The following is a 56842-nucleotide window of genomic DNA, read 5'->3' as shown; positions in this document are numbered from 1 at the left end:
TCGGCGCCGCACTCGTTCTCCTTCGGCGCCCAGGGCTTGCGCGTGGTCTTTCGGTGACGGCATTCGCCGGGCTGGCCGCGATCGTCGCGGTGGGTCAGGTCAATGCTCAGACCGGTACCTATCCCACACTCGGCTCACTGGTCGGGCACTGGCCGGTCGGCTCGGTCGAGAATGTTGCCTTCGATTCACTCCCCGGGGCCGAACCTCGAGTGCAGCGGGGACTGCCCACCGAAACTCATTGGCAGGTTCCGGTGCGGATGCCGAGCAACGGTGTCGTGACGGAGGCGGCGATTCCGGGAAACATCTCGGGATTCGACGCGAGGCCTGCGACGCTGTATCTCCCGCCGGCCTACCTTGCCGATCCGCGTGCCGAGTTGCCCGTCCTGGTGTTGGTGGCAGGTGAGCCCGGCAGCCCCAGCGACTGGCTCGACAGTGGCCGGCTCGCGACCACCGTCGACGCCTATTCGTCGAGGCATTCCGGGCTAGCTCCCGTGGTGGTGGTCCCTGACGCGTTGGGGGACTACGACGCCAACCCCGGCTGCATGGATTCTGCGCTCGGAAACGTCGCGACGTATCTGGACCAGGACGTCCCGAACTGGATCGAATCGAACCTTCAAGTGAATCCGGACGCAGCTCAATGGGCAATCGGCGGGTTTTCCTACGGTGGAACCTGCGCGATCGAGATGGCCGTGAACTTCCCGGACCGATACCCGTCGTTCCTGGACTTCTCCGGCCAAGACGAACCGTCGACCGGTGATCACGAGGACACCGTGGCGGCCATGTTCGACGGTGACGAAAGCGCGTTCGACGCGGTCAACGCCCGAGACCTGATGGCGCAGAATCGGTATCCGCAGTTGTCGGGTGTATTTGTCGCGGGTGAAGACGACGACATCTACCGTCCCCAGCAGGAGATCATGTACGAGGCTGCGCGGGGCGCCGACATGAACGTGGAGTACTACACCCTCCCCGGTGGACACTCGGGTGATGTGTGGGGCACTGCTCTGGAACTCGAAATGGACTGGTTGGGCCGGACACTCGTACTGACTCCGTGAGAGTGTCCGGCCCACTACACAGCACCGGCGGAAATCCGGTCAAGCGTCGAGATCAGCGGCTACCAGTTCGGCGACCTTGGCGAGCGCGTCGGCGTCGTCGGATTCGATCGTGACTTCGGTGTCCTTGGCGGCTCCGAGCGTCATGATCATCAGTGCCGAACCTGCATCCACGGGTTCGCCGTCGGCGACAGCGAGGGTGACCGTGGCGCCGGAGGCTCCGACTGCTTCGGCGATGAGGGCGGCGGGACGGGCGTGCAGGCCGACTGCGGAACCGACGGCAACTGTCTTGCTGGGCATGGGATCTCCTCGTTGTAGAGCTGTCGTTGCGGGCGTTTTGGGGTGTTCGGGCGGATCTGGTGACTACGGTGGTGACTGCAGTGTTGCCTGCTGTCGATCATGCCGCAGCGGGCACGATTTCGGGGTCGAGTTCGGCATCGGAGGGTCCCTTGCGGAAGAACTCCTTGGCTCCGACGACAGCGAGCGCAGCTACCACGGTTCCCGCGGCGAGCGAGACGAGGAACCAGCCGATGCCGCCGACTGCGAAGAAGACGAAGATCCCGCCGTGCGGAGCGCTGAGAGTGACGTCGAAAGCCATGATCAGTGCGCCGGTGACGGCGCCGCCCGCCATCATCGAGGGGATCACGCGAAGCGGGTCGGCAGCGGCGAACGGAATCGCGCCCTCGGAGATGAATGCTGAACCGAGCAACCAGGCAGCCTTACCGTTCTCACGTTCGGCTTCGCTGAAGAGCTTGGGACGCAACACTGTCGAGGCAAGTGCCATGGCGAGCGGCGGAACCATACCGGCGGCCATGACTGCCGCCATGATGCGCAAGGTGGCGGGGTCGTTGACGTTGAGTCCGGCGACGGCGAACGCGTAAGCCGCCTTGTTGACCGGTCCGCCGAGGTCGAAGCACATCATCAGGCCGAGAATGATGCCGAGGAAGATGGCCGAGCTGCCGGACAATCCGTTGAGCCAGTCGGTGAGACCGGAGGTGATCGCAGCGAGCGGACGACCGAGGACGATGAACATCAGCGCTCCGACGACCAGCGTCGCGAACAGCGGGATGATCACCACTGGCATCAGGCCTCGCAGCCACTGCGGGACGGCGATCCGGCCGATGTAGAGCGCGACGACACCGGCGATGAGACCACCGACCAGGCCGCCGATGAAGCCGGCACCGACGAACACGGCGACCGCGCCGGCGGTGAAGCCGGGAGCGATGCCCGGTCGGTCGGCGATGGCAAAGGCGATGTAGCCGGCCAACGCGGGTACCAGGAAGCTGAATGCCAACGAACCGATCTGGAACAGAACTGCGCCGAGATAGGTGGCCAGGCCACCGTCGGGAAGGTTGGTGATCGAGTTGTTGAGAACGATGTCCTTGGCAGGGCCGGAGATCTCGTATCCACCGAGCAGGAAGCCGAGTGCGATCAGCAGACCGCCGGCCGCGACGAACGGGATCATGTAGCTGACACCCGTCAGGAGGACCTGACGGAGGTGGGTGCCGAAGCCTACGGAACCGGCATCGGAATCCGCAGCCGCGGCGGCAGTGCCGTCCACGGTGGCGGCGGCGGGATTCTCGGAGGCGCGCAATGCTTCTGCAAGCATCTTGTCCGGCTCGTTGATCGCCCGTTTCACACCGGAAGCGACGACGGGTTTGCCGGCGAATCGTTCGCGGCCCTTCACCCCGACGTCGGTGGCGAAGATGACAGCGGCGGCTCCGGCGATGACCGACGGGTCCAGCGGGGTGCTTCCGCTCGAGCCCTGCGTTTCGACGTGAACCTTGACGCCGGCGCGTTCACCCGCGGCGACGAGTGAGTCCGCCGCCATGTACGTGTGAGCGATTCCGGTCGGGCAGGCGGTGACCGCGACGATGTGACGCTCCGCGGGTGCTGGTGCCGGGGTCTCGTCGGTGGCGTGTTTCCCGGTGGAAACAGGTGCCGGGGGCGTCACTGCTGCGGTCTTCGGGGCGGAATCCTTCTGTGCGGGATCCTTCGGTGCGGGATTGAGGACCTCGTCGACCAAGCGCACGATCTCGTCCGGCGTCGATGCTTCACGAAGTGACGTGACGAACGCGGGCCGAACGAGTGCTCGGGCCAAGGAGGAGAGCAGCTTCATGTGCTCGGCTCCGGCGCCTTCAGGTGCCGCGATCAGGAAGACCAGATCGGCGGGGCCGTCGGGTGCACCGAAATCGACCTTCGGATCGAGTCGAGCAAACCCCAGGGACGCGGACGAGACGGCCTCGGCGCGGCAGTGAGGAATTGCGATTCCGCCGGGCAGTCCGGTCGCGGACTGCGCTTCGCGAGCGAGTGCTGCATCGACCAGTCCCGCGGCGTCGCTCGCCCGACCCGCAGCAGTCAATCGCGCTGCGAGAGAACGAATGACATCTTCCTTGGTCGAGCCCAGGTCGGTGTCGAGTGAGATCAGTTCGGGACTGATGATCTCCGGGCCGGAACTGCCGGCTGCGGTGGTATCGGACATGTCAGGTTCCTTAGGGCGTCAGGCGAGTTCGGTGGGGACGGGGAGGGGAGAGGCGGCATCTGCTGCAGATACCGAAACCGCTGCCAGATCGATCTGTTCGGGCGTGGGAAGGGTTGTGCCGGGAAGGGAGGCAGCGGCGCTTCCGTAGGCGACCGCGTGACGTAGCCGCTCGGATTCCGAGCCGCCTCCCGCTTCGGCGAGGATGTAGCCGGCCAGCGACGAATCGCCTGCACCGACGGTACTGACTGCGACAATCGGGGGAGCAGTGGCGATCCACGCGCCGTCGGCCGTGACGAGGACCGCACCGGCTGCGCCGAGCGTGGCGAGCACACTGCCGACGCCGCGATCGACCAATCGCTGTGCTGCCGTGATTGCAGGCCCGGGATCACCGTTCTCTGCAGCACGTTCGAGGACGTGGCCGTCGACGCCGGTCAGTTGAGCGAGTTCCTCGCCGTTGGGTTTGAGCAGGTCAGGTGCCGAGCCGGGGAAGCCTTCGGCGAGCGCCGTCAGTGGGGCGTCCGAGGTGTCGACCGCTACCTTGCACGGGTGATCGCGCAGCGCCGCGACAAGTTCGCCGTACCAACCGAGAGGAACGCCGGGGGGCAGCGATCCGGACAGCGCGAACCACAGCGCGGTATCGGCGCGGGCGATCAACTCCTGCGCCAGGGCGTCGAGCGTCGAACCGGACAGTGTTGCGCCGGGCTCGTTGATCTTCGTCGTGGTTCCGTCTGGTTCCGCGATGGTGATGTTGGTGCGAGCCAGACCCGTTGTGGCGACGCCGATGTGGGGAATCCCACCGACGGCGAGCGCCGAGAGTAATGGGTCGCCGCCGTTCCCCGGCAGGACCGCGAGGACGTCGAGGTCGGCTGCGGCGAGAACACGCGCGACGTTGACGCCCTTCCCGCCTGGGTCGCTGCGAGTGGAGTGGGCGCGTAGGACGGAGCCTCGTTCGAGCCGTTGCTCGAGTTGCACGGTCCGATCGATACTCGGGTTGGCTGTCAGTGTGACGATCATGCGATCACCACCTCGATTCCGTGGTCGTGGAACTCGGATGTGTCTGTGGGACTGATGTCTTCGTCGGTGATGAGGACGTCGATGCTGTCGAGTGGGGCGAAGCTGATCAAGTGTTCGCGGCCTACTTTGGTGGAGTCGGCCACGACTACAACATGATTGGCGGCTTTGACCATCGCTCGTTTGACCGCAGCCTCCTCGCTGTCCGGGGTGGAGAGTCCGTGACCGACGCTGATCGCGTTGGTTCCGATGAAGGCGACGTCGACTCGCAACGTGCTCAGCAGGCGTAGGGCGTCCTCGCCGACCGCGGCTTGCGTCACCCCGCGTACTCGTCCGCCGAGCAGGATCAGGGAAATCGAGTTCATCGACGCCAGGCGTGCGCCGATCGGGACGGAATTGGTGACGGCTGTGAAGTCGTTCTCGGTCGGCAGTTCGGGGATCATGCGGCCAGTGGTCGTGCCCGCGTCGAAGATCACGCTGCCGCCGGTAGGGGGAAGGTAGGTGACCGCGCAGCGGGCGATCCGGTCTTTCTGTTGCGCGCGGGTCTGATCGCGTTCCGCCATGCCCGGTTCGGTGACGTGGAGGGATCCGGTCGGAACGGCGCCGCCGTGTACACGCCTGATCTGCCCGATCCGTTCGAGGAAGGCGAGATCGCGACGCACGGTCTCGGTGGTCACACCGAAGGTCTCCGACAGAGCCGCCACGGACATGCGTCCGCGCTGCGACACCATGGTGCCGATCGCTTGTTGGCGTTCTTCCGCGTACACGTTCACTCCGATTCCGAAATGTGATCCGACGGTGCGGTGTGGATCACAACGAATGTTGCTTTATGTTGTTTTACGCCCGAGTGTGTTGACATGTCAAGAGTTGGGAGTAATCTTCGTCACAACGAAGGTGTGGGCTTTACGCGCTCGAGGTGCTCCGGTGTGACACCGGGCCCATCGCTCAAGGAGGACAGATGACCGAACAGCTCAATCGCATCACCGTGCACGGCACTCCCGTCGTGCCCGGAATTGCCTACGGCCCGGCTATCTGGCCGTCCAGCCGACCAGAACTCGTCACCGATGCGCCGGCCCTCGACGAGGCTGATCGCGAGACCGCCGCAGACGCCTTCGTCGCAGCGGCGAAGACTGTCGAGAACCGCCTTCTCGGACGGGCAGCCGAAGCCACGGGCGCAGCCGCAGAGGTCTTGCAGGCCAACGCGGCCATGGCAGCCGATCGAGGCTGGATCGGAGCGGCCAAGAAGTCGATCGCGGGCGGAGTTCCTCCGGTCCAGGCGGCGATCGCGGCGACGGAGCAATTCGTGGTGTTGTTCACCAAGGTCGGCGGTTTGATGGCGGAGCGCGTCACCGACCTCGAGGACATCCGCGACCGCGTGATCGCAGAACTCTCCGGATTGCCCGAACCCGGAGTTCCGATGCCCGAGATGCCGTCGGTGCTGTGCGCGGACGATCTTGCTCCCGCCGATACCGCCGGCCTCGATGCAACCAAGATCATCGGACTCGTGACCATCTACGGCGGCCCGACCAGCCACACGGCAATCATCGCGCGGCAGTTGGGCATCCCGTGCATCGTGGCCGCGAAGGAATTGGAATCCGTACCGGCAGGAACACCGATTCTGATCGACGGAACCACCGGCGACGTGATCGCGGAGCCGGATCCCGAGCAGGCGCGCGAACTGGTCGAGCAATCCCGAATCGATCGCGAACGCGTCAGCACGTGGACCGGACCCGGCCGGACGTCGGACGGCCGGCCGGTAGACGTCCTCGCCAATGTCCAAGACGGCGCCGGCGCTCGGGCCGCGGCGTTGACCGCAGCGGGAGGCATCGGGCTCTTCCGGACCGAACTCTGTTTCCTCGGCCGTGAGACCGAACCGACCGTTGACGAGCAAGCGGCAATCTACGCCGAGGTTCTCGAGGCCTTCGCGGGCAAGAAGGTCATTATTCGCACGTTGGACGCGGGTTCGGACAAGCCACTCAAATTCGCCAACCACCAAGAGGAAGCGAATCCGGCACTCGGCGTTCGTGGGGTCCGAATCGCCTGGCAGGACATCGGGATTCTCGACCGCCAGCTCGACGCGATCGCCGCAGCCGCGGCGTCGACGAACTCTTCGCCGTGGGTCATGGCGCCGATGATCGCCACCCCGGCTGAAGCACAACGCTTTGCCGACGCGGTGCGGGCGCGCGATCTTGTTCCCGGAGTGATGGTGGAGATCCCGGCGGCGGCGCTGCTGGCCGACCAGATCCTCGAACACGTCGAGTTCCTCTCGATCGGTACCAACGACCTCGCTCAGTACACGATGGCCGCTGATCGAATGTCCTCCGAACTCGCCGACCTGACCGACCCGTGGCAGCCCGCCGTGCTCGCCCTGGTGGCACGTACGGCCCAGGCTGGTCAGGCGGCAGGCAAGCGCGTCGGGGTCTGCGGTGAGGCGGCTGCCGATCCGCTGTTGGCATGCGTACTTGCCGGTCTCGGTGTTTCGTCACTGTCGTGTGCTGCGGCGTCGGTTGCCGGGGTGGGAGCGAAGGTCGGGTCCGTCACCATGGCGCAATGTGAGGCGGCTGCGGCGGCGGTGCTGGCGACCGGTGATCCGGTGGCGGCACGCAAAGCGGCGGCTGACGCAATCAGCTGAAGCGGTTTCGTCGGTCTCGGTCGGCGAGCGAGTGCCTGACCTCTAGTATTTCGACCTGTGATCGAACGAGAAACAATGACCGGGGCCGGCGGAATCGGCTGGACTGTCCATGGAGACGGCAAGCGGATCGCCGACGGCGCCGTCGTCGCGCCGGATGAACGACTGAGTTGGCCGCGCACCATCGGGATCGGGATGCAGCACGTCATCGCGATGTTCGGAGCGACACTGCTCGTTCCGACCATCACGGGCTTCCCCGTCACCACGACGCTGTTGTTCTCGGGTATCGGCACCGCGCTGTTCCTACTCATCACCCGGGGCCGGATCCCCAGCTACCTCGGTTCGTCGTTCGCGTTCATCGCCCCACTGACAGCGTCGGCAGGATCGGGGCCGGCGGCACAGCTCGGCGCCGTCATGGCTGTCGGCATCGTGTTGATGTTGATCGGCGTCGCCGTACGTCTGATCGGCGGTCGGGTCATCGACGCGGTCATGCCGCCGGTGGTGACGGGTGCCGTCGTCGCGCTGATCGGTCTCAACCTCGCTCCGACCGCGGCCGGTTCCTTCGAGTCGCAGCCGTTGATCGCCACGGTGACGCTCTTTGCGATCCTGCTCGTCACGGTCGTGGGGCCCGGTCTGCTCGGCCGGTTGGGCATTTTGGTCGGCGTAGTGATCGGCTGGGTCTTCGCCGCGGTCGTCGGCGGACTCGACAGTGAACGAGTGTCGGCTCTGCGTGATGCGGACTGGTTCGGGCTGCCGAGTCTGCACGGTCCGTCGTTCGACTGGTCGGTGATCGTGCTCGCGCTGCCCGTGGTGATCGTTTTGGTCGCCGAAAACGTCGGACACGTCAAGGCGGTGTCCGCCATGACAGGTAAGTCGCTCGACGACCTGGCCGGCAACGCACTCTTCGCAGACGGCCTCGCCACTACCTTGGCAGGTGCCGGTGGTGGCTCCGGAACCACCACGTATGCCGAGAACATCGGCGTGATGGCAGCGACGCGGGTGTACTCGACCGCTGCGTACTGGGTAGCCGCCGCCACCGCTGTGATCCTGGCATTCTCGCCCAAGTTCGGTGCGCTGGTCTTCACGGTTCCGAACGGGGTCATCGGCGGCGCGACGATGGTTCTCTACGGCCTCATCGGCATTCTCGGTGTGCGTATCTGGATGGACGCGAAGGTCGACTTCACCGATCCGGTCAACCTGACGGTCGCCGCGGCTGCGCTGGTCGCCGGCATCGGGAACTTGACGTTGACCATTGGTTCGGTCGAGCTGGGCGGCATCGCCTGGGGGTCGATCGGCATCCTTGTCGCGTACCCGATCATGCGGTATCTCGCCAAATTCCGTACTTCGAGTAACAGATAACCGCTACAGTCACGAATCGTGATCGTTCGGGTCATCGACGGGTATCGCAACAGGTTCTACCGTCGGAAGCAGTGACGTGGGCCCGCGAACTTCGGCGTGCCCGGTCTCAGCGAAAACATCCCGAGCGGGTACATCCCCAGCGGGTACAACACTGAAGTGCCGTTTATCGAATTGCAAGGAGTCGGCGTGGAGCGCACCCTGTTCGAACCGGAACATGATCTCTTCCGGGAGTCGTATCAGAAGTTCTTGGCACAGCACGTTGCGCCGAACCACGAGAAGTGGGAAGAACAGAACATCGTCGATCGTGACGTCTGGGTAGAGGCCGGAAAGCAGGGCTTCCTGGGAACCGCGGTACCCGAGGAATTCGGCGGCGGCGGCGTCAAGGACTTCCGCTACAACGCGATCATCACCGAGGAAACCACCAAGGGTGGCTTCAGTGGTATCGGCTTCACACTGCACAACGACGTGGTGGCGCCCTACCTCCTCGAACTGACCAATGACGAGCAGAAGCAGCGTTGGCTGCCCGGATTTGCATCGGGCGAGCTGATTTCCGCGATCGCGATGACCGAACCGGGTACCGGTAGCGACCTGCAGGGCATCAAGACCAAAGCGGTTCGCGACGGGGACCACTGGGTTCTCAACGGCTCGAAGACCTTCATCACCAACGGCATCAACGCCGACATCATCATCGTCGTCGCCTGTACCGACCCGGACAAGGGAGCGCAGGGCTTCAGCCTGCTCGTCGTCGAGCGGGACATGCCGGGCTTCGAGCGTGGACGCAACCTCGACAAGATCGGCATGAAGGCTCAGGACACTGCCGAACTCAGCTTCACCGACGTCCGCGTTCCTGCCGCCAACTTGCTGGGCGAAGAGGGAATGGGCTTCTTCTACTTGATGAAGAACCTTCCCCAGGAACGACTCTCGATCGCAGTTGTTGCCGCTGCCGCAATGGAATCGGTTCTCGAGAGCACGATCCAGTACTGCCGGGACCGCAAGGCATTCGGCAAGTCGATCGGCAGCTTCCAGAACACCCGATTCGTACTGGCCGAACTGGCAACGGAGACCACCGCGGTACGCATCCTGGTGGACAAGTTCATCGAGCAGCTCAACGCCGAGAAGCTGACCGTGCAGGAAGCTGCGATGGCGAAGTGGTGGACCACCGAAGCTCAGGTCAAGCTGATCGACCGCTGCCTCCAGCTGCACGGAGGCTACGGCTACATGAAGGAATACCCGGTTGCCAAGGCGTACATGGACTCTCGTGTGCAGACCATCTACGGTGGCACGACCGAGATCATGAAGGAGATCATCGGGCGTTCGCTGAATCTCTGATTCGGGTGAAGCACCGCTGATCTCTGTGAAGCGCTGATCGACGAAAAGACTGTGGGCCCCGGCATCAGCCGGGGCCCACAGTCTTGTGCTCGTGTGGTGCTTGTGTTCGTGTGGTGCGAGCGAACTCAGATCTTCCGCATGACGGTGACAACCTTGCCCAGGATGACGGCGTTGTTGCCGGGAATCGGTTCGAAGAGTTCGTTGTGCGGCATCAGCCACACCTCCTTCTTCGTGCGCTTGAACGTCTTGACGGTGGCTTCACCGTCGATCATGGCGGCCACGATGTCACCGTTCTCTGCGACGTTCTGCTGGCGGACGACAACCCAGTCGCCATCGCAGATCGCTGCATCGATCATCGACTCGCCGACGACCTTGAGCATGAAAAGCGAACCCTGGCCGACGAGCTCGCGGGGGAGTGGGAACACGTCCTCCACCGCTTCCTCGGCGAGGATCGGTCCGCCGGCGGCGATGCGGCCCAGGATGGGGACGAACGCCGGCTCGGGTAGCGGGTCGGCGCTGTTGTACTCGCCGGAATGCTTCGACACCGACGCAATGGCGGTATCGGCGGCAACCTCGTCGAGACCCCGAACATCGACAGCGCGAGGCCGATTGGGATCGCGCCGAAGGAAGCCCTTGCGTTCCAACGTCCGCAGCTGATGTGCGACCGACGAGGTGGAGGTGAGCCCCACTGCATCACCGATCTCGCGAATGCTGGGCGGGTAACCGCGCTCGGTCACGGAATCGCGGATCACTTCGAGAACGCGCCGCTGGCGCTCGGTGAGGGTCTCGCTCGACGGAGACGGAACTGCAGAAGCTCCTGCCTCCGCGGCACTGCTGGAGCGATCGTCCTTCATGGCCTGTTGCCTCCGTGTCTAGAGAAAGTGCGTGTCTGAAGAAGTGTGTGTCTGAAGAAATGGCATGTCTGAAAAAGCGTCTGGCGTAAATCGTGTGGTGCATATCGCGCGGAAACTTGTCGGTGCCCCCTGCCAACATTCGAGCTGTCGACAAACACGGAGGCTTTCGCAATTCCCGCTGTGTGGTCTGACACGAATCTAGCCGGATTTGCTCGCGTTTTCAAACATCTGTTCGATTCGTGTCGTTCGAAGTAGAGACATTGTCGGCCAAGCGTGGTAGAAATTCGAACATGCGTTCCATCGAACGCATGATCGAACACATCGATCGGTGTCGACCAGCGGAGGTCACGATGGGTAACGCAGCAGTTAAAGGCAACAGGGTTTTCGACGATGGGATCGGGTTCGACGGCACGTCGGCGTTGAAGTATCACCCGTCGTTCTACGGACCCGATGCTGATGACGTGGCTTTCGAAAGGCGCGGCACCGCCGAAATGCGGGGTGTGCCCAGGCATGTCGAAGACGAACCGCAGGTGGCTGTTGTTCGTCGTTTCCCCGTCACAGGCGGAACGTCAGGTTCGCGTTCGCTGCGTGAATCTCCTCGCCGATGGGACAGCGAGCATGATTCGTCACGCCCGTACGGAGGCAGTTTTGCGCACCGAAACAGGGTCGGTGTCTCGCGGGTCGAACACGAAGTGCAGACCGAGGACGTCAGTTGGAAGACGATGTTCCTGGGCGCGGTGTTCACTGCGATGGCCGTTTTGGCGCTGGTCGGGATCGGCGCTTTGTCCAGTGGTGATGTTGCGGCGACAAACGGAGCGACCGATGTGGTTCGCGTCGCTGCGGGTGAATCCCTCAGTGATATCGCTGCCAAGGTTGCGCCTGGCCAGGCTGTCGGCTCCGTGATCGAGCAGATCATGGATCTCAACGCGATGTCGAGTTCCGGACTGGCCGTGGGGCAGACGCTGATCGTGCCGGCCTCGGGTCGCTGACAGTACCCGTAAGCAGGCGGGGGTGTACCGAGCGTGAGAGCAGTCCGTTCACAGCGAGTAAGCTGTCCAGTTGACAGTCCCACCACCTCGGGTGGTCGCGTTGAGTACGTGGATCTGCTCTGTAAATCGTCGGAGGATTTGCAGTCGGTAGCGAATCTGAGTTGCGGCCATTTCGGCGACAACGAAGGAACCCCGATGCATTGCCCGTTCTGCCGGCACCCTGATTCCCGAGTGGTCGATTCGCGCGAGGCTGACGAGGGCCAGGCGATCAGGCGGCGCCGTTCGTGCCCCGAGTGTGGACGTCGATTCACCACGGTCGAGACGGCAGTGCTTTCGGTCGTGAAGCGTAGTGGCGTGACGGAGCCGTTCAGTCGGGAAAAGGTTGTCAAAGGTGTGCGGCGCGCATGCCAGGGTCGCCAAGTGGACAACGATTCGCTGAATTTGCTGGCGCAGCAGGTGGAAGACGCCGTGCGTGCTTCTGGTTCTGCCGAAATTCCCAGTAACGAGGTAGGCCTCGCGATTCTCGATCCGCTTCGAAATCTCGACGAGGTTGCGTACCTACGGTTTGCATCGGTGTACAAATCCTTCAGCTCTGCCGCGGATTTCGAACGTGAGATCACGGACATGCGCGAGCATGCCGAGACCCGTGCCGCCGACAAGGCTCCCGGTGCCGAGACCGTTTCCGTCGATTGAGGTCTTCGCCTCAGGTAACGCTGAGAGCACAAAGCGGCATTAGGTAACGCTGAGAACACAAAGCGAACAAACGAACAAATCGGGCATGTTATTCGCTTAGTGTCTACCGGGTACGTTCGTCCGCATTTCGGATCTTCACGGAGGCGTTATGAACTTAGTTGCAGTCCTCGGAGTCGTGAACAGCCTGGTAACCCTCGGGTTCGCCAATACTGTTGCCACTTTTGGTGGTTTCCTCACCAACGTCAACATTCAGACAATCTACTGATCGCGCAATCTCACCGATCGCGCTGAGCATCATCGCTTGATCGCTTCGATAGCTTTCAGGACTCGCTTTTCGGAAATCGGTGTGGGTGTACCGAGGGACTGCGCAAACAGGCTCACGCGCAGTTCCTCGATCATCCAGCTGATCGCGTCGACATCTCGAGCAGTGCGACGCTCTTCGGGCAACGAACCCAACAACCGGTCGTACGCTGCGTACACCCGGTCGAGGACATCCATCGCCTGCTGATCTCGTTGTGCGCTTGCAGGCAGAGCTTCGAGTCGGAATTTTGCTGCGGCAAGATATCGCGGCAAATCGCGTAGGCGTGCTGAGCCCAATTCCGCGACGAATCCCGGAAACAGCAGTGAGGTCAACTGTTCTCGGACGTCGTCGGCTGCCTCGCCGCGGGAGCGGTCGAGGACGACGCTCAGTTGGTGTGCTTGTTCGAGGATCGGGACAATCATGCGCAGGATCGCGGAGACGCGTCCGGCCAGTTCGGAGCGTGCGATCTTCACCAGGGCTTCGAACGCCTCAGGTGTGCGTACCGGTCCACCGTGGGCCGCAATCACTTCGTTGGCAGCTGCCACTCGGCAATCGTCGACGAGGGCCTCCAAGCCGCCGTCTGGATTCTGGCCGAGCGCCAGACGCTGAGTGTTCGACAAGCCGGCGGTCACTGCCTTGAGTTGGGTGGGAACGGCCGCCAGAAGGAGCGCTCGCGTTCCCTCCCTCATCGCCTGCGCCTGCGCAGCCGGCGTACTCAGGACACGGACGGCTACTCCGCCGTTTTCCGGCACCAGCGCTGGGTAGCCCGTCACCTGCTGTCCACCGATGGAACGAGTGATGGTCGGCTCCAATGCGCCGAGTGTCTCGGACGTCCAGACGGCAGCGGCTGCTCGTTCGGTTCCGGTGGCCGCCTTGGCTACTTCCTTCTGTACGCGCGGTGCGAGCGTGCGTCGTAGCTGCGCCAGATCCTTGCCCTTCGCGAGGACCTTGCCTGATTCGTCCTCGACGACAAACGTCATCTTGAGGTGATCGGGCAGCGCGGCCGGATCGAAGTCCTTGGCGTCGATCTGAATTCCGCCCAAATGCGAGAGTTCGCGGGCCATTGCGGTCATCAACGGCTCGGATCGAGGTTTGACTGCTGCCAACGCTGCGGCGGCGTAGTCGGGTGCCGGCACGACGGCGCGTCGAATGTTCTTGGGCAGCGTCTTGATCAGAGCAGTAACCAGATCGACGCGCATACCGGGGACCAACCAGTCGAAGCCGACCGGCTGAAGCTGCGCAAGTAGGCCGACCGGGATGTGTGCGCTGACGCCGTCGTCGTCCTTGCCCGGCTCGAATTGGTAAGTCAGCGGGAACTGCATGTCGCCCTGGCGCCAAGCGTCCGGGTACTCCCCACCCAGTACGGCAGCCGCGTCGGAGTTGACCACGGTTTCCGGGGTGAAGGTCAGCAGACTCGGATTCTTGCGCCGCTCGGACTTCCACCACTGGTCGAAATGCTTGGCGGATACGGCTTCCTGGCCGATGCGTTCGTCGTAGAACTCGTAGAGAGTTTCGTCGTCGACGAGGATGTCGCGGCGGCGCGCACGGTTCTCGAGCTCCTCGACGTTGTCGAGGAGTGCCCGGTTCTCGTGGAAGAACTTGTGGTTCGTCTGCCATTCGCCCTGCACGAGCGCATGGCGGATGAAGAGATCGCGTGAGGCCTCGGGATCGATTCGCGAGTACGTGACTGCGCGGCCGGTCACCAGCGGAACGCCGTAGAGAGTGACCCGCTCGTATGCCATCGCGGAGCCGCGTTTGGAGGACCAGTGCGGTTCGGAATAGGTGCGTTTCACCAGGTGCGGGGCGAGCTTTTCGGCCCATTCCGGTTCGATACGCGCGGACATGCGCGCCCACAGCCTCGACGTTTCCACGAGTTCGGCGGCCATGACCCAGCGTGGTGGCTTCTTGAACAATCCGGATCCGGGGAAGATCGCGAAGTGGCTGCCCCTGGCGCCGAGATAATCCCGCTTCTCACCTTCGCGCAACCCGATGTGCGAGAGCAATCCGGCGAGCAGTGACTGATGGATTGCGTTCTCGCTTGCGGGTGTGTCGCCCACGGTCCAGCCGAGACCGCGGGTGATCTGCCGGAGCTGCCCGTGCAGATCCTGCCATTCGCGGATGCGGAGCCAGTGTAGGAACTCGTTCCGGCACATCTTGCGAAACTGGTTGGAGGACAAATCATTACGCTGTTCGCGCAAATAGTCCCACAGTTTCAGGTAGGCCAGGAAGTCGGAGTTCTCGACGTTGAAGCGGGCGTGCTTTTCGTCGGCAGCCTGCTGGAACTCGGCGGGCCGCTCGCGAACGTCCTGGATGGACAACGCCGCGACGATGACAAGGGTTTCGTGAAGGCACCCGTTGTTCTTGGCTTCCACCAGCATCCGTGCCATTCGCGGATCTACCGGAATCTGGGCCAATTCGCGGCCGACCGGCGTCAGTTCGGGGTAGCTGGCCTCGGAGCCTCGCGCAATGGCGCCGAGTTCTTCGAGGAGTCCGATTCCGTCCTTGACGGCGCGCTGGTCCGGCGGTTCGACGAAGGGGAAGGCAGCGATGTCGCCCAGACCGAGGGCCGTCATCTGCAAGATGACGGATGCGAGATTGGTTCGCAGGATCTCCGGCTCGGTGAACGCCGGCCGTGACTCGAAGTCCTCCTCGGAGTAGAGGCGGATGCAGATTCCTTCGGCGACGCGGCCGCAACGTCCGGAACGCTGACGAGCTGACGCCTGCGAAATGGGCTCGATCGGCAATCGTTGAACCTTGGTGCGCACCGAATATCGCGAAATGCGCGCGGTTCCCGGATCGACGACGTAGCGAATGCCGGGCACGGTCAACGAGGTCTCTGCCACGTTGGTGGCCAGGACGACGCGTCGGCCGGTGTGCGGCGAGAACACCTTGTGTTGCTCGGCGGCTGACAGCCGCGCGTACAGCGGGACGATTTCGGTGTTGCGAAGACGCCGGTCACGCAAAGCGTCTGCGGTGTCACGAATTTCGCGTTCGCCGGAGAGGAAGACCAAGATGTCGCCTTCGCCCTCCGAGCTCAGTTCGTCGACAGCCTCACAGACCGCGTCGACGGGATCGCGGTCGAAGGTGACGTCGCCGGATTCGACGGTCAGTGGCCGGTAACGCATCTCGACGGGGAAGGTTCGCCCGGAGACCTCGACGATCGGCGCAGGCTTACCGTCGACGGCGAAGTGCTTGGCGAAGCGTTCGGGATCGATGGTCGCCGACGTGATGATGACTTTGAGATCGGGTCGGCGGGGGAGCAGCTGCGCCAGGTAACCGAGGATGAAGTCGATGTTGAGGCTGCGTTCGTGCGCTTCGTCGATGATCAGCGTGTCGTAGCGTCGGAGCATGCGGTCGCGCTGAATCTCGGCGAGCAGGATGCCGTCGGTCATGAGCTTGACGTAGGTGCGGTCCGACACCTGGTCGGTGAATCGCACCGTGTATCCGACGGCGTCGCCCAGTTCGGTATCGAGTTCTTCGGCGATACGTTCGGCCACGGTGCGTGCCGCCAATCGGCGAGGCTGCGTGTGTCCGATCAGGCCGCGGACGCCGCGTCCGAGTTCGAGACAGATCTTGGGGATCTGAGTTGTCTTACCGGAGCCGGTCTCGCCGGCGACGATGACAACTTGATTCTCCGAGATCGCGGTGGCGATATCGTCTTTGCGCTGACTGACGGGCAGTGCTTCGGGGTACGAGATCGTGGGGACGTTCGCGGCGCGGGTCGTCAATCGAGTGCGTGCGGCGTTTATTTCTTCGGCCAGCGCCACCAGAGCGTCGTATGTGCGGGCACGGTCGAGTTTGCGACGGAGTCGACTCTCGTCGCGGAGTGAGACCTGCGCCAGTGCGCTCTTCAGGTCACTCCGCTTGGGGGAGAGCGGGGCCGGTGGTGTTGTAGACATGCTGATGACAGCCTATCGAACGCATTGACAACTACCGCTCGCAGATCGCGCTGATGTGCAAATATCGACCAGTGACGACAAATACCGCAAATGAGTCATCGGTGCCTGTCTTGTCGACGCCGATCGCCGTGCGAGTCCTGAGACTGTTGTTCGCGGTGTTCGGACTCGCCGCGTTGCTGTGGATCCCGATCCGCGACGCGGCTGATCTCTCTCTGTCGAACTATCTGAGCTACTTCACCATCGAGAGCAACATTCTTGCGGTGATCGTGTTGCTGGTCGGTGCATTTCGAGATCCACAATCGCAGGCGTGGCAGTCGATCCGAGGGGCGGTGACGCTGTACATGGTGATCACCGGCATCATCTACGCCGTCCTCCTGGCGGATATCGACGTCAATTTGAACGATGCCTGGATAAACTCGGCACTGCATCGGATTCTTCCGCTGGTCATGCTGCTCGACTGGGTGTTCTTCGCCTCGCGGCACAGGATCTCCGAAGCACGTTCACTGCAGTGGTTGCTGTTCCCGGTCGTGTACGGCGTGTACACGTTGATCCGAGGTTCGATCGTCGACTGGTATCCCTACCCGTTCATGGATCCGCGCCACCAGGGCTATCTAGCCCTGTTCATCGGGTTTGTCGTGCTGGCCATCGCGATGGCCCTGATGGCGTTGGCAGTCAATGCCGTCGGACGGTTGGGCGCCGGGCTACGCGGCCGGAACGCCCCGCAGTCCTAGCCCGTTTCCGGTGGAGATCACCTGATCGAGTCGGTCGATGTTCGGGTGCTTGCCCGGGTTCGCTCGCGCGTCCTCGGTGTGTTCGGCGAAGATCGTCAGTCCTGCTGTCGCGGCTTCGGGTGTCAGTGCGCCGTAGACCGCAGCGAGATGGTTGTACACCTTGACCGAGCCGGACTTTCCGGGCTTGTTCTCCACGGTGTCGATGACGTTTCCGTCGGCGTCGAGTACCTCGATGGCGGCCAGATGATCGATGGCGGGTAGTGCTGCAAGATTGTCGGCAAAAGTCATGGTCGACAGATTACGGGTGCGCCCGTGAAAGCCGGTGCCGGGCGAGCGCCGTCGTGCGCGGATTTCCGGTGTCGATATAGTCGCAGCACATCGTTTGCACACCAGCATCGTTTGTATTCGAAGGGGACAATGATGGCTTCGGCATTGTGGCACGGGTTCGCGGACATGGGCGCTGTGGAGAAGAACGGCGCGTTTGTCGTCTCACGCGGTGAGGGCGCGTACATCTGGGATTCCGAGGGCACTCGGTATCTGGATGCGACGGCGGGCCTATGGTTCACCAATGTCGGGCACGGGCGCACCGAGATCGCGGATGCGGTGGCGGCTCAGTTGTCGAAGATCGCTCATTTCTCCAACTTCGGTGATTTTGTTCCCGAGACCACGCAGGTGTTGGCCGAGCGTCTGGCGGCCATCGCGCCGGTTGCCGGGAGCAAGATCTTCTTCACCTCGGGTGGTTCGGATTCGGTGGACACTGCGGCGAAGCTGGCTCGCCGGTACTGGCACGAGGTGGGGCAGCCGGAGAAGACGATCATCGTCGGACGCCAGAAGGCGTACCACGGAATGCACGTTGCGGGAACGGCTTTGGCTGGTATTCCGGTGAACCGTGAGGGTTACGGCGAGCTGATGGCGGATGCGGCGACCGTCGGCTGGGACGATGCGAAGAGCCTGCTCGAGTTGATCGAGAAGATCGGTGCGAACAAGATCGCTGCGTTCTTCGCGGAGCCGATCATCGGTGCGGGTGGGGTGTATCTGCCGCCGGAGGGGTATCTGGCCGAGGTGCGTGACATCTGCCGTGAGCACGACATCCTCTTTGTCGTCGACGAGGTCGTGACCGGTTTCGGCCGGATCGGTGGTGAGTGGTTCGCGTCCACTCGTTTCGATTTGCAGCCTGACATGATGACCACGGCAAAGGGTTTGACGTCGGGTTACGTTCCGATGGGTGCGGTGTTCATCGCGCCGCGGGTGGCGGAGCCGTTCTATGCCGGTTCGTGGTGGCGCCATGGGTACACCTACGGCGGGCATGCCGGTGCTGCTGCGGCGGCGATGGCGAACCTCGACATTCTCGAGCGTGAGAATCTGCTCGCGGAGTCGAAGCGTTTGGAGGCGTCGTTGCATACGCATCTGCAGCCGCTGGCCGAGCATCCGCGGGTGGCGGAGGTTCGTAGTGGGCTCGGTGCGGTCGCGGCTGTGCAGTTGGCTGATCCGGCGGAGGCGTTGCCGTTTGTGAAGACGCTTCGCGAGCATGGTATTTCGGGTCGCGCTGCGGGTCAGGGTGCGATGCAGATTTCGCCGACGTTTGTGATGACCGACGATCAGGTCGCGGAGATGGCCGCGGGGATCCTCGCAGCCCTCGGCTGATGTCAGCTGCGGCGCCGAAAGAGTTTCTCGATTCGGCGCCGCACTGCGTTGGGCGCAGGTTCCAGTTCCAGAACCTCTTGCTCCGACTGCTTGGCGTACGCCTGGGTGTAGCGCTCGTGTAGCACCGAGCGAATCTCGTCCGGAGAGTAGGCCCGACGCTGGCGTTCACCGCGCGCAACGAGGACCCCGGTGGCGGCAATGCCCATGGCACCGGCGAGGCCGACCAGTTTCCATACGTGCGAGGCGCGCAGAGGAGTCGTGAGTTTCATCCCTCTACGCTAGAGGCATGGACCGACGATTGCTTTCGCAGGTGAGTCTCGACGAGGCCGCCGCCGCGACCCGCACGGGTGACATCTGGATCTTCCGCGGAGAGTCGACGGCCGATCGAGCCATCCAGACGCTGACCAACAGCCCGGTCAATCACGTGGGAATGTCGGTGGTGATCGACGACCTCCCACCGCTGATGTGGCATGCGGAACTCGGTCACTCGCTGCAGGACATGTGGACCGGACGCTTCCAGCGTGGTGTCCAACTGCACGATCTGAGATCGGCGGTTCAGGTGTGGGGCGCGAAGTACGGTCAGCGCGGATGGTTGCGCCAGCTCGACCACGAGATCACCCGTGAGCAGGAAGACGCTTTGCTGAAGACGATCGCGCGACTGGACGGCACGCCGTTCCCGTCCACGGCCAAGCTCGCCTCACGCTGGTTCGGAGGCCGGATCCCGAAGCTGCGCAAGAAGTCCGACGTCTCCGCGGTGGCCGTCGAAAGCGCCTACTGCGCCGAAGTTGTTGCCAAAACCTATGAGGCGATGGGTCTGCTCGTCGGTAATCGTCGTATCAACTGGTTCGATCCGGGCAAGTTCTGGAGCGGCGATCAACTGCCGCTTGCACCCGGAGTTGCCCTCGGCGACGAGATCTCGGTGTCGCTCAGCGCAGGCGATCTCGAAGCCGGACGTAATCCGGCCGGGTACTCACAAGGTTCGTGACGGCTCGGTAACCACAGGTCCGCCGACTTCGAGCCACCCTTCCGGGGAGAACGTGGTGTGCAGTACCGATCCGCGTCCCTGGGTGATGAGGAGCGATTTCCTCAGTCGGTCCGTGATGCGCAAAGCTGCCGATCCGGTTGCCTCGTCCTCGGCGATTCCCATCGCGGGTGCGAACATGCGTGCGCGGATCGCAGCTTCGAGCTTGTCCTGCCAGGCCCACAGATACGAATGATCCGCCTCGTAGTCGGACGGATCGGCGCCGATGACCTCGTCGACCGTGTCCATCGGGTAGATCGCGAATTCCGGTGCCCATTCGGCACGGGCGCGTACCCACGTGAGAGCGCCGGATTGGCGGACGTCGACCCTGCCGGCTGGAACCTCGAGGGAGGTCACGCGGCGGCCCTGCTCGCTCAGCCACCACGTCGCCCCGACGGTGGGGTGCCCGGCGAAGGGGAGTTCTGCTGCCGGAGTGAAGATCTGAGCCCGGGCACGCGAGACGCCGTCTTCCGGGACGTCGATGAAGATGGTCTCGCTGTAGTCGAGTTCCTTCGCAACGGCTTGTCGATCCGATTCTGCAACCGTGGATGCGTCGACGATTCCCAGCGGATTGCCGTGCTTGCCGTTTTCGTCCGTGAAGACCCGGACCACACTCACCTCGATACCCATCGGTCCACCCTAGCGCGCGAAAAGCCCTCCCCACCGTCATGGTGGGGAGGGCTCGTCGAACTGCAGTCAGGTACGAGTATCAGACCTGTGCGGCAGAGAGGATTTCGTTGGCTTCGACAGCCTGTGCGACGCCCGCGACGATGGAACCGGCGCGGATCGCTTCGAAGATGACCTCGCGGTCGACACCTTCCTGGCGGAGGGTGTTCTCGTGAGCTTCGAGGCAGTGGTTGCAGCCGTTGATCGCGGACACTGCAAGCGACCACAATTCGAAGTCGGCCTTGTCGACGCCCGGGTTGCCGATGATGTTCATCCGCAGGCCGGCACGAAGATCGTCGTACTTACCGTCGAGGTAGCCCTTGGTGCGGTAGAAGACGTTGTTCATGCCCATGATCGACGCTGCGCCGAGAGCGGCGTTGTACGCCTCTGCCGACAGGTTGTCGGCAGCCTCGGATGCAATCTCCTTGAGCGTGGACGCAGATTTGGTGGCTGCGGCCGTTGCGAGGAGTGTTCCCCACAACTGCTGCTCGTTCAGGACCGTCGTGCGCGCAATGGAACTCAGGTTGAGCTTGAGGTCCTTCGCGTACTCGGGAAGCGAGTTCTTGAGGTTCTCGACGCTCATACTCAGACGCTCGCAGTCAGGAGCTCGCCGGCGTTGATGGTCGGGTCGCCCTTCTTCCAGTTGCATGCGCACAGCTCGTCGCTCTGGAGAGCGTCGAGGACGCGGAGAACCTCGTCGACGTTACGGCCGACGGAACCGGCTGTGACGGAGACGAACTGGATCTCGTTGTTGGGGTCGACGATGAACGTCGCGCGGTCTGCAACGCCGTCAGCGTTGAGGACGCCGGTGGCCTCGGCAAGCTCGCGCTTGAGGTCCGAGAGCATCGGGAAGGGGAGGGTCTTGAGCTCCTCGTGCTGTGCGCGCCACTGGAAGTGCACGAACTCGTTGTCGACGGAAGCGCCGAGGACCTGAGCGTCACGGTCTGCGAACTCTTCGTTGAGCTTGCCGAATGCAGCAATCTCGGTGGGGCACACGAAGGTGAAGTCCTTGGGCCAGAAGAAGACGATGCGCCACTTGCCTGCGTAGTCGTCACTGGTGACGGTGGTGAAGTAGTCATCGGGCTGCTGGGCATCGACCTTGGACAGGTCGCCGCCGATGACAGCCGTGAGGTTGTAAGCGGGGAACTGGTCGCCGATTGTGAGCAGAGCCATGTGTCTCATTCTCCTACGTGTCTCGTGAACAGGAATTTCTTCGCACACGATCTGGCTGTTCGGCGTGTGACGACCGAACGTGCTGGATCGAGAGGGTTTGTCACCGTCAGCGGGTCGGACGGTTTCGACTGAAATGTCGAGGTTGTGACCGGCGCTTTTTGGTATGAGTCCATTCTGCATCAAACCGTTCAAAAGGTAAAGGTGATGGGTGGCACTACACTGATAGGCATGTCTGATCAGACTTATCAACCTTCCTTGTCACAGCTGCGTGCCTTCGTGTCGGTGGCGGAGTATCGGCACTTCGGTACTGCCGCAGCACGTTCGGGTGTGAGCCAACCCACACTGTCGCAGGCGCTGGCGGCTCTCGAGGCGGGGTTGGGAGTCAAACTGATCGAGCGCAGTACCCGACGCGTGCTCGTGACCGCGGACGGCCAGCGCCTACTCGGTCAGGCCAAGCAGATTCTCGAAGCTGCCGATGGATTTGTGGCGAGCGCCGCCGGCTCCGGCGACTCTCTGACCGGTCCACTACGCATCGGGCTGATCCCCACCGTAGCGCCCTACATCCTTCCGGGGTTGCTGCCCGAGCTACGCGAGAAATTGCCGTCGTTGGTGCCGCAAATAGTCGAGGATCAAACGGCGCGCTTGCTTGATGCACTGCGATCGGGAGCGCTCGATGTCGCTGTGTTGGCGTTACCCGCCGGAACACCCGGCCTGGTGGAAGTTCCTGTGTACGAAGAGGATTTTGTGATGGTCGTGCCGAACGATCATTCCTTGGCTGGACGCGTCGATCTCACGGCGGACGTGCTCGACGCGCTGCCGTTGCTCTTGCTCGACGACGGCCACTGCCTGCGTGATCAGACGTTGGATCTGTGCCGTTCCGTGGACGCTCATCCTCTTGCCGGTGACACGCGGGCGACCTCCCTCGCAACGGTCGTGCAGTGTGTGGCCGGGGGACTCGGGGTGACGTTGGTCCCGGAATCTGCTGTTGCAGTGGAGGTTCGACGCGGGGATTTGTCGACGGCGCGCTTCGCGTCGCCGGCGCCAGGTCGCACGATCGGCGTCGTGTTCCGCTCTTCGAGTGGTCGAGCAGAAGGATTCCGCCAGCTGGCTGAGCTGGTGAAATCTGTTGCGCCGGGTAAGAAGTGCCTCGATCGCACCGCGATTGTCGCCGGGGCAGATTCTGTTTGATCCAGTCGGATCGATATTTTCCAGGTTGGGCTCCGGAGACGCCGCAGGATCAATACAGTCTCGACCGGAACCAGTGATCGAGGCTGATCATGTCTATCTGGTGCATGTCGAGACCCAGCTGGGCAGCTGCGTTCACTGCGTCGGCGCGGGGGATAGAGTTCTGAGGCAGAGTCCAGTTGGTCTCCCGCGCATGGTGCTCGAGAACGTCGATGACTGTCCGTGGGGCAGGTTCGTTGACGTGAAGTGTTGAGCCGTAGCGAAATTGCTGTTCTGTCGACAGTGCATGGATAGATCGCGCGAGTAGGTCTACGTCGACTACTGACAGGACCGCATTACCGTCGTCGATGATCGAGTCGAGTCGAGAGACAATTCGCGTCAGGGTCGGCAGAAACCATCTGTCACCGGTTCCGTACACAAGGTGGGGCCGGATGACCAGGCCTCCGGCGTCGCGCACGAACTTCTCGGCGAGAGCGCGCGTGCGACTGGCAGGTGAGTGCGGTTTGAGAGGTGCGCCGTCGACCGGCAAGTCTCGAAAGGGGCCTGGCCCGTACACGGCCGCGGTGCTGACGTAGAGCAACCGTTCGACGCCGACGGCGGCGGCGACCGACGCAACGTTCCGTATGCCGTGTTGGTTGACGTGAACGCACTGTTGTTCGTCGTCGCCCACGTACGACACGCAACAGATGACGGTAGACGCCTGACTCATTGCACCTCGTAGAGAAGCGCTGTCGTTGATGTCGCCGATCGCGGCGGCAACACCGTAGCGGCTGAGTTGTTCGGCTGCGTTCTCCGTGCGAACGAAACCGATTGCAGCGTTTCCGTCCCGGGAAATTAGCTGGATCATCACCGCCGAGCCGATGAAACCAGTGGCCCCGAGTACCAAAGTCGTCACGGTGTGTCCGTGTCGAGAGCGTTGCTGCCGGGCCTTTCGACGTATCGTTGAGATACATTCCGTTGGCAACGAGAGCTGGGTTGATCATGCAGGAGCGTGCGGTCCTCACGCGCCAGGCCGTCATTTTGGGTGCTGCGAAGAGCTTCGAGAAGTTCGGGTACTCCGCCAGTCTGGGCACGATCTTGCAGCATGGGGGTGTGTCCAAGGGCGCGATGTATTTTCATTTCGCGTCGAAGGAGGAGCTTGCGCACGCGGTCATCGCTGCCCAGCACGGTATGGCGATGGAGGGTACCCGGCGGGTTGCTGCGCATTCCGACATCGCGGTCGACACCCTGGTGCTCGTCTCGCAGGAGATGGCTCGGCAGCTTGTGACCGAGCCCATCGCGCGAGGTGGCATGCGTTTGACGATGGAGATCGGCAGTATTCAAGGTCCCATCGAACAGCCGTACCTCGACTGGATCGAGGCCATCAAGCAGGTGGCGACCCAAGCGGCCGAAGCCGGCGATATCGTCCCGGGCACCGACATCGACGCGTTGGCTCGGTTTGTCGTGGGATCGTTCACCGGAGTGCAGATTCTCTCGGAAATGCTGACGGGCCGAACCGATCTGTACGAGCGGTTGAGTCAGATGTGGAACTTGGTGTTGCCAACTATCGTCCGCGAGGACAAGTTGGCGCATGTCATGCAACTGGCATCGCTTGCACCGCGAGAGTGGGAAGCTCCGAGCGTTTGACGTGGACGACGCGGCGAAAAGAACGTGGTCACCCTCTCTCATCATTGGTTCGCAACTGTAAGTTCAAGTTCCGCGGTGATTTCCCGTTCTTGAGTGAACCGAACGCGGTGCACATCGCCTGAGGCGTCAAGGGGTGTCGTTGACACCTCGCACGGCGTTTCCCATTCAGTGAACCTTGGAAAGACCGCCGAGAGTGACGCGATACTTGTTGCTGGGTTGCCGATGCGGTATCGCACGGCTTGTCGAGCGGCCTCGAAAAGGATCATTCCTGGGATGTGGTCGACGGGGTGGTCGAAAAGGGAGTAGTTGCGCGGATCTGGAGCGCAGAACATCGTGTGCCGAGCAGGATCAGTGCTGATGAGCACATCTCCCTCGGTTAAGCGTCCGACTCGGTCCGATCCGACCACCGCGGTTCCGGTGGGAAGGATGCGTTGGCTTTGGCGGTGATCTTCGCGTCCCCGCCGAATTCGGCGGTATCCCTCGGGGCTGACTCCTCGCGCGACAGCGTTGCATTTGGCGACATGCCGAGCGCCTTCTCGGAGGATCCCGGATACATCGACGCCCGAGACCGCTCCGTCGCGGTGGGTGAGGTTGTCCACTGTCATCGAGAAACTCAACGGCTCCGCTACTGGTTGCACGTCGAGTGCATCCAACATCTCGAAGCTGAATGTTTCCATGAGGAACTTGTAGTGCAGTGGAATGTCGTATCGGGTGTGGCAGAGAAGCACCACTGCCTGTCGAAATGCTTCTGCCACCCCGAGTGGATCGTGTTTCTCACTCGATGCGTCGAATATCCGGTGCGAGACCGGGAGTTGCACAGCAACCTGGTACCCCGAGTTCGATTCGAGCCGGTAGTCCGTCAAGAAAACCTCGGCAACAGCATGTCTGTGGACGAGATGGCGTGGCACTGTGCGTATGTATTCCATTGATTGAATGCACCTTTCGATGTTCACTCGAGGCTTCGGTGTCGTGTAGGACCTAATGTTCGACGTCCGGGCACGTCGTCGAATCGTCAAAATTGACGATCTTTGCGAAGGTCGAGTTCGATCGGGGTGAGCGTCCGTCTCGATGAGTGCCCGTCTCGATGAGTGGCTTGGGCACTTCCTGCTAGAAGCGTCCGATCCGAAGTTCCAGTGGCTGTCTGCGTGCGTCGTGACCAGAGCGGTGGAGCATCCCGCAGGCCTCTATCTGGGAGTGCACCCCCAGCTTCTGCAAGATGCTTCGGATGTGGGCGCGAACCGTGGTCGGGGCAATGTGGGCGGTTCGAGCAATCGAGTCGACATTCGAACCGCCGTGGAGAAGTCCCACGATTTCGAACTCGCGATCCGTGAGACTGCCGATTCGTGCGGTTTCTTCGGTGCGCAACCGGATGCGTTGTACGAGAGAGGACTTGTCGTGTGCAAGCTGAGTGGAATTGGGGTCGAGAGCGGCCTGCAGCTCATCGAGCAGCGATGCGAACGGTAGTCGAGAGTTGAGCGCGGTGTGGGCGCCCGCCGCGAGCCCCCGAACCATGGAATGGCCGCCACTGAGATCGCCGACCAGGATCGATCCCTCGAGTGCGGCGAGCTCCTTCACCTGCCAATCGACGCCCCCGAATGGTAGGAGGAGAAGCGCTCTACCGTGATCGCTGGTGTGGTGCTCCAACAGACTCATGTCTGCGGTGTGTGGCCCGGAATCAGTCCTGACGCTGATTCCGGCAGCGATTGCATTGGCGAACCCTCGATCGCTATGAGTGGTGTACACGGTGACTGTGCTGGTGTGCGTCATAGCGACTACACCACCGGTGGAAGTCCGCTCCGCTCCGTTCTCGTCACGGCGCAACCAAAACCGTTGGTTTCAGCGTGGTTTCGTCGGCGGGTTAGCCTTGCGCGACGTCGGTAACAGCGATATCGGACTTGCCCGTCCGCCCAGAGAAACTCGCGCGTTCGACGGAGTGCCGGCCTGGGCCTTGGGCGGATTTCATGAGTCGTTGCACCACAGGGCTTCTGAGTCGCGGCGAATTGATTCCGCGGCGTCCCGGAAGTTGGAATCGAGGAGTTTTGTTACTTTGCGGCGATCACTGCTCCGGGATTGAGTATTCCCAGCGGGTCGAGAGCATCCTTGACCTTGCGATTGAGGGCCATGACGTCTTCACCCAACTGGGACGGCAGCCAGTCGCGCTTGAGCCGGCCAACCCCGTGTTCGCCGGTGATCGTGCCACCGAGGGCAATGGCGAGATCCATCACCCGTCCGAAAGCGATCTGTGCGCGTTCGGTCATATCCTGGTCGGCGGGGTCGAACACGATGAGCGGGTGTGTGTTTCCGTCCCCGGCATGCGCGACCGTGCAAATCAGGACGTCGAGGTCGTCGGCGATGGCTTCGACGCCGGTCACCAACTGGGGGAGTGCGCGCATGGGAACGCCCACATCTTCGAGAAGCAGACTCCCCATCGCGAGCACTGAGGGGAACACAGCTCGCCGAGCCGCCGCAAACGCGTCACCTTCGGCTTGGTCGTCGGTCGCGAATACCTCGGTGGCTCCGTTGTTTTCGCACGCCTGAACGATGGTCTCGATTTCCAGCACGCCTGCCGCGCCGGGTGCGTCGGACTGTGCGAGCAGCAATGCGTGAGCCTTGCGGTTCAGACCCATGCGTACCGAATCCTCGACGGCATTGATGCTGGCATGATCCATGAACTCGAGCATCGCCGGACGCATGTTGCTGGTGATCGCCAAGACTGCGTCGGCAGCTTCTTGCACCGAGTCGAACGAGGCCACGACGGTCGATGCGGGCGGCTGTGCCGGAATCAGACGCAACGTGATTTCCGTGATGATGCCGAGAGTGCCCTCACTGCCCACGAACAGTTTGGTGAGTGAGAGTCCGGCAACGTCTTTGAGAAGTGGGCCACCGAGGCTGACCGCTGTCCCGTCTGCCAGGACGACCCGAAGTCCGAGAACGTAGTCGGTGGTAACTCCGTACTTGACGCAGCAGAGCCCACCGGCGTTGGTAGCTGCATTGCCCCCGATGGAACAGATTTCGAAGGATGACGGGTCGGGTGGGTACCAGAGTCCGTGCTCTGAGGCGGCTTTCTTGACCTCGGCGTTCATCAAGCCGGGCTGAGTAACCGCCACCCGGGCGACCGGGTCGATCGTGATCTTTCGCATTCGCTCGGTGCTGACCACGATGCAACCGTCGACGGCGCTGGATCCACCGGACAGGCCCGAGCCTGCGCCTCTGGGAACCACCGGAACGCGGTGGGCGGTTGCCCATCGCATCACGGTTTGGATGTCTTCAGTGCACGTTGCGCGAACCACGGCAGCGGGGTGGCCCGCGGCCGGGTCGGCGGCCCAGTCCTGGCGGTAGCCCGCGGTCACGTCCGGATCCAGCAGGACGGCTCCCTCGGGGAGCGCTGCTACAAGTTCGTCCATGGCGTGAGAATTTTCAACCGTCATCACTCCATCATGCGTCCCGCAGCGCCGCTGAGGTCCTGACTTGGTCAGATTTGGGCGCGGCACCGTTGCCCTGGCCCCTACCGGGCCGCACCTTCTGGCCAGCCGGGGTAGTTGGGGAGGACGAGGGGTGGGGTGAAGTCGGTGCTCAATCTGGAATATCGTTGGTCGTGACGGGACTCGAACCAGTCGTAGCACTCGTCCTTGTGTTCGCGGTTGCTGGTGGAGCTGGTGAATTGGTCAAAGACCCAGCCGCCGAAGATGTCGCTTGCGGGGGCATCGCGCGGTCCTTCGAACCGGGGGTAGGCGGCGTCTGTCGGAGTGGGCGCCGTGTTGTGCATCCGTATCTCGTAGCTGGCGCTCATTGGTCGGAACCAATCCGGTTGTCGGCCGTCGAAGTCGGTGTCGTAGGCGTCGGCACAGACGTAGGCGACGACAGTGGAATCGCCCGGATACCCAGCGGTGATTGTTTGAATACTCAGTATTCGGTTGAAACTTGTACCTCGGTAGGTGCGGGGTGGTACGTCTGGAGCGCTCACGTAGCGGCGATCGCTCGAGACCGTTCCGCGGGTGTCTTCGGTAGCTCGCGCGAAACCGGGGTAAGCCTGTGCTGTATCGCCGCTGCTGTTGACTATGTTGTCGGATTCTACGAATGCTCGGACGACGGTGCCTTCTTCACTGAAGAGATCGGTGCCGGGATCTGCGATCCATTGGTTGCGGTAGTCGGTCATGTAGCTCGGCAGCGTGTAGACACTTGGTGCTGCTGGTGTGGTTGCGGCTGTGAGTGTTTCGCCACTTTCCGACGGCGAGCAACCTGCGATGCCGAGCCCGAGGATGAATGTCAATGCGAGAACCGTTGCACGGTAGCTGTTTCGGCGCCGTGCATTGATGAGCAACTTATCCGACATCGTCTAGTCCGTCCCTCAAATTGGTCATGAAGGTGTCGCGATTGAAACCGCGGTATCTCAAATAGTCTTGTAAAGCACCGTCGAGCCTTGTGCTGGTGCTCGTGGATCCCGAGTCCAATGGACTGAGTGGCCGGCTCGTATCACCATCGACACGATATCCGTTCAGGGCGCGGAAATCCGAAGTCCCGAAGGCATGCTGCTGCGTTGCCGAATCCCACGCTGCGGTCGCCGCGCTGCCGCTCCAATTGCTGGTTGCGGTGTCCATGATTCGGTGCGCGATGTCGACGTTGCTGTCGAATACGACATGCCCGCGGCCCAGGGAGCCGGCATAGTTGTCGAGGGCGTCCAGATTCCAGGATCGGATCTGCGAGATCGACAGTGTCATCGCACGTCTCCCGAATCCTCGATCCGTGCGCCGTTGGCGATGTCGACCCGGGCGAACTCTCGTGCGGAGTTTTCCAGTTTCGCGCGGGTAGCAGTGATCCCCGCTCCGATTGCGCGGCCGAGTTCGTCGACGGTGACGACGTTGTCGGCTATGGCTGCAGCGAACGCCGACCCGGCGGCTCCGGCCGATGCGGCGGTAGCGGCCTCCGAAGCCGAGAATCCACCGAGTTCCTCGGCAGGCGCCGTCAGCCCCTCCGCAGCACTTGCCAATTCGGCTGGATCAGCTGAAAAAGTATCCACACCCATGAACGAATCCCCCCGAATTCATCTGCGAGATCACAGAGAATCGAGGATAGAGCATGCCAGATGACCCGACCTCGAAGGGTGCGTCATCGTCCTCGCGGTCGAGGGGGTTGTGTGAAAGCCCTAACGGCCCTTCTGCTTTCCGGAGAACCGGCCACCCGAACTCTTGGTCCCGCCGGACTTGCCGCTACCCGATTTGCCACCGGCCTTGGCTTTGCCGGAACCGGCGTTGCGGCCGGAAATGTTCTTTGCGGTGCCGGCGCCCTTTGCTTTCTGACCGTTCTTCGCAGCTTCTGCGCGACGCTCGCGGGCCGCGATCTTTGCTTTGACAGAGCCCTTGATCTTTTCGGCCGGCTCACCGTTCCGGCCGCGGGAACTCTGTGCCGTGCGCCCACGCACGATGCCGATCAGTTCCTCCACCAGATCTGTGGTCTTGGACTCCAACCATGCCAAAGCCACAGGAGCTTCGGGTGCACCGTCCACCGGACGGAATGTCAGGTCCTTGCGATGGTGGAACCGCGCCAGCGAATGGGGAACAACGACTACGCCGACGCCCGCGGCTACCAATTCGATGGCATCGGCGATACTCGCGGGTCTTTCGGCGGCGGCCTTGCCTGGACGTGTCGGCCAGTCGAGTCTGTCGTCGAGCGGATCGAGCACTATTTCGTCTGCCAAGTCGTCGACGGAGATTTGTTCGACAGCGGTGAATACGTGATCTTTCGGTACCACCACCACTGGGGTTTCCGCGTACAGGGAGATCGCGCTGATACCGGTCCGGTCGATCGGCAAGCGAACCAAACCTGCATCTGCTTCACCTGCGCGAAGCGCCGCTTCTAGTTCGAGAACGGGGAACTGAACAAGCTCCAGACGCACCTCGGGGAGTCGCTCGTGCCACACCCGGACCCACTTGGTGGGCGTCACCCCCGGGGCGTACGCGAGTCGAAAAATTGCCTGACTATCCGCGTCTGTCACCAGGCAAGGCTACCGCCTTGGTAAAAGCACCCGTATCGGCTGGTTACTCTTGTTGCATGACGTCGAACAAAACTCCCCAGACGATGAAGCCGACGACGGCTGCCAAGAAGCTGGGTGTGTACCTGGAAGCAACACCTGCGCAGTTCCAGGAAGGCGACGTGACTCGTGACGAGCTGACCGCTCTGCAGACCGATCCGCCGGAGTGGCTGCTGGAGCTGCGACGCACCGGACCGCACCCGCGCCCGGTCATCGCCGCCAAGCTGGGCATTTCGATCGCCGGCCTCGCTCGCGGTGGCGTCGAAGAAGCACTCACCACGGATCAGATCGCCGCTCTCCTCGAAGAGAAGCCCGAGTGGCTCGAGAAGGAACGCGCTGTTCAGGCCGACGTGCGGGCCGAGAACGTTCGCATCAAGGAAAAGCACGCAGCCCGTCGTAACCAGCCGCGAAAAGCAAAGAGGGGCTAGCGCCACTGTGCGCCTTTTTGGTAGCGCCGACTACCAGAAAGGCGCACAGGCGCTAGCCTTCTACAACGCTGAGCTCGTCGAACACAATTTCGCCCGCAGCATCAGATTCGGGGATGTCGACAACGGCGAGCAGCGCCCAGCCGTGATCACCCTCCGGATCCTCGAGCACCTGCCGCACCCGCCAGAACTCGCCTTCTTCAGTGACCTGGAAGAGCGCGGGCCCGCGCGCTGACGGCCCGGTTCCGATCGTTGCGTACTCCTCGAAGTACGGAAGTAGTTGCTCTTCCCACTCGGCGGCGTCGATACCGTCTTCGAGGTTTTCCAAATCGTTCCACTGCCGACGCGACGCGAGGTCGATGCGTCGGAACATCGCATTGCGCACCATGACGCGGAATGCGCGAGCATTCGCCGAGATGGGACGGGGAATGTCGGCGCCGAACGCAACCTCTTCCGTGTCTGCCTCGGCTCCGGGGTCGGTGAGTGACTCCCATTCGTCGAGCAGGCTCGAGTCGACCTGGCGGATCAGCTCGCCCAACCACTCGATGATGTCTTCGAGTTCCTCGGTGCGCGCTTCCGTCGGGACGGTCTGTCGCAGCGCGCGGTAAGCGTCGGCGAGGTAGCGCAGGACGAGACCCTCGGACCGGGTGAGTCCGTAATGGCTGATCAGCTCGGCAAACGTCATGGCGCGTTCGATCATGTCGCGCACCACGGACTTGGGCGAGAGGGCGAACTCGGTGATCCACGGGTGGCCACCGCGGTACATTTCGAAAGCCGGGAACAGCAAGTCCGACAACGGTTTCGGCCAGGTCACTTCTTCGAGGAGTTCCATGCGCTCCTCGTACTCGATGCCGTCGGCCTTCATCTGTGCCACCGCTTCGCCGCGGGCGAAATGCTGCTGCGCCATCAGAACCTGACGCGGATCGTCGAGCGTCGATTCGATGATCGAGACGACATCGAGTGCGTAACTGTCGGATTCGACGTCGAGAAGCTCGAATGCCGCCAAGGCGAATGGTGAGAGCGGCTGGTTGAGCGCGAAGTCGCGCTGCAAGTCCATGGTCAACCGAGCCATCCGGCCGTACTGGTCCGGTTCGTCGAGGCGTTCCACGATACCGGCGCTGAGCAATCCGCGATACAGCGAGATCGCTTTGAGGATGTGCTTGCGTTGCGCCGGACGCGATTCGTGGTTGTCCTCCAACAGATGTCGCATCGCGTCGAAGCAGTTGCCCGGTCGGGCAATGACATTGAGCAGCATCGAGTTGCTGACCGAGAATCGCGACACCAACGGCTCCGGCGATGCCGCGACCAAGCGGTCGAACGTCGCCTCGCTCCAGGACACAAATCCTTCGGGAGCCTTCTTGCGTTGAATCTTCTTGATCTTCTTCGGATCGTCGCCGGCCTTGGCGACGGCTCGCAGATTCTCCACCTCGTGTTCGGGTGCCTGGACGACGACGGTGCCCATGGTGTCGTAGCCCGCACGACCCGCACGGCCGGCGATCTGATGGAATTCGCGGGCTTTCAGATGACGGGTGCGGACGCCGTCGTATTTGGCCAGACCGGTGAGCAGGACCGTGCGGATCGGGACGTTGATGCCGACGCCGAGGGTGTCGGTACCGCAGATGACCTTGAGAAGTCCGTCCTGCGCGAGGACTTCGATGAGCCGCCGATACTTGGGCAACATGCCGGCGTGGTGAACGCCGATGCCGTGCCGGACCAGGCGGGAGAGAGTCTTTCCGAACCCGGTGGTGAAGCGGAAACCGCCCAGCGCCTCGGCGATCGCTTCCTTCTCTTCCTTGGAACAGAAGTTGACGCTCGTCAGTGCCTGGGCGCGTTCGAGCGCGGCGGCCTGCGTGAAATGCACGATGTAGACGGGGGACTGGTTGGTGGTGACCAGATCTTCGATGGTTTCGCCGACCGGCGTGGTCGCGTACGAGAACATCAGCGGCACGGGGCGTTCCGTACCGGAGACGACCGTGGTGGGCTTGCCGGTACGGCGCGTCAGATCCTCGGAGAAGAAGTCGACCTCGCCGAGAGTTGCCGACATCAACAGGAACTGCGCGTGCGGCAACTCGATGAGCGGAACCTGCCACGCCCAACCGCGATCGGGTTCGGAGTAGAAGTGGAACTCGTCCATCACGACCTGGCCGATATCGGAGTTCGGGCCCTCGCGCAGCGCAAGATTCGCGACGATCTCAGCCGTCGCACAAATGATCGGCGCCGACGAGTTCACGGCAGCGTCGCCGGTCATCATGCCGACGTTCTCGGCACCGAAGACCTCACAGAGCGCAAAGAACTTCTCACTCACCAGCGCCTTGATCGGCGCTGTGTAGTACGTGCGCTTGCCGAGCGACATCGCGTAGAAATGCGCGCCGATCGCCACCATCGACTTGCCGGACCCGGTCGGCGTCGCAAGGATCACGTTTGCACCCGAGACCAACTCCATGACGGCCTCTTCCTGGGCAGGATAGAGCGTCAAACCTCGTTCGAGGGTCCACGAGGAGAAAGCGTCGAAAACGGAATCAGGATCCGCGTTGTCGGGGAGAAGTTCCGTCAGCAGCACTCGTACAGGCTAGCCGCAACCGCGGATCACGTTGCGCTTCGCTCGTCCGAGCCCATGGCGTCGAGCACTGCCATGCGGGTGGACGACGTTCCGGTGATGGTGTTCTCGCCGACGCCGGAGATCAGCATGTGACGCCAGCGGGCCTCGTCGAAAACGAGCGGCGCTGTGCTGGAAAGGAAATCTTCGACGATCTGCAGGAAACGCATCGGATCGTCGCGGAACGGGAAGTGTCCCGAGCCGCGGAAGATTTCGAGACGTGAATTCGGCATCGCCGCGTGCGCGAGGTGAGCGTGGGAGACGGGAATGACGGAGTCGTCGTCGCCCCAGATCAGTTGAACCGGCAGATTCTCGGTCAGATAACAGCGGTCGAGCATCGTGACGACCTGGCCGCGCCAGTCCACGACTGCCCGCAGAGTACGAAGATAGGCCTCGTAGGCAGTGGGGTCGGGGAGATCAGCGAGCACTCGAATCAGGTCCGGAGTGTCGTGCAGCATGGTGCCTGGGCGCAGATTCGAACCGTGGACGACACCGGCAAGGTTTCCGGCCATCCGGACGAGCGGCATCGCGCCGGGAATCCGAAGCAGTTTGACGACCTCGTTGACCACCGGAACGGACATGAGCCGCAGCAGCGGGTGAACATCCTTGGTGACACCACCGGCCGAGACCAGCACGAGGCGATCGACCATGTGCGGGAACTGGTAGGAGAACTGCATCGCTACGCCGCCACCGAGCGAATGCCCGATGACGGTGACGTGCTCGATACCGAGCGTCGACAGAAGATCACGCATGCCGTTGGCGTACGCGGCTACCGAATAGTCGGCGCGCGGCTTGTCGGAGCGGCCGTGACCCAACAGGTCAGGCGCGATGACGGTGTACTTCTTGGCGAGGTGGGGAATGATCTCGGTCCACGTCGAGGAGTTGTCGCCGATTCCGTGCAGGAGCAGTACTGCCGGGCCCTCTCCGGCTATCCGAAATGCGCGTCGGTAGCCGTGAATGGTCCGGAACATCATCCGCGGTTCCTCGTCGGGGACCGGTCGGAGCTGACGGTTCCGTGGTCTGCTCATGTCGCCTCCTGGCTCAGCGTGAGACCACGTTGACTGTCTGCTCCAGTTGTTGAGCCGTCAACGAAAATCTCACAGAGTTCGAGGCTATCCGACGGATGTGTCCTGAACAACAGCCCAGGTAACGGAGGGGTTGCGGAATGCGCACAATGTCGAATTATGCGCTCCACCCGTCACGTTTTGGTCAGTTGTCGCCCCGATCGGCGTCTCCAGCTGAGCCGAAACCGTCGTTTCCGGCCTGTTCGGCCAGGAACTTTTCGAACTCTGCGCCGATCTCGTCGCCGCTGGGCAGGTCGGCTTCGCCGGCCAGAAGTGACGACTGTTGTTCCTGAGCGGCGACAAAAGTGTCGTATTGACGCTCCAAAGCGTGGACTACAGTCTGAACTTCTTCGTTCCCGGCTATGTGCTCGTTAACCTGTTCCCGAACGCGTGCTGCGGCCTCACCCAAAGCCGCCAGGGGAAGTTCCAGATCCGAAACCTCGGAAACGTTTTCGAGCAAAGTCTCTGCTGCGCCCGGGTAGTCGGTCTGCGCGAGGTAGTGGGGCACGTGAACCGAGAAGCCCATCGCCTCGTGGCCGTGCTGAGACATGCGAAGCTCGAGCAGGGACGACGCACTACCGGGAACCTGCAGTTCACCGGACCAGCGCTGATGGTCCTGGATGAGGTCCTTGTTGGTCGAATGTGCTGTCACGCCCAGCGGCCGGGTGTGGGGAATCGCCATCGGAATGGCATTGAGGCCGATGGTTCGACGTACGCCGAGCTGTTCGGACAGCAAGCGAACGGCCGTGGTGAAGCGCTCCCACTTGAGGTCGGGTTCCATGCCGGCGAGCAGCAGAAACGGCGTGCCGGTCGTATCGCGCAATGCGTACAGATTGAGGGCCGGTGCGTCGTAGTCGGAGAAGTGATCGGCCTTGAAAGTCATCGTCGGTCGACGCGAGCGATAGTCGATCAGCTCGTCGACAGCAAACGACGCGACAAGTTCGGTTTCCAGGCTTTCCCGCAGATGAGTTGTTGCCAATTTCACGGCATGGCCGGCGTCGGAGTAACCCTCGAGTCCGTGAATCAGGATCGGTCCCTGGCCGTCGGCAGCCGCCAGTTGGGGCGCCGGGAATTCCAGCTCGTACATCCTCGACTGTTCGTCCATCGCAGTCCCCTTCGCTCTTCGGTCTTGATCTCAAGTGTCCACTATCGGCGCATGCTCGACAGCATCGGAGTCAGGTGCCCGACAGCACTGGATCAGACCTTCATCGGTAAGAACACCGAGTCGGTGACCGATCATTCCCGATCCGACGAGACGGGCGTTCGCCGAGAGCGAAGCTGAGCGGTATCTTTCGACACTTGGCCTGGGCGTTCGGCAGATGTCCGGCGCGCGGCTTCGGGCATGGCAGAGTGGAACACAAGGTCGGCGCGGCCGATTTGTCCGAAATGGACCGGTCAATTGTCCGGATCGGTCGAGGTCGAGTGCGGAGGCTTACATGCGAGTGTGTCCACGATCGTCCAGGCGAGTGGCAGCATGTTCGTTTGCGGCCGTGGCCGCCGCCGCACTGCTCGCGGGCTGCTCCGGATCGGTTCAAGGTGCACCCGTCCCGGACTCCGCGCCCGCAACAGCCGGTGCGACCGACAGCGGCTCCGCGGAGCCGAGCACGACGGCCGCGCCCAAGACATCGGCCCCCAAATCTTCTACTCCGAAAACAGCGGCATCGCTGTCGGAATTGCTTCTCACTCCGGCCGAATTTCCCACACCGTTCGATGCCGTCGTGCTGCCGCCGCAGGCTGTTCCGATGGCAGCGCCGGATCTTGTCGGCGTCCCGCGCGGTGCCACCGTCGATCCATCCGAATGTGAGCCACCGGAACAGGACTACGGCCCGAACGGGACCGTGATGGCGGTCGGGACCGACAACGCGACGAGGGCGACCATTTCGGTCGAACTCACGAAGGTCGACGCACCACTGGGCGTGTTGGAAGCGCAAACTCGGCAGTGCCCGTCCATGACAGTTACCGCGAACGGTGTCACCACAACTGTGACTACGGAAATTCTTCCGCCCTCGCCGATCGATGCCGACAAGACGATGTCACTTCGCCGCACAGTCGTTTCCCCCAAAGCCGCAGCCGGCGATCAGACGATGCTGACCTTGATCGCGCAGGTCGGCGACGTACGGGTAGCGACAACACTGATGACGTTCGGTTCTGCGACACCGTCGACGGCACCGTTGGATCAAGCGTTCACGGCAGCGGTACAGAAGGTCAAAGCAGGTAAGTGATTTCGCAGCACACAGGTCCGGCAAGGAGCGGAACTGCTCGGTGCGGCGCGGTACTTGGTCCCCAACAAATGCGGTAATCCACAGATAACTTCGACGCAGCTGTTTCCCCTGGTCGAGTAGACGGCTGGGTCGGGGTGATCAGCGACGGTCTGTGCATGACAACATCACCTCTTCCGGGAGAATTCGAATTCTCCGACGACGATCTTGCCGCCCTTCTCGGACGCGTCGAACGCGTCTCCGATCCAGGGGAATTGATCGCGGCAATACCCGCACTCCTGGGATTTCATCCGTCCAACTCTGTTGTTGCGCTGTCGCTGACGGGCAGCTCCGCGTCGACGCTCGGCCTGGTGATGCGACACGACTACTTTCCCAGCGCCGGGGGGAAGCCTGCGCGGCAGATGAGTGTGGCGCTGCGCCAGTTCGCCGCCGTGTGCGACGGGGAGGGCGCGCGTGCAGTCGTCCTCGTGGTGATCACCGATTGCTCGATCGGTGAAACTCTTCTCGACGAAACCATCGAGCTGGCCGAGGTATTCGAAGACATGCTCGCCGGAACCTGTGTCGAGCTGGCCGACGTATTATGCACGGCCGCAATAGAATCCGGTCGACCATGGGCGAGCGTCATGCGTTCGATTCACCGTGGCACCTTGCCTGACCCGGCATCCTCGCCGGTCGCGGCGGCACAGGTGTTGGGAGGGAGGGTCATTCGCAGTTCGCGTGAGGAACTGGTCCACTGGGTACACGGTGCCGGCCGCAATCACGAGACAATTGCGCGACTGATCACGAGCGGAAGAGAATCGAGTGCGTACGGCGGGGGATCAGGCGGTGATGCCGCAGTCCAGCGCCGGGTCGACCTGGTGTTGGAACATGTCCGCCGTGCGGAGGCAGGCTCTTACCCGGACCCGCAGGAATGCGCAGATCTGGTGGTGGCTTTGACGGATGTTCACGTGCGCGACGTGGTGTTGGGTCTGGCGATCACGTCAGTTGCGGCAGCCGCCGAGCAATTGTGGCTCGTGCTCACTCACGAAGTGCCTTCTCCCGAACGGGCCTGGCTGGCAACACTTCTCGGGTTCTTCGCATACGTGCGCGGAGACGGTCCTCTGGCAGGTGTTGCACTGTCGGCCGCACTTTCGGCCGATTCGGAACACACCTTGGCCGGATTGCTGGATTTATCCCTTCAATCCGGCGTGCGCCCCGACGGGATCCGAGACCTCGCGGCCGTCGGATTGTCCATCGGGGAATCGCTCGGAATCGGCGGCTTACCGCCGGCACTGCCGAGTGGAGGCTAGCGAGCTGCGTGCGAGCGGTCGCCCAGATCCTGGAGGAACTGCCATGCATCGGCGACGATGACATCGAGATCGGTACGCGTGGGCGTCCAACCCAACTCGGCAATCGCCTTGTCGCTCGACGCGATCAGTACGGCCGGATCACCCAGGCGGCGTGACGCGTCTTCGACGTTGATCGGCAGGCCGGTGACCCGCGCACAGGCAGCGATCACCTCGCGCACGCTGAAGCCCGCACCACTTCCGAGGTTGTAGATGCGGTGCTCGCCGGGAACCGAGGATTCGAGAGCCAGGAGATGCGCTTCGGCGAGGTCCAGCACGTGGATGTAGTCGCGTACTGCGGTTCCGTCCGGCGTGGGCCAGTCGGTTCCGAAGACCGAGATCTTGTCTCGCTGCTCGAGCGCGACCTGCAGGACGAGCGGAATCAGGTGGGTTTCGATCACCCGGTTCTCGCCGGCGGACTTGTATGCGCCCGCGACGTTGAAGTAGCGCAAGCTGGTCGCGCCGAGGCCGTGAGCGATCGAGTACGAGGTGATCGCATGATCGATCGCGAGCTTTGTCGCGCCGTACGGATTGGTAGGGCGGGTCGGAGCGGTCTCCACGATCGGGGACTGCTCCGGTTCGCCGTACGTTGCGGCGGTGGAGGAGAACACGAGGCGGGGAGTACCTGAGATACGGATCGCCTCGAGCAACTCGATGGTCGTGACGACGTTTCCGCGCCAGTACTTTTCGGGGTGCAGCACCGATTCGCCGACCAGCGACTGCGCCGCGAAGTGAAGCACGCCGTCGAAAACCGGTGAACCCGCACTACCGAGGACCTCGGCGGCAAGTGCCCCCACGTCCCCTTCGATGAACTCGGCACCGGCAGGCACCGCGTCGGCATTTCCGGTGGAGAGGTCGTCGATGACGACAACCTCGTGTCCACGCTCGAGCAACACAGTGCTGCACACACTGCCGACGTAACCGGCGCCGCCGGTGACCAGGAGTTTCATCTACTACTTTCCTCAGACCTGCTTGACCTGAACGGCGTGAGCCATTTCCTCGGACAGGTCGAATCCGCTGTGACCCGGCACGATGATGGTCACCGAGCCCGGACGGGTTTCGACCGTCACCCTGGCGTCGGGAACGACGCCGGCGTCACGCAGCTGCGCGATCACCTCGGGATCGGACTGCACGTGCTCGGCGAGTCGCCGAACGACCACAGCTGTCTGTGCGCCGTGCGGAATATCGGTCAGGCGCACCAAAGTTTCGGTGGTGGCAACCGGGCCGTCGAGTCCCAACTGGTCCAACCCCGGAATCGGGTTGCCGTAGGGCGACGTCGTGGGGTTGTTCAGAACGACGACGAGCCGACGCTCGACCTCCTCGCTCATCACGTGCTCCCAACGGCATGCCTCGGCATGCACGTCTTCCCATTTGAGACCGATGACGTCCACCAGCAGGCGCTCTGCCAACCGGTGCTTGCGCATGACAGAGATCGCGAGATCGCGACCCTTGTCGGTGAGTTCCAGATGTCGATCGCCGGCGACCATCAGCAAGCCGTCGCGCTCCATACGCGCAACTGTCTGGCTGACGGTGGGTCCGCTCTGTTCGAGCCGTTCGGCGATCCGCGCCCGGAGTGGGACTACGCCCTCTTCTTCCAAGTCGTAGATCGTCCGGAGATACATCTCCGTGGTGTCGACTAGATCCTTCACACTCAACCCCTTCGTCAGTTGATCATTCTACCGTTCAGTTCGTGGTTCCGGTGCCGCCTCCACTGCGGCGAGTCCAGCGCATGCCCGAAATGGATTCGTGTCACTCGATCTCGGCCTCCTTAGCGGGCCACGAGTGTGGTGTGCGGCACGAAACGAGAAGGAAGTAGCGTGATCCCATGACCGCGTCGATCAGATCTGACGGGGACCCCGCGGCGTCTCGAGCGAATCGAGTCGTGGTGTGGAGTCCGGAGTACCTGAGCTATCGGTGGAGCGCCGATCACCCGATGAATCCCACCCGTCTGGATCTCACGATGGCGCTCTCGCGAAGCCTCGGACTTCTCGAGGGCATCGAGTTTCTCGAACCGAGCGCCGCGTCCGATGCCGACCTCCTCCGAATCCACACACCGGCATATCTTGCAGCGGTCAAAGACGCGGGTAACTCTGCGAACAACGGTGTGAGCGGCCAGGATGTTCCCCACGGGTTGGGTACCGAGGACAACCCCGTGTTCCCGCACATGCACGAAGCGAGTGCGATCCTTGCCGGCGGATCGTTGGCCGCAGCGCAGGAAATCGCTTCGGGACGTACGCGTCGCGCGGTCAGCATCGGCGGCGGCATGCACCATGCGATGGCCGATTGGGCTTCGGGATTCTGCGTCTACAACGATGCGGCTGTGGCGATTTCGTGGCTGCTCGACAACGGTTACGACCGCATCGCCTACATCGACGTCGACGCTCACCACGGCGACGGTGTGCAACATGCGTTCCTCGGGGACCCCCGAGTACTCACGGTCTCGCTGCACCAGCATCCGGCAACGTTGTGGCCCAACACCGGGTGGTCGAGCGAAGTCGGCGACGGCGCGGCCGAAGGTACAGCGGTGAACATCCCGGTGCTGCCCGGGACCGTCGACGCGTTGTGGCTGCGCGCTTTTCACGCCGTCGTCCCGGGTGCCATTGCAGCCTTCCGCCCGCAGATCATCATCAGTCAGTGCGGGGTGGATTCGCACCGCGAGGACCCGCTCGCGGACCTCGCCCTCACCGTCGACGGTCAGCGTGCCGCGTTCCTGGCGATGCGCGACCTCGCCGACCGCTACTCCGAGGGACGGTGGCTGGCGGTCGGCGGCGGGGGATACGGACTGGTTCGCGTCGTGCCGAGAGCCTGGACCCACCTGATCGCGGCCGCGCTCGATCGCGAGATCGACGTCGACACAGCTGTCCCCGAAGACTGGAAGGACTCGACGAAACTTCGTGCGCCGAGCGTCGACCTCCCGCCGACCATGGGTGACGGCGGCGATGTCGCTTACACGCCGTGGGACGGCCCGGGTGGTACACCGGAGACAGGTGTCGCCTCGGTGGACCGTGCGCTCACCCGCATCGACTCGGCGATCATCGCGACGCGCCGCGCTTCGTTCCCGCTACTCGGACTCGACCCGGAGGATCCCCGTGACTGAACAGTCCGATACCGATGCAGCCGGAGCCGGAACGAGCGGTGAGGCTCCCGCGACCGATCCCGCCCACACCTATCCGCATTCGTGGGTAGTCGACGTCCTCGCCTCCGACGGAGGTGCTGTGGCGCTGCGACCCATCGTTCCCGAGGATGCGGACAAGCTCGTCGAATTCCACGGCAAACTCTCCGAGCGCACGCGATACCTGCGGTACTTCGGCCCGTACCCCACGATGTCGGCGCGCGACGTCAAGAATTTCACGACCGTCGACCACCACAATCGCGTCGCGTTCGTGATGATGCTCGGCGACGAGATCATCGCGGTGGGACGATACGAGCGACTCCTCGATGTTGGGGACGGCAAGTCTGCCGAGGTCGCCTTTGTCGTCGCCGACGCACACCAGGGGCGCGGCCTCGGACCGATCCTGCTCGAATACCTGGCAGCAGCAGCGGCCGAGAACGGCCTGACGATGTTCGTCGCCGAAGTCCTCTCCGAGAACCGCAACATGGTGACGGTCTTCCGTGAGGCGGGGTACCAGGTGAGTCGCTCGTTCGACGGCGGCGTGCTGCGACTCGAATTTGCGATCGACCCGACGGAAGCGCTTGTTTCGGTACGTAATTCGCGGGAGCGGGCAGCCGAAGCGCGCAGCATGGGTAACGTACTCAGCCCACGATCGGTGGCCGTGATCGGCGCATCGGCGGACCCTGCCAAGGTGGGTAACGCGGTGTTGACCAACCTGTTGCGCGGCGGATTCACCGGACCTGTTTACCCCGTCAATGCCGAGCATCGGTCGGTGCACGGGGTGCGGGCGTACCCGACGGTTCGTGACATCCCCGACGACGTCGACCTCGCTGTCGTGGCGGTTCCTGCCGAATCGATCAACTCGGTACTCGACGACTGCCTCGACAAGGGCGTCAAGGCGCTGGTGGTCGTCTCGTCCGGCTTCAGTGAGAGTGGCCCGGACGGGCGCTCGTCCGAACGCAAACTGGTCCACGCGGCCCGCGCCCACGGAATGCGGCTCATCGGCCCGAATGCGCTGGGCGTCGCGAACAACGACCCGGCGATTTCGTTGAATGCGACGCTGGCGCCGGTTTTGCCGGTGGCAGGCAACGTGGGCTTCTTCTGTCAGTCCGGCGCGCTCGGCATCGCCATTCTCGACGAAGCCGCGCGCAGCCGAATCGGATTGTCCGCCTTCGTTTCCGCCGGTAACCGTGCGGATGTCTCGGGCAACGACCTTCTGCAGTACTGGGATTCCGACCAGTCCACCGAAGTGGTACTTCTCTACCTGGAGAGCTTCGGCAACCCCCGAAAGTTCTCCCGCATCGCCCGTCGAGTTGCGCGGAAGAAGCCGATCGTCGCGGTCAAGAGCGGTCGGCACGCCGTTCCGCCAGTGCTTGCGGCCACCGGAGTCGAGATCGACGATTCGATCGTCCGCGCCCTCTTCGAACAGGCCGGCGTCATCCAGGTCGGCTCCATCTCACAGTTGTTCGACTGTGCGCTGCTCTTCGGATATCAGCCGTTGCCGGCCGGTCCACGGCTTGCCGTCATCGGCAACTCGACCGCGCTCGGTGTCCTTGCTGCGGACGCCGCCCGCAGTGAAGGTTTGCAAGTCAGCGACCCCGTCGACCTCGGCGCACAGGCGAGCCCGGAACTGTTCGCCACGGCCGTGCGCGACGCGTTGGCGTCGTTCGACGTCGATGCCGTCATCGCCGTCTTCGTTCCCCCCGTTGCCATACCGGTCGAGCCGTTCGCGAAAGCGCTCAAAGACGCGGTGGCCGGGTCGGACAAGCCGATTCTCACGACGTTCCTCGCAGCGGAGGGTGTGCCGGACGTCCTGGCGGTCCGTGACGAAGTCGGTAACCCGACCCGCGGTTCCGTGCCGTCCTACCCGGGGCCGGAGCGCGCCGCCCTGGCGTTGGCGAGGGCTTGGCGTTACGCGGAGTGGCGCAGCAAGCCTGCGTCGAAGGTTGTTCGCCCCGTGGGAATCGACTCCGAACGAGCCCAGAAGATGGTGGCCGATTGGCTCGAAAACTCGCCTGGGCGTTGGCTTTCGGACGTGGAAGCGGCGGCTCTCCTCGAGTGCTACGGCGTCGCCGTCGTCGAATTCCGTTCGGTCCTGAGCGAAGACGAAGCTGTAGAGGCAGCGGATGCGGTCGGCTATCCGGTCGCGGTCAAGGCAACCGGCGAAATGTGGCGTCACCGACCGGATCTGGGCGGCGTCAGGCTGGATCTGAGTGGACCGGAATCGGTGCGCCTCGCATACCGCGACCTTGCGGCCGCGTCCGGTGAACCGCTGCTGCACGTGCAGAAAATGGCGACCAAGGGCATCGGATGTGTGGTCGGTGTCCAGGACGACCCGTCCTTCGGCTCGCTGATCTCGTTCGGGCTCGCCGGTGTGATCTCGGACCTCCTCGGCGACCGTGCCTATCGCGTGCTGCCACTCACCGAGGACGCGGCAACCGAATTGATCGACGCACCCAAGGCGGCACCGCTTCTGTCCGGATATCGCAACGCCGTTCCGGTCAACAAGGGTGCGTTGGTGGATCTGGTTCAGCGCATCTCGGCGCTGGCCGACGACCTTCCCGAAGTCCGCGAACTGGCCTGCGAGCCGGTACTCGCTTCGGCCACGGGAGCGGAGATCACCGATTCACGCGTCCGAATCGGACCTGAACCGAGCGCAATCGACCTTGGGCCCAGGCGGTTGCGGTAAATACAGCGGTTGGGGTGGATACAGCGAACAACACCGGCCACCGCACATTTCCCGAGGGGGAGGGAAATAGCGGTGGCCGGTGCTCTGTGCGGTGCGTCAGCGCGAGTGGTGTGGCGCGCCGACGCACGTGCTGTGTTCGATCAGCTGGCGTATGACCGTAGTTTCTCGGCGCGATCACCGACACGGAGCTTGCCCATGACCTCACGCTCGATCTGACGAACCCGCTCGCGCGAGAGACCGAAGAGCTTGCCGATCTGATCGAGGGTGCGGGGCTGGCCGTCGTCGAGACCGTAGCGGAGCCGGATGACCTGCTGTTCACGCTCGTCGAGTGTCCCGAGCACGCTGCGCACATCGCTGTGCAGCAGACCGGCGATGACGGCGTTCTCAGCTGAGGTCGCCTCGGAATCTTCGATGAAATCGCCCAAGGGCGCTTCTTCGTCGTTGCCGACAGGCATGTCGAGGCTTACCGGGTCGCGGCTGTGGTCGAGCAGATCGGCGATCTTGTGCGCCGGGATGCCCGACTCTTCGGCCAACTCGTCGTCCGTCGCTTCGCGCCCGAGCTGCTGGTGCAGTTCGCGCTTGATGCGGGCGAGCTTGTTGACCTGCTCCACGAGGTGGACTGGGAGCCGGATGGTGCGGCTCTGATCAGCCATTCCGCGGGTGATCGCCTGACGGATCCACCAGGTGGCGTACGTCGAGAACTTGAAGCCCTTGGCGTAGTCGAACTTCTCCATGGCACGGATGAGTCCGAGGTTGCCTTCTTGAATGAGATCGAGGAGCGGCATGCCGCGACCGGTGTAGCGCTTGGCCAGCGAGACGACGAGTCGCAGGTTCGCTTCCAGGAGGTGGCTGCGCGCCGACTGTCCCTCGCGAACGATCGTTGCGAGATCCCTCTTCTTGGCGACTGTCAGGCGCTTTCCCGTGGCAAGAACGTGGCTGGCGTACAGCCCCGCTTCGATTCGCTTCGCCAGTTCGACCTCGTCTGCGGCTGTCAGCAGTGCGGTACGACCGATCCCGTTCAGGTAGACGCGGACCAGGTCTGCGGCCGGGCTCTGGGCGTCCAGATCTGCGGCGCTCGGACGAATGCGAGTAGTGGTGCTGGGGCTTGTCATGACTTGCCTCCCTATCGGCGGTCTCTCACACAGTTCAACGTGTGAGAGTTCCGGGAAAGTTCCCGTGCCGATTTCCGCTAAATCGCCGTGACCTGCAGTTATTTCCCAGTCGTCCTGAGAAGTTGCTGAGAACACAAAAATCTGCAACTCGCCGGGAACTCAATTCGTGACGGGAAGCACCAACCCGTGACGGACCAGCGAGACCAGCAGTGTGACGACGGCCTCACGTAGTTGGTCAGGGTCTTCGCCGTTCGCAGCGGCGAGAAGTTCCACCAGTTCGTCGACCACCAATCCGTCCGCTCTGAGCCCGGCGAGCAGCGCAGCACCGAGCTCGTCGACCTCGTGCTGCCAGTGCGGTCCGTTGCCACGGTGCACACGCGTGACCACTTGCTGCCATCCTTCGTCACCGGGGAGGTAGACGCGTTCGAGAGCCGTGTCCGGATCGAGGACGAAGCGTTCCTCGAGGACGTCGTGTTCACGCAACCAGGCAAGACGATCGAAGTACGCCGACGACTCGGCCCCGAGTGGGTCCGAGAATCCGTGCATGAGGTCCTCGGCCATCAGATCGGTGGGGAAGTCCGTACGCCGGAGGAAGACGAACCCGAATCCGACGCCTTCGACGTCCGCTTCTTCGAGGTGGTCAAGCCAGGCGTTCGCCCTGGACGCCGTTTCCGGGTCCCGTGGATCCTGCCCGCCGTCCTTGAGCCACGTGCCGACGTACAGAGCTGGGTCCGCCACGTCGCGCTGGACCACCCAGGCATCGACGCCGTGCGCCGGCAGCCACGACGCGATCCGCGAACGCCAGTCCTGCCCTTCGATGTGCACCCACGACGCCAACAGTGCTGCCGTGCCGCCGGGGTTCAGGTAGTCGATCGAGCGGGAGATCATCAATTCGCTCGCACCGTCGAGATCGAGGCCGGAATCGCGGTACGTGTGATGCACGCGTGCCTCGCCGACGACAAACGGGGGATTGGCGACCACCTGGTCGAAGGTTCGACCCTCGACAGGTTCGAACCAGGACCCTTGAAGCAGTTCGACGTCGAGTCCGTTGAGCGCCATGGTCGCGGCCGTCAGATCGACCGCGCGTTGATTGATGTCGGTTGCGGTGACCGAATCGGCATACGTGTTCGCGTGCAGGGCTTGGATGCCGCATCCCGTGCCGAGGTCGAGCACGCTGCCGACCCTCGCGGTGGGCGTGGCCTGCAACAAGGACAGCGATGCATGGCCGACACCGAGCACGTGATCGGCTGTGGCCTTCTTCGGGCGGATTCCGCCGTCGAGATCCGAGATCACCCAACGATCACCGTCGCCGACGTCGATGGGGCGAAGATCGACCGCGGCCCGCACCAGTGGGTTCTCACTGTCGAAGTTCTCACCTTCGAGAAGACCGGCGTCGACGCACTGCGCCATTGTCAACGGAGCCAGCGCTGCAGCGACATCGGCGGCCGGGCAGTCATCGGCGAGAAGGAACAGTCTGATGAGAACGCCCAGATCCCCGTGTTCGAGGCTGGCGCGGCGGACAGGGACCGGCTCACTACGGCCGAGAGCGGCGTGAACTTCGGGCCCCAGTGCGTCGAGCATGGTTCCGGTGTCGAATCGATTGCGAAGCAGAGCCTCACGCAGCGCAGGGGTGATGGACAGGAGCGTTTCGCTTCTCACCCGGTCATTCTCGCAGGCGGAACTTGTCAGCCTTCGATGGTGTGGTGCGTCGCGGATTCGATCTCGCCTGCGGTCTTCTTTCGCCCGTCGTATCGACTCGGCTCGTCTTTGGTGCGCGGTGGTCGGTCGTTGGCGATCAGGACGGCGATCCAGGGAAGCGGAATGGATGCACCGATGATGAGCATCGAGATCCAGGCGTTGGCCCAGATGCCGTACGCGATCGCCGCGAGGATCAACGCCGGGAACCGGAAGGACATGATGATCATGTACTTGCGCACTCGGGCTTTGTGCTGTTCTTCGACGGACTTCTGCGCTTCGGTGATCAGTACGGGATTGTCGGGAGTCCCGGCCTCGTCGGACCTGCCGAACGCGCCATTTCGTGCCATGACTCCACTGTTCCACTCTCGGCCGACAATTGCACACGACCCGTAGGTCGCACCGCTGTGACGGAGACGGCATTATTGGAGGGGTGAGCACTCAAACCAAGGAACGTCCCGACGTCTCCACCGACGAAACGACCGACGACGACACCCCGAAGTTCTTCCACTACGTGAAGAAGAACAAGATCGCCGAGAGCGCCGTCATGGGCACCCATGTCGTCGCACTGTGCGGCGAGGTGTTTCCCGTGACGAAGTCCGCCAAGCCCGGATCACCGGTATGCCCGGACTGCAAGAAGATTTACGAAGGACTCCGTAAGGGCGACTGACCTCGGGTCACGCGAGCGGCGGTACTTCCAGAGCTCGGTGGATCGACAGCCTCGACGCAGTCGGACGCCGGGCTCTTCGCGTCTGTGTCCGGCTTGCCGACAGGATCTTGGTCGTTGCAGGAGTTCCGGCGCGACTCCGTTTGGTTGCTCGCCGTTTGTCTGCTGCGCGGCCGTCCGTACGAGGGAACCGCGGCTGGATCCGCTTTGTCGCCCGAGATGCGGATCGGGCTGGTGGCCAGGTGCCAGGTCAGGTTGGTGACCGGGCCCGTGGCGTCGTCGGTGTTCTGAGAAGCGAGCCACTCTCGCATCTGCTCCATCCGGGTGGCACGAGCCGGCCAGAATTCCTGCACCGTCGCGTTGAACTCGGCGCCGAGCACGACGGCAAAACCGAGGAAGAAGGTGAAGAGCAGAAATGCGATCGGCGTTGCCAGCGCGCCGTACGTGTAGCCGGTGCTGGTGACAAATCCCAGGTACCAGCGTAATCCGGTGCTGGCGGCCATGAAGAACACACCGGCGACCAGAGCGCCGGCGAGGAGTCGATGCCACGGCAGCGACTTCGGCAGAGCGACCTTGTAGAGCGTCGTGAGGCCGATGATCACCAGTAGGCCGACCGCGGGGTAGTAGAAGGTGTCGACCAGATTCGATCCGACTTCGTACCAGGAGGCGGGCAGTGCTCGCCCGACGAGCGTCGGTCCGAGAGCCACCAACGGCAGGATGAACACCGCCATCACCAGGAACATCACGTAGAGCAGCAGGGCGAAGATGCGCTGCCAGATGGGATTGCGTGCGTCTTGCTGACCGTGTGCTTCCACGATCGAGTCGACGAACGTACTGATCGCCGACGATCCCGCCCACAGGGAGAGCAGGAAGCCGACCGAGATGATTTCCGGCCGTCCGCGCTGCAAAACGTCCGTGACGGTCGGACGGATGATCTGGTCGACGACGCTTTCGCTGAAGATCGTTCCGCTGAACGTGACGATCTTGGATTCGATGATCTCGACGGTGTTGGGTCCGAACCATCCACCGATGTAGCCGATCATCCCGAGAAGGCCGAGCAGCAGGGGAGCGAGTGACAGCGTTTGCCAGAACGCGGCCGTAGCCGCCTTTCCGAAGATGGAATCGTCCCAGGCCTTGCTCAGCGTTCGACCGATCAACTGCCCGGTGCGGCGTAGCGGATGCCATCTGCGGTGGTGCAGATCACTTCCGCTCGACTTCTCGCCTCGCGCTTCACTCATGATGTCTCCAGCATCCCTGACGACACACCCGGTTGCCCAACCATGGCGCCGACGTGTCGCACATTTCTGAGACAATTCGCGTGCAGGTCGGCAGGATGCGAGGGCAGCGAAAGCTCGCCGGCCGGAGTGAGAACGGCCATGAGTACGCGCTTCGAGTGCGGCTTTCGTCGGTGGCGGCGGCTAGGCTCGTCGCCGGACATTGATGAAAATTCGAGGAGCGCGAGACAACAGTGCGATTCCAGTGGAGGCGCGGCCTATGACGTCTGAGACCGTGGCAGCCGAACTCGGCAATTCGACCGAACCCGCCGGAGCCCAATCCGCGGGAACCCAGCCTGGCGCCCCTACCGGTTCCCTTCGTGCATGGCAGCGCCGTGCACTGACCAAATACCTTTCCAGTAGCCCCCGTGACTTCCTGGCGGTCGCAACGCCAGGAGCAGGTAAGACCACCTTCGCTCTGCGAGTAGCTTCGGAATTGCTCCGCGACCGGACGGTCGACCAGATCACCGTCGTCGCTCCGACCGAGCACCTCAAGCACCAGTGGGCCGAGTCCGCTCAGCGCTCCGGCCTGGCATTGGACTCGCGGTTCTCCAACTCGACCGGCCAGACCTCGAGTGACTATCACGGAGTCGTGCTGACCTACGCCCAGGTTGCTTCGCACCCGTCGAAGCACCGTGTGCGCACCGAAGGCCGCAAGACGCTGGTCATCCTCGACGAGATCCACCACGGCGGCGACGCGAAAAGCTGGGGCGACGCCATTCGTGAGGCTTTCGGCGACGCGACCAGGCGGCTCGCGCTGACCGGAACTCCGTTCCGCAGTGACGACAGCGCCATTCCTTTTGTCGAGTACGAGCCGGACAAGGAAGGTCTGCTCCGCTCGAAAGCCGATCACTCCTACGGATATTCGGATGCGCTCAAGGACGGCGTGGTGCGACCCGTCGTGTTTCTCGCCTACTCGGGCGAAGCGCGGTGGCGCAACAACGCCGGCGAGGAATTCACCGCCAGGCTCGGCGAGCCGCTGAGCGCCGAGCAGACGACTCGGGCCTGGCGGACGGCCTTGGACCCTGCCGGGGACTGGATTCCTGCCGTGCTGCACGCAGCAGACACCCGTTTGGCGCAGCTGCGGAGTACCGGTATGCCCGATGCGGGTGGACTTGTCATCGCGACCGACCAGACAGTGGCCCGCGAGTATGCGAAGGCGCTCGCCGCGATCACCGGCGAACAGCCGGCCGTCGTGCTGTCCGACGACCCCACCGCTTCCAAGCGAATCGCCGAATTCGGTGCAAGCGACCAGAAATGGATGGTCGCGGTCCGGATGGTGTCCGAGGGCGTCGACGTTCCCCGTCTGGCTGTCGGTGTGTACGCGACCAGCGCGTCGACCCCGCTGTACTTCGCTCAGGCGATCGGGCGCTTCGTGCGGTCGCGTCGCAAGGGCGAGACTGCCAGCGTCTTCCTGCCTTCGGTACCGGTGCTCCTCGACCTTGCCGCGCAGCTCGAGGCTCAGCGTGACCACGTCCTCGGGAAGCCGCATCGTGAGAAGGACGGCCTCGAAGACGACCTGCTCGCCGATGCGAACAAGCAGAAGGACGAACTGGGCGAGGAGGAGAAGGCGTTCACGTCCCTGGGCGCCGACGCCGAGCTCGACCAGGTGATCTACGACGGATCATCCTTCGGTACCGCGACGTTCGCCGGAAGCGACGAGGAAGCCGACTACCTCGGACTCCCCGGCCTACTCGACGCCGATCAGATGCGGGCGCTGCTGCGTCAACGTCAGCAAACGCAGGTCGAGGCCAACTCGGCCAAGGCCGCCGCCCCGCAACCCACTGCGGCAGTGGTATCCGATCGAGCGGCGACGGCAGATCAACTCGGTGCGCTCCGCAAGGAGCTCAACGGGTTGGTGGCGATGAACGTTCACCGCACCGGTAAGCCCCACGGCATCATTCACGCGGAACTGCGCCGGGTGTGCGGCGGCCCGCCGACGGCCATCGCGACCGTCGATCAATTGACCGAGCGCATCGCGATCCTACGCAGCTGGTAGCAGCTGATACCGGCTCCGGAACGGCAGAACGGGCGATCACAGTGATTGTGATCGCCCGTTCTGGCGTTCATGGCGCGCCTCGTGAAGAGGCCACCCCCGGCTGACAGGTCAGAGTGCGGGTTCGCTTTCGGAGACGACGGCATTCATCTCGCGAAGTCGATCCGCGTGTTCGGTTGCGTGGTGTCCGCAGAAGAGAAGCTCGCCGCCGGTGGGAAGCACGGCGCGTACGCGTGCTCCGGCACCGCACCGGTCGCACCGGTCGGCAGCGGTCAACTGTGGGCTGGTCAGTGTTCCGGGCATGACTCCTCCGTACTGGCTTTGCGGCATTCGGGCCGCGTGCCTGGGGCCTGGTCCGCCGCGTCGGAATGGCGCGGTAGATCCACTCTTACAGACGTTTGGGGTTTACGGGTTGTTCCCGAACCCGTTTCTTAGTGTTGTGTCTCACTGGAAATGCGCTGGGCAGGCATTCTTCGGTGAAGATTGTTCGCTGACAGCTGATTCGAATCGTCGACGTCAGCCCGATATTCTGGGCTGATGAACCCGGGACGCGAACCACGTATCGACGAGAGCGTCGAGTTGCTCCACATGTGCACGCGCGAGGAATGGGCGCGGGCACAACAGCTCGGTGAACGCATCCCCGACGGATTCGAGGCCGAGGGATTTGTTCACATGTCGACTCCGGCGCAGGTTCATCTCCCGGCGAATCGGATCTTCGCCGGCCGCGAGGACATTGTCCTTCTCTCGATCGATCCGGCCTTGCTCGTTGGTCAGGTGAAGTACGAACCCGGTGTTCCCTCGGACCCGGAATCGATGCGTTTCCCGCATCTGTACGCCCCGATTCCGGTCGCTGCCGTCACCGCTGTCGTCGAGTATTTTCCGGACGAGAACGGCGTATTTCCACCGGTTCGGTAGGTCGCCGGTACGCCCACTGCGAACGGCGCCAAGCGGATTACGGCCCTCACGCGATGCAGGTCGCCGATCGGCGCTACCGTTGGTATATGAACGTAGAAGTCACCCCACTACCGGGGATCGGGACGCGCAAGGATTTTGTTCTGTCTTCCGGTCGTCGCGTGGGTGTCGTCACCCATCGGGACGGTCATACCGATCTCATCGTGTCCAAGGCAGATGACCCTGACGCGTGTGCTGCCTCGCTGCCTCTGACCACCGAGGAAGCGGCAGCGCTCAGCAATCTCCTGGGTGCCCCACAGCTCGTTGCCCAGCTCGAAGAAGAGCACCGCGACCTTCCGGGAATTCGAACCAAACAGCTCTACATCAAGGACGGCTCGCGCTACGACGGCCAGACCCTCGGGGACACCGGCATGCGCACGCGTACCGGCGTCTCCATCGTCGCTGTCATGCGCGCAGGCCAGGTGAGCCCGTCCCCGAACCCCGACTTCACCTTCACTGGGGGAGATCTTCTCGTAGCAGTCGGAACACCGGACGGTTTGGCCGCAGCGGCAAAAATCTTGGCCAACGGCTGACTGGCGCGTGGACACAACCACCCTTGCACTGATAGAACTCGGCGCGGTCTTCTTCGCGCTCGGACTGCTCGGACGGCTGGCTGCTCGCGTCGGGATGTCGCCGATCCCGTTCTATCTGATCGGCGGCCTGTGCTTCGGGCAGGGCGGTTTCATCCAGCTCGGGGACATCGGCGAGTTCTCTCATCTGGCCAGTGAGATCGGGATCGTCCTGCTCTTGTTGCTGTTGGGGCTCGAATACACCGCGGCCGAGCTCGTGACCGGTCTCAAACGCTCGCGAGTAGCGGGCATCGTCGACATCGTTCTCAACGCGACTCCCGGCGCGGTCGTCGGCTTGATTCTCGGCTGGGGCATTGTGGGGGCGACGGTCATGGCCGGCGTCACCTACATCTCGTCTTCGGGCATCATCGCCAAGGTGCTCAGCGACCTGGGGCGCCTCGGTAACCGCGAAACGCCGGTCGTCCTGTCGATTCTGGTGTTCGAAGATCTGGCAATGGCGCTGTACTTGCCGATTCTGACCGCAATGCTCGCCGGCGTCAGCTTCCTGGGTGGACTCGAAGCGGTCGGCATCTCGTTGTTGGTCATCACCGTGGTTCTGGTTGTGGCACTGCGATACGGACGGTACGTTTCGGCGCTCCTCGACAGTCCGGACAGTGAGACGCTGCTGCTCAAACTGCTCGGTGCCGCGCTGTTGGTTGCCGGTATCAGCTCGGCGATGCAGGTGTCGGCCGCTGTGGGTGCGTTCCTCCTCGGAATCGCGATCTCCGGTTCGACCGCACACAACGCCAGTCGCGTGCTCGAGCCACTGCGGGATCTGTTCGCCGCGATGTTCTTCGTGGTCTTCGGTCTCAACACCGATCCCAGTTCCATTCCGCCGGTTCTCGGGTGGGCCGCGATCCTTGCCGTCGTCACCGCGATCACGAAGCTGATCACCGGGGCATGGGCAGCCAGACGTCAGGGTGTCGCGCGAATGGGCCAGGCGCGCGCCGGTGCTGCTCTGATCGCCCGCGGTGAGTTCTCCATCATCATCGCCGGGCTCGCAGTGTCCGCCGGGGCTGTCGACGCCGAATTGGCGGCATTGGCAACGGCTTACGTACTCCTGATGGCAGTGATCGGTCCGGTGGCGGCAAGAGTTATCGAACCGGTTGCCTCGTTGTACATCAAGGTTCGTACGAAGTCCTGATTGCGGTCCTATTCTGTCCGGATGTCGAACAGAATCTCCCGCCCGGCCGCGACACTCCTGTGTGCGGCGATCTTCGCGTGTGCTCCGGTCCCGGCGCTCGCCGGTGGAATTTCCGCACTCGAACAGGCCGGACCCGCAGCTGCGCAGGCTACCGCGGACCGATCACTGCACCTCGAGGGAGCGTCGAACGCGCGGGACATCGGCGGCTACGTCACCGAGGACGGGCACACGGTTCGGTGGGGGAAAGTGTTTCGCTCGAACGCCCTCGACAAGCTGACACCGTCGGATCTGTCGTCGTTGAGCGAACGCGGAGTGGAATCGGTGGACGACTTCCGCACCGTCGTCGAACGTACGCTCTCGCAGGACCGCATTCCGGAGGGGGCACGAAGCAACTGGTTCGACGTCATCGGAACCAATCCGGCCAACCTCCCGGCTCTGGTGGACATGCCCACGATGTACGCGTTGATGGTGACCGATCCGGGGGCGAGCCGCGCATTCCACGACGCTCTCGCGAACGTCGCGAACACCGACGGTGCAGTCCTCTACCACTGCTCGGCGGGCAAGGACCGGACCGGCTGGATGACCGCGGTACTCCTGACACTCCTCGGTGTGAGCCGCACGGACGTGAACGCCGACTACATGCTCAGCAACCAGTACCTCACCGGACCTCGAACGGGGAGCGCGTTCATCGACGGCGTCGAACAGTCTTGGCTGGACACCTCTTTCGCCACGGTGGATCGGGTGTACGGCAACTTCGACAACTACGTCCGGGACGGCTTGCAACTGAGTGAGGGCGATATCGCACAACTCAGGGGCACACTCTTGGCCTGAGGCGGGGCGCGCAAAAGAGCCGTTCTCCGGAAACCCGGAGAACGGCTCTTTTCTCTTGACCGGTGTGACTAGTCGAGGTAGTCGCGCAGAACCTGCGAACGCGACGGGTGGCGCAGCTTCGACATCGTCTTCGATTCGATCTGGCGGATACGCTCACGCGTGACGCCGTAGACCTGTCCGATTTCGTCTAAAGTCCTCGGCTGACCGTCGGTGAGGCCGAAGCGCAGGCGAACCACGCCTGCTTCACGCTCGGACAGCGTCTCGAGGACCGACTGCAGCTGATCCTGCAGCAAGGTGAACGAGACGGCGTCGACTGCGACAACAGCTTCGGAGTCTTCGATGAAGTCACCGAGCTGGCTGTCGCCCTCGTCGCCGATGGTCTGGTCGAGCGAGATGGGCTCACGCGCGTACTGCTGGATTTCCAGCACCTTCTCCGGCGTGATGTCCATTTCCTTGGCGAGTTCCTCGGGCGTGGGCTCGCGGCCCAGGTCCTGGAGCAGCTCACGCTGGATACGGCCGAGCTTGTTGATGACCTCGACCATGTGCACCGGGATACGGATGGTGCGGGCCTGGTCGGCCATGGCGCGGGTAATGGCCTGACGGATCCACCACGTGGCGTAGGTCGAGAACTTGTAGCCCTTGGTGTAGTCGAACTTCTCGACTGCACGGATCAGGCCCAAATTGCCTTCCTGGATGAGGTCGAGGAAGGCCATGCCGCGGCCCGTGTATCGCTTTGCGAGCGAGACGACGAGTCGGAGGTTGGCTTCGAGGAGGTGGTTCTTGGCGCGGTTTCCGTCGCGGCAGATCCAGCTCATGTCGCGTCGCTGAGCCGCAGGCAGCTTCTCACCCTTGTCGGCGAGATCCTGCATGATCTGGACGGCGTAGAGGCCGGCCTCGATGCGCTTGGCCAGTTCGACTTCCTCTTCGGCGTTGAGGAGTGCGACCTTGCCGATCTGCTTGAGGTAGGCGCGAACCGAGTCGGCGGACGCCGTCAGTTCGGCGTCCTTGCGTGCCTGACGGAGGGCCTCGGACTCTTCTTCGTCCCAGACGAAGTCGCCGGAAGCCTTGTCCTTCTCGGACGGTTCCGCAGCGGTTTCTTCGTCTTCGCCGACTGCTACGACCTCGACGACATCGGACTCGACCTCAGCGAGGTCGCCGTCCGTGATGTCGATGTCTTCCAACTCGACATCGCCGTCTTCGGCGTCAGGATCGCCGGCCTTCTTGTGGCTGGCCTTCTTTGCTGCTGCCTTCTTGGCGGGAGCTTTCTTGGCCGGAGCCTTCTTTGCTGCTGCCTTCTTGGCGGGGGCCTTTTTCGCCGGAGCCTTCTTGGCTGCCGGAGCGGTGACGGTGGCCGCCTCCACGGCTGGAGATTGTGGCTCTGACTCTGATGGAGAATCAGCAGTCTGACGTGTATCGGTGGCTGCCACGTACGCCCTTTCGTGACGGTGTCGTGCGGCGTCACGCCAGAGTGGTGATCCGGCGGAGAGGTCAATGGTTGTTGGCCGGCGCGCAGCCGGACTTCACCATTGTAACGACTCTCAGGAAACTCTTACGTCACGGCGGGCCGTAACAGGTAGATTTTCACCTTTTCACGTGCGGGTTTTCTCATCCGGCGACGGGCGCCGGCCTGGTCAGTCCGACCGACGCGAGCGCAGCTCCGGCAATTCCCGCAGTGTTGAGAAGGGTGGCAGGAACGACCTTCGTGCGGTTGGTCAGATGCGGAATCCACTTCTCGTGCTTGCGGCTGATTCCGCCGCCGGCGATGAAGAGGTCGGGCCAGAGCAGGTTCTCGAAGGTGGTCAGAACTCGCGAGACCTCGACGGCCCACTCCTTGTAGCTCCAGTCCTTCTTTTCCTTCACCGACGACGCCGCTCGGTGCTCGGCTTCCTTGCCGTCGACTTCGAGGTGACCGAACTCCGTGTTGGGCAACAGAACTCCGTTGTGCAGCACGGCCGATCCGATCCCGGTGCCGAAGGTCAACAAGATCACGACGCCGGAGGTATCCTTGCCCGCTCCGAACGAGTCCTCGGCGATTCCGGCAGCGTCGGCGTCGTTGAGGACGGTGACCTCGCGCCCACCCAGTGCCTTGCCGAAGAGCGCTGCCGCGTCTGTGTCGATCCACGACTTGTCGATGTTCGCAGCGCTGCGCGCGACGCCGGCGGTCACAACCGCGGGCAAGGTGATGCCGACCGGACCGGTCCACTTGGCCTGCTCGACGATTTCGGCGACAGTGCCCGCGATCGCGTCGGGCGTCGAAGGCTGCGGGGTCAGGATCTTGATGCGGTCACCGATCATTTCCCCGGTGCTCAGGTCGATCGTGCCGCCCTTGACGCCGCTGCCGCCGACATCGATCCCGAAACCTGTGGTTGTCATCGTCCTGCGCTCCTGAGTGTCGAATTCGAGGTCACGATCTACCGCTGCAAACACTAACCCGAACGAGCACCCGGGCGCGTGCTCTCGAACCTGTCCGACTCGAGGCGTTCGAGTGGTGCCCCTCGGTGCAG

General features: G+C 63.1%; 54 protein-coding genes (1 of these 54 running past the window's edge). 23 read left to right on the top strand and 31 right to left on the bottom strand.

The genetic code is table 11. The features are described from left to right. A protein-coding gene (locus ACWF6P_RS27610; protein ID WP_452623179.1) for an alpha/beta hydrolase crosses the window boundary here: on the top strand, positions 1-1052 show its 3' portion. The gene continues 274 nt to the left of window position 1, outside the view; 1052 of the gene's 1326 nt are visible here — the last part of the coding sequence; the start codon falls outside the window, past its left edge; it ends in the stop codon at positions 1050-1052. A 39-nt stretch (positions 1053-1091) separates the two neighbouring features. Here ACWF6P_RS27610 and ACWF6P_RS27605 read toward each other — a convergent pair whose 3' ends face one another. From ACWF6P_RS27605 to ACWF6P_RS27590, 4 genes are all read right to left on the bottom strand, one after another. Continuing rightward, entirely contained in the window at positions 1092-1349 is a 258-nt protein-coding gene (locus ACWF6P_RS27605) for an HPr family phosphocarrier protein (protein WP_003942144.1), read from the bottom strand. Between the two features lie 97 nt (positions 1350-1446). Then, on the bottom strand, positions 1447-3531 hold the full coding sequence (locus ACWF6P_RS27600; RefSeq protein WP_452623178.1) for a PTS fructose transporter subunit IIABC: 2085 nt from the start codon (positions 3529-3531) through the stop codon (positions 1447-1449). Positions 3532-3549: 18 nt separating this feature from the next. Continuing rightward, positions 3550-4545: a 1-phosphofructokinase family hexose kinase gene (locus tag ACWF6P_RS27595; protein WP_452623177.1), complete on the bottom strand. Its 996-nt coding sequence runs from the start codon at positions 4543-4545 to the stop codon at positions 3550-3552. Further along, positions 4542-5309 (bottom strand): DeoR/GlpR family DNA-binding transcription regulator, encoded by a 768-nt coding sequence (locus ACWF6P_RS27590; protein WP_317554800.1) that lies wholly within the window; start codon positions 5307-5309, stop codon positions 4542-4544. The genes ACWF6P_RS27595 and ACWF6P_RS27590 overlap by 4 nt, the downstream gene beginning before the upstream one ends. Before the next feature lie 191 nt (positions 5310-5500). Between ACWF6P_RS27590 and ACWF6P_RS27585 the strand changes: the two genes are divergently transcribed. The 3 genes from ACWF6P_RS27585 to ACWF6P_RS27575 all read left to right on the top strand — a co-directional run bounded on the left by ACWF6P_RS27585 (position 5501) and on the right by ACWF6P_RS27575 (position 9859). After that, positions 5501-7174, top strand: a complete 1674-nt coding sequence (locus ACWF6P_RS27585; RefSeq protein ID WP_452623176.1) for a putative PEP-binding protein — start codon at positions 5501-5503, stop codon at positions 7172-7174. Between the two features lie 75 nt (positions 7175-7249). Continuing rightward, positions 7250-8530 carry a uracil-xanthine permease family protein gene (locus ACWF6P_RS27580; protein WP_378445791.1) on the top strand — a complete coding sequence of 427 codons (1281 nt, stop codon included), beginning with the start codon at positions 7250-7252 and terminating at the stop codon, positions 8528-8530. Between the two features lie 186 nt (positions 8531-8716). Further along, positions 8717-9859 carry an acyl-CoA dehydrogenase family protein gene (locus ACWF6P_RS27575; protein WP_378445792.1) on the top strand — a complete coding sequence of 381 codons (1143 nt, stop codon included), beginning with the start codon at positions 8717-8719 and terminating at the stop codon, positions 9857-9859. A gap of 125 nt (positions 9860-9984) precedes the next feature. Here ACWF6P_RS27575 and lexA read toward each other — a convergent pair whose 3' ends face one another. Further along, positions 9985-10713 carry a transcriptional repressor LexA gene (lexA, locus tag ACWF6P_RS27570; protein ID WP_230817157.1) on the bottom strand — a complete coding sequence of 243 codons (729 nt, stop codon included), beginning with the start codon at positions 10711-10713 and terminating at the stop codon, positions 9985-9987. A 290-nt stretch (positions 10714-11003) separates the two neighbouring features. Between lexA and ACWF6P_RS27565 the strand changes: the two genes are divergently transcribed. Together ACWF6P_RS27565 and nrdR are read left to right on the top strand one after the other, a co-directional pair. Continuing rightward, positions 11004-11702 (top strand): LysM peptidoglycan-binding domain-containing protein, encoded by a 699-nt coding sequence (locus ACWF6P_RS27565; RefSeq protein ID WP_452623175.1) that lies wholly within the window; start codon positions 11004-11006, stop codon positions 11700-11702. A gap of 195 nt (positions 11703-11897) precedes the next feature. Beyond that, positions 11898-12395: a transcriptional regulator NrdR gene (gene nrdR, locus ACWF6P_RS27560; protein ID WP_283303956.1), complete on the top strand. Its 498-nt coding sequence runs from the start codon at positions 11898-11900 to the stop codon at positions 12393-12395. A gap of 294 nt (positions 12396-12689) precedes the next feature. On the opposite strand, the gene hrpA is transcribed toward nrdR, so the two are convergent. Continuing rightward, positions 12690-16595 (bottom strand): ATP-dependent RNA helicase HrpA, encoded by a 3906-nt coding sequence (hrpA, locus tag ACWF6P_RS27555; protein ID WP_452623174.1) that lies wholly within the window; start codon positions 16593-16595, stop codon positions 12690-12692. A gap of 101 nt (positions 16596-16696) precedes the next feature. On the opposite strand from hrpA, the gene ACWF6P_RS27550 reads away from it, so the two are divergent. Beyond that, positions 16697-17326: a Pr6Pr family membrane protein gene (locus ACWF6P_RS27550; RefSeq protein WP_452623173.1), complete on the top strand. Its 630-nt coding sequence runs from the start codon at positions 16697-16699 to the stop codon at positions 17324-17326. Here the strand turns inward: ACWF6P_RS27550 and ACWF6P_RS27545 are convergent. Next, positions 17297-17614 (bottom strand): DUF2322 family protein, encoded by a 318-nt coding sequence (locus ACWF6P_RS27545; RefSeq protein ID WP_317554792.1) that lies wholly within the window; start codon positions 17612-17614, stop codon positions 17297-17299. The two genes, ACWF6P_RS27550 and ACWF6P_RS27545, sit on opposite strands and share 30 nt — an antisense overlap. A gap of 132 nt (positions 17615-17746) precedes the next feature. Between ACWF6P_RS27545 and ACWF6P_RS27540 the strand changes: the two genes are divergently transcribed. Continuing rightward, a complete protein-coding gene (locus ACWF6P_RS27540; RefSeq protein ID WP_378530070.1) occupies positions 17747-18970 on the top strand; it encodes an aminotransferase family protein in 1224 nt (407 codons plus the stop codon). 2 nt (positions 18971-18972) lie between these two features. Here the strand turns inward: ACWF6P_RS27540 and ACWF6P_RS27535 are convergent, their stop codons facing one another. Further along, positions 18973-19239, bottom strand: coding sequence for a hypothetical protein (locus ACWF6P_RS27535; protein ID WP_378445797.1), 267 nt, complete (start codon positions 19237-19239; stop codon positions 18973-18975). A gap of 17 nt (positions 19240-19256) precedes the next feature. On the opposite strand from ACWF6P_RS27535, the gene ACWF6P_RS27530 reads away from it, so the two are divergent. Next, positions 19257-19955, top strand: coding sequence for a hypothetical protein (locus ACWF6P_RS27530; RefSeq protein WP_378545462.1), 699 nt, complete (start codon positions 19257-19259; stop codon positions 19953-19955). Here the strand turns inward: ACWF6P_RS27530 and ACWF6P_RS27525 are convergent. From ACWF6P_RS27525 to ACWF6P_RS27515, 3 genes are all read right to left on the bottom strand, one after another. Beyond that, complete coding sequence (locus ACWF6P_RS27525) at positions 19941-20621, bottom strand: PhzF family phenazine biosynthesis protein (RefSeq protein WP_452623172.1); 681 nt, start codon at positions 20619-20621, stop codon at positions 19941-19943. The genes ACWF6P_RS27530 and ACWF6P_RS27525 overlap by 15 nt on opposite strands. A gap of 79 nt (positions 20622-20700) precedes the next feature. After that, positions 20701-21240, bottom strand: coding sequence for a carboxymuconolactone decarboxylase family protein (locus tag ACWF6P_RS27520; protein ID WP_003942122.1), 540 nt, complete (start codon positions 21238-21240; stop codon positions 20701-20703). A 2-nt stretch (positions 21241-21242) separates the two neighbouring features. Next, the gene (locus tag ACWF6P_RS27515; protein ID WP_003942119.1) at positions 21243-21830 is read right to left on the bottom strand and encodes a peroxiredoxin; all 588 of its coding nucleotides are present in this window, start codon (positions 21828-21830) and stop codon (positions 21243-21245) included. Between the two features lie 228 nt (positions 21831-22058). On the opposite strand from ACWF6P_RS27515, the gene ACWF6P_RS27510 reads away from it, so the two are divergent. Further along, entirely contained in the window at positions 22059-23018 is a 960-nt protein-coding gene (locus tag ACWF6P_RS27510; protein WP_452623171.1) for a hydrogen peroxide-inducible genes activator, read from the top strand. Between the two features lie 49 nt (positions 23019-23067). On the opposite strand, the gene ACWF6P_RS27505 is transcribed toward ACWF6P_RS27510, so the two are convergent. Further along, a complete protein-coding gene (locus ACWF6P_RS27505; RefSeq protein WP_452623170.1) occupies positions 23068-23910 on the bottom strand; it encodes an NAD-dependent epimerase/dehydratase family protein in 843 nt (280 codons plus the stop codon). An 86-nt stretch (positions 23911-23996) separates the two neighbouring features. Here ACWF6P_RS27505 and ACWF6P_RS27500 point away from each other — a divergent pair, with 86 nt between their 5' ends. Further along, positions 23997-24641, top strand: a complete 645-nt coding sequence (locus tag ACWF6P_RS27500) for a ScbR family autoregulator-binding transcription factor (protein WP_452623169.1) — start codon at positions 23997-23999, stop codon at positions 24639-24641. Between the two features lie 41 nt (positions 24642-24682). Here the strand turns inward: ACWF6P_RS27500 and ACWF6P_RS27495 are convergent, their stop codons facing one another. The 7 genes from ACWF6P_RS27495 to ACWF6P_RS27465 all read right to left on the bottom strand — a co-directional run bounded on the left by ACWF6P_RS27495 (position 24683) and on the right by ACWF6P_RS27465 (position 30633). Further along, entirely contained in the window at positions 24683-25567 is an 885-nt protein-coding gene (locus tag ACWF6P_RS27495; RefSeq protein WP_452623168.1) for a ScbA/BarX family gamma-butyrolactone biosynthesis protein, read from the bottom strand. A 181-nt stretch (positions 25568-25748) separates the two neighbouring features. Next, the gene (locus tag ACWF6P_RS27490; RefSeq protein WP_452623167.1) at positions 25749-26408 is read right to left on the bottom strand and encodes a response regulator transcription factor; all 660 of its coding nucleotides are present in this window, start codon (positions 26406-26408) and stop codon (positions 25749-25751) included. A 275-nt stretch (positions 26409-26683) separates the two neighbouring features. Beyond that, positions 26684-28045, bottom strand: a complete 1362-nt coding sequence (locus ACWF6P_RS27485) for an FAD-binding oxidoreductase (RefSeq protein ID WP_452623166.1) — start codon at positions 28043-28045, stop codon at positions 26684-26686. Between the two features lie 101 nt (positions 28046-28146). After that, a complete protein-coding gene (locus ACWF6P_RS27480; protein WP_378545440.1) occupies positions 28147-28974 on the bottom strand; it encodes a hypothetical protein in 828 nt (275 codons plus the stop codon). Further along, a complete protein-coding gene (locus ACWF6P_RS27475) occupies positions 28964-29359 on the bottom strand; it encodes a hypothetical protein (RefSeq protein WP_452623165.1) in 396 nt (131 codons plus the stop codon). Before ACWF6P_RS27475 ends, ACWF6P_RS27480 begins: the two co-directional genes overlap by 11 nt. Then, complete coding sequence (locus ACWF6P_RS27470) at positions 29356-29664, bottom strand: hypothetical protein (RefSeq protein WP_452623164.1); 309 nt, start codon at positions 29662-29664, stop codon at positions 29356-29358. Before ACWF6P_RS27470 ends, ACWF6P_RS27475 begins: the two co-directional genes overlap by 4 nt. A gap of 120 nt (positions 29665-29784) precedes the next feature. Continuing rightward, the gene (locus tag ACWF6P_RS27465) at positions 29785-30633 is read right to left on the bottom strand and encodes a LysR substrate-binding domain-containing protein (RefSeq protein ID WP_378630617.1); all 849 of its coding nucleotides are present in this window, start codon (positions 30631-30633) and stop codon (positions 29785-29787) included. Positions 30634-30689: 56 nt separating this feature from the next. Here ACWF6P_RS27465 and ACWF6P_RS27460 point away from each other — a divergent pair, with 56 nt between their 5' ends. Continuing rightward, positions 30690-31097: a DUF5997 family protein gene (locus ACWF6P_RS27460; RefSeq protein ID WP_317553060.1), complete on the top strand. Its 408-nt coding sequence runs from the start codon at positions 30690-30692 to the stop codon at positions 31095-31097. A 52-nt stretch (positions 31098-31149) separates the two neighbouring features. On the opposite strand, the gene ACWF6P_RS27455 is transcribed toward ACWF6P_RS27460, so the two are convergent. The 3 genes from ACWF6P_RS27455 to ACWF6P_RS27445 all read right to left on the bottom strand — a co-directional run bounded on the left by ACWF6P_RS27455 (position 31150) and on the right by ACWF6P_RS27445 (position 35859). Further along, entirely contained in the window at positions 31150-33654 is a 2505-nt protein-coding gene (locus tag ACWF6P_RS27455) for a DEAD/DEAH box helicase (protein ID WP_452623163.1), read from the bottom strand. Positions 33655-33680: 26 nt separating this feature from the next. After that, positions 33681-34718 carry an alpha/beta fold hydrolase gene (locus ACWF6P_RS27450; RefSeq protein WP_019748230.1) on the bottom strand — a complete coding sequence of 346 codons (1038 nt, stop codon included), beginning with the start codon at positions 34716-34718 and terminating at the stop codon, positions 33681-33683. Positions 34719-34899: 181 nt separating this feature from the next. Further along, positions 34900-35859, bottom strand: a complete 960-nt coding sequence (locus ACWF6P_RS27445; RefSeq protein ID WP_452623162.1) for a proteasome assembly chaperone family protein — start codon at positions 35857-35859, stop codon at positions 34900-34902. A gap of 51 nt (positions 35860-35910) precedes the next feature. Between ACWF6P_RS27445 and ACWF6P_RS27440 the strand changes: the two genes are divergently transcribed. The 3 genes from ACWF6P_RS27440 (at position 35911) to ACWF6P_RS27430 (ending at position 38262) form a co-directional block, all read left to right on the top strand. Beyond that, positions 35911-36036: a hypothetical protein gene (locus ACWF6P_RS27440; RefSeq protein ID WP_452623161.1), complete on the top strand. Its 126-nt coding sequence runs from the start codon at positions 35911-35913 to the stop codon at positions 36034-36036. 184 nt (positions 36037-36220) lie between these two features. Next, positions 36221-36976, top strand: a complete 756-nt coding sequence (locus ACWF6P_RS27435) for a sensor domain-containing protein (protein ID WP_452623160.1) — start codon at positions 36221-36223, stop codon at positions 36974-36976. Between the two features lie 155 nt (positions 36977-37131). Then, a complete protein-coding gene (locus ACWF6P_RS27430) occupies positions 37132-38262 on the top strand; it encodes a DUF4192 domain-containing protein (protein WP_452623159.1) in 1131 nt (376 codons plus the stop codon). Here the strand turns inward: ACWF6P_RS27430 and galE are convergent. After that, positions 38259-39248 carry a UDP-glucose 4-epimerase GalE gene (gene galE / locus ACWF6P_RS27425; protein WP_378445813.1) on the bottom strand — a complete coding sequence of 330 codons (990 nt, stop codon included), beginning with the start codon at positions 39246-39248 and terminating at the stop codon, positions 38259-38261. The two genes, ACWF6P_RS27430 and galE, sit on opposite strands and share 4 nt — an antisense overlap. 12 nt (positions 39249-39260) lie before the next feature. Then, positions 39261-39947 carry a metal-dependent transcriptional regulator gene (locus ACWF6P_RS27420; RefSeq protein ID WP_003942150.1) on the bottom strand — a complete coding sequence of 229 codons (687 nt, stop codon included), beginning with the start codon at positions 39945-39947 and terminating at the stop codon, positions 39261-39263. A 176-nt stretch (positions 39948-40123) separates the two neighbouring features. Between ACWF6P_RS27420 and ACWF6P_RS27415 the strand changes: the two genes are divergently transcribed. After that, positions 40124-41395 carry an acetoin utilization protein AcuC gene (locus ACWF6P_RS27415; protein ID WP_230817180.1) on the top strand — a complete coding sequence of 424 codons (1272 nt, stop codon included), beginning with the start codon at positions 40124-40126 and terminating at the stop codon, positions 41393-41395. Continuing rightward, the gene (locus tag ACWF6P_RS27410; protein WP_378533381.1) at positions 41388-44099 is read left to right on the top strand and encodes a bifunctional acetate--CoA ligase family protein/GNAT family N-acetyltransferase; all 2712 of its coding nucleotides are present in this window, start codon (positions 41388-41390) and stop codon (positions 44097-44099) included. The genes ACWF6P_RS27415 and ACWF6P_RS27410 overlap by 8 nt, the downstream gene beginning before the upstream one ends. Before the next feature lie 140 nt (positions 44100-44239). Here ACWF6P_RS27410 and ACWF6P_RS27405 read toward each other — a convergent pair whose 3' ends face one another. The 3 genes from ACWF6P_RS27405 to ACWF6P_RS27395 form a co-directional block, all read right to left on the bottom strand. Beyond that, positions 44240-45211 carry a sigma-70 family RNA polymerase sigma factor gene (locus ACWF6P_RS27405; protein WP_003942639.1) on the bottom strand — a complete coding sequence of 324 codons (972 nt, stop codon included), beginning with the start codon at positions 45209-45211 and terminating at the stop codon, positions 44240-44242. A gap of 159 nt (positions 45212-45370) precedes the next feature. Continuing rightward, entirely contained in the window at positions 45371-46870 is a 1500-nt protein-coding gene (locus tag ACWF6P_RS27400; protein WP_452623158.1) for a DUF7782 domain-containing protein, read from the bottom strand. Between the two features lie 26 nt (positions 46871-46896). Continuing rightward, on the bottom strand, positions 46897-47256 hold the full coding sequence (locus tag ACWF6P_RS27395; protein WP_019748237.1) for a DUF3099 domain-containing protein: 360 nt from the start codon (positions 47254-47256) through the stop codon (positions 46897-46899). Between the two features lie 83 nt (positions 47257-47339). On the opposite strand from ACWF6P_RS27395, the gene ACWF6P_RS27390 reads away from it, so the two are divergent. Continuing rightward, positions 47340-47576: a DUF3039 domain-containing protein gene (locus tag ACWF6P_RS27390; protein WP_003942602.1), complete on the top strand. Its 237-nt coding sequence runs from the start codon at positions 47340-47342 to the stop codon at positions 47574-47576. On the opposite strand, the gene ACWF6P_RS27385 is transcribed toward ACWF6P_RS27390, so the two are convergent. Continuing rightward, positions 47549-48811 carry a YihY/virulence factor BrkB family protein gene (locus ACWF6P_RS27385; RefSeq protein WP_378545412.1) on the bottom strand — a complete coding sequence of 421 codons (1263 nt, stop codon included), beginning with the start codon at positions 48809-48811 and terminating at the stop codon, positions 47549-47551. The genes ACWF6P_RS27390 and ACWF6P_RS27385 overlap by 28 nt on opposite strands. Before the next feature lie 256 nt (positions 48812-49067). Here ACWF6P_RS27385 and ACWF6P_RS27380 point away from each other — a divergent pair, with 256 nt between their 5' ends. Continuing rightward, positions 49068-50846: a DEAD/DEAH box helicase gene (locus tag ACWF6P_RS27380; RefSeq protein WP_378533375.1), complete on the top strand. Its 1779-nt coding sequence runs from the start codon at positions 49068-49070 to the stop codon at positions 50844-50846. A gap of 108 nt (positions 50847-50954) precedes the next feature. On the opposite strand, the gene ACWF6P_RS27375 is transcribed toward ACWF6P_RS27380, so the two are convergent. Beyond that, positions 50955-51146 (bottom strand): DUF7455 domain-containing protein, encoded by a 192-nt coding sequence (locus ACWF6P_RS27375; protein WP_378533373.1) that lies wholly within the window; start codon positions 51144-51146, stop codon positions 50955-50957. A 234-nt stretch (positions 51147-51380) separates the two neighbouring features. Here ACWF6P_RS27375 and ACWF6P_RS27370 point away from each other — a divergent pair, with 234 nt between their 5' ends. The 4 genes from ACWF6P_RS27370 (at position 51381) to ACWF6P_RS27355 (ending at position 54338) form a co-directional block, all read left to right on the top strand. Beyond that, entirely contained in the window at positions 51381-51758 is a 378-nt protein-coding gene (locus ACWF6P_RS27370) for a DUF952 domain-containing protein (RefSeq protein ID WP_452623157.1), read from the top strand. Between the two features lie 86 nt (positions 51759-51844). Continuing rightward, on the top strand, positions 51845-52327 hold the full coding sequence (locus ACWF6P_RS27365) for a cation:proton antiporter regulatory subunit (protein WP_021344116.1): 483 nt from the start codon (positions 51845-51847) through the stop codon (positions 52325-52327). 7 nt (positions 52328-52334) lie between these two features. After that, positions 52335-53507, top strand: a complete 1173-nt coding sequence (locus tag ACWF6P_RS27360) for a cation:proton antiporter (protein WP_378445818.1) — start codon at positions 52335-52337, stop codon at positions 53505-53507. 21 nt (positions 53508-53528) lie between these two features. After that, positions 53529-54338, top strand: a complete 810-nt coding sequence (locus ACWF6P_RS27355) for a tyrosine-protein phosphatase (protein ID WP_452623156.1) — start codon at positions 53529-53531, stop codon at positions 54336-54338. Positions 54339-54406: 68 nt separating this feature from the next. Here the strand turns inward: ACWF6P_RS27355 and ACWF6P_RS27350 are convergent, their stop codons facing one another. Both ACWF6P_RS27350 and ppgK read right to left on the bottom strand, forming a co-directional pair. Next, positions 54407-55831 (bottom strand): RNA polymerase sigma factor, encoded by a 1425-nt coding sequence (locus tag ACWF6P_RS27350; protein ID WP_452623185.1) that lies wholly within the window; start codon positions 55829-55831, stop codon positions 54407-54409. 112 nt (positions 55832-55943) lie between these two features. Then, positions 55944-56711 (bottom strand): polyphosphate--glucose phosphotransferase, encoded by a 768-nt coding sequence (gene ppgK / locus ACWF6P_RS27345; RefSeq protein ID WP_378445820.1) that lies wholly within the window; start codon positions 56709-56711, stop codon positions 55944-55946. Between the last annotated feature and the right edge of the window lie 131 nt (positions 56712-56842).

Source organism: Rhodococcus sp. NPDC055024 (assembly GCF_053608585.1).
This window is presented reverse-complemented; position numbering and strand designations above follow the sequence as displayed.

Coding starts and splice junctions, on each gene's coding strand:
- galE (WP_378445813.1), bottom strand. CDS start 39,248: ATGAAACTCCTGGTCACCGGCGGCGCCGGTTACGTCGGCAGTGTGTGC.
- ACWF6P_RS27355 (WP_452623156.1), top strand. CDS start 53,529: ATGTCGAACAGAATCTCCCGCCCGGCCGCGACACTCCTGTGTGCGGCG.
- ACWF6P_RS27415 (WP_230817180.1), top strand. CDS start 40,124: ATGACCGCGTCGATCAGATCTGACGGGGACCCCGCGGCGTCTCGAGCG.
- lexA (WP_230817157.1), bottom strand. CDS start 10,713: ATGAAGGACGATCGCTCCAGCAGTGCCGCGGAGGCAGGAGCTTCTGCA.
- ACWF6P_RS27595 (WP_452623177.1), bottom strand. CDS start 4,545: ATGATCGTCACACTGACAGCCAACCCGAGTATCGATCGGACCGTGCAA.
- ACWF6P_RS27385 (WP_378545412.1), bottom strand. CDS start 48,811: ATGAGTGAAGCGCGAGGCGAGAAGTCGAGCGGAAGTGATCTGCACCAC.
- ACWF6P_RS27375 (WP_378533373.1), bottom strand. CDS start 51,146: ATGCCCGGAACACTGACCAGCCCACAGTTGACCGCTGCCGACCGGTGC.
- ACWF6P_RS27460 (WP_317553060.1), top strand. CDS start 30,690: ATGACGTCGAACAAAACTCCCCAGACGATGAAGCCGACGACGGCTGCC.
- ACWF6P_RS27370 (WP_452623157.1), top strand. CDS start 51,381: ATGAACCCGGGACGCGAACCACGTATCGACGAGAGCGTCGAGTTGCTC.
- ACWF6P_RS27535 (WP_378445797.1), bottom strand. CDS start 19,239: ATGAAACTCACGACTCCTCTGCGCGCCTCGCACGTATGGAAACTGGTC.
- ACWF6P_RS27365 (WP_021344116.1), top strand. CDS start 51,845: ATGAACGTAGAAGTCACCCCACTACCGGGGATCGGGACGCGCAAGGAT.
- ACWF6P_RS27475 (WP_452623165.1), bottom strand. CDS start 29,359: ATGACACTGTCGATCTCGCAGATCCGATCCTGGAATCTGGACGCCCTC.
- ACWF6P_RS27540 (WP_378530070.1), top strand. CDS start 17,747: ATGGCTTCGGCATTGTGGCACGGGTTCGCGGACATGGGCGCTGTGGAG.
- ACWF6P_RS27445 (WP_452623162.1), bottom strand. CDS start 35,859: ATGGACGAACAGTCGAGGATGTACGAGCTGGAATTCCCGGCGCCCCAA.
- ACWF6P_RS27380 (WP_378533375.1), top strand. CDS start 49,068: ATGACGTCTGAGACCGTGGCAGCCGAACTCGGCAATTCGACCGAACCC.
- ACWF6P_RS27485 (WP_452623166.1), bottom strand. CDS start 28,045: ATGGACGAACTTGTAGCAGCGCTCCCCGAGGGAGCCGTCCTGCTGGAT.
- ACWF6P_RS27520 (WP_003942122.1), bottom strand. CDS start 21,240: ATGAGCGTCGAGAACCTCAAGAACTCGCTTCCCGAGTACGCGAAGGAC.
- ACWF6P_RS27580 (WP_378445791.1), top strand. CDS start 7,250: ATGACCGGGGCCGGCGGAATCGGCTGGACTGTCCATGGAGACGGCAAG.
- ACWF6P_RS27600 (WP_452623178.1), bottom strand. CDS start 3,531: ATGTCCGATACCACCGCAGCCGGCAGTTCCGGCCCGGAGATCATCAGT.
- ACWF6P_RS27440 (WP_452623161.1), top strand. CDS start 35,911: ATGCTCGACAGCATCGGAGTCAGGTGCCCGACAGCACTGGATCAGACC.
- ACWF6P_RS27405 (WP_003942639.1), bottom strand. CDS start 45,211: ATGACAAGCCCCAGCACCACTACTCGCATTCGTCCGAGCGCCGCAGAT.
- ACWF6P_RS27510 (WP_452623171.1), top strand. CDS start 22,059: ATGTCTGATCAGACTTATCAACCTTCCTTGTCACAGCTGCGTGCCTTC.
- ACWF6P_RS27530 (WP_378545462.1), top strand. CDS start 19,257: ATGGACCGACGATTGCTTTCGCAGGTGAGTCTCGACGAGGCCGCCGCC.
- ACWF6P_RS27605 (WP_003942144.1), bottom strand. CDS start 1,349: ATGCCCAGCAAGACAGTTGCCGTCGGTTCCGCAGTCGGCCTGCACGCC.
- ACWF6P_RS27495 (WP_452623168.1), bottom strand. CDS start 25,567: ATGGAATACATACGCACAGTGCCACGCCATCTCGTCCACAGACATGCT.
- ACWF6P_RS27480 (WP_378545440.1), bottom strand. CDS start 28,974: ATGTCGGATAAGTTGCTCATCAATGCACGGCGCCGAAACAGCTACCGT.
- ACWF6P_RS27500 (WP_452623169.1), top strand. CDS start 23,997: ATGCAGGAGCGTGCGGTCCTCACGCGCCAGGCCGTCATTTTGGGTGCT.
- ACWF6P_RS27515 (WP_003942119.1), bottom strand. CDS start 21,830: ATGGCTCTGCTCACAATCGGCGACCAGTTCCCCGCTTACAACCTCACG.
- ACWF6P_RS27430 (WP_452623159.1), top strand. CDS start 37,132: ATGACAACATCACCTCTTCCGGGAGAATTCGAATTCTCCGACGACGAT.
- ACWF6P_RS27545 (WP_317554792.1), bottom strand. CDS start 17,614: ATGACTTTTGCCGACAATCTTGCAGCACTACCCGCCATCGATCATCTG.
- ACWF6P_RS27565 (WP_452623175.1), top strand. CDS start 11,004: ATGCGTTCCATCGAACGCATGATCGAACACATCGATCGGTGTCGACCA.
- ACWF6P_RS27585 (WP_452623176.1), top strand. CDS start 5,501: ATGACCGAACAGCTCAATCGCATCACCGTGCACGGCACTCCCGTCGTG.
- hrpA (WP_452623174.1), bottom strand. CDS start 16,595: ATGTCTACAACACCACCGGCCCCGCTCTCCCCCAAGCGGAGTGACCTG.
- ACWF6P_RS27490 (WP_452623167.1), bottom strand. CDS start 26,408: ATGACGCACACCAGCACAGTCACCGTGTACACCACTCATAGCGATCGA.
- ACWF6P_RS27525 (WP_452623172.1), bottom strand. CDS start 20,621: ATGGGTATCGAGGTGAGTGTGGTCCGGGTCTTCACGGACGAAAACGGC.
- ACWF6P_RS27450 (WP_019748230.1), bottom strand. CDS start 34,718: ATGAGCAGACCACGGAACCGTCAGCTCCGACCGGTCCCCGACGAGGAA.
- nrdR (WP_283303956.1), top strand. CDS start 11,898: ATGCATTGCCCGTTCTGCCGGCACCCTGATTCCCGAGTGGTCGATTCG.
- ACWF6P_RS27470 (WP_452623164.1), bottom strand. CDS start 29,664: ATGGGTGTGGATACTTTTTCAGCTGATCCAGCCGAATTGGCAAGTGCT.
- ppgK (WP_378445820.1), bottom strand. CDS start 56,711: ATGACAACCACAGGTTTCGGGATCGATGTCGGCGGCAGCGGCGTCAAG.
- ACWF6P_RS27395 (WP_019748237.1), bottom strand. CDS start 47,256: ATGGCACGAAATGGCGCGTTCGGCAGGTCCGACGAGGCCGGGACTCCC.